Source organism: Marinovum sp. (genome assembly GCF_048263515.1).
Lineage (GTDB): Bacteria > Pseudomonadota > Alphaproteobacteria > Rhodobacterales > Rhodobacteraceae > Marinovum.
This window is the reverse complement of the sequence record NZ_JBLXEC010000020.1, coordinates 1-57,671: the sequence shown is the minus strand read 5'-3', so window position 1 is coordinate 57,671 and position 57,671 is coordinate 1. Positions and strand designations below refer to the sequence as shown.

The following is a 57,671-nucleotide window of genomic DNA, read 5'->3' as shown; positions in this document are numbered from 1 at the left end:
GGCGATGCGGGGAGGCGTGGCGGGCGCGAAGGGCAGATCGGCCAGCGCCGGGTCCACCCGGTTGGGCATCAGCAGGGCGCGCGCCGGCGGCAGGTCCAGCCAGCGCAGGACCGCCGGGGAATTGGCGACGAAGCGATCGGCCTGCGCCAGCAGTTCGGCGCGCAGCGCCTCGGGGGCCAGGCCCAGGTCGGCACAAAGCCGCAGGTCAGAGGCGGGCAATTCATGCACATGCACCACCGAGGGCACGCCGGCGGCGCGCGCGGCGCGCAACGGGGCGTCCAGCACCACGGTATTCTGATGCACCTCGACGGCGCCGCTGTCGCGGATCAGCCGGGTCAGCCGGGCCTGGCTGCGCGGATCGGGCGCCACCCCGCCGAAGCGCCAGCCATAGGGCCGCACATGGAGCCTGTGGCAGCGGGCAAGGAGCGCCTTGAGGTAGTCGTGGCTGAGCAGCCGGGGCAGCACCACCGAGGGCGTGATCCCGGCTTCGGCGGCGCGTTCGAGCGTGGTGACAAGACAGCGTTCGGCGCCGAAGATCTCGGCGCCGGCCTGGTGGCCGAAGACCAGCACATGGCGCCCGGGGGCGGGGGCGGGCAGGGCGCCCTGCCAGTCGGGCAGCGGGTCGGCGCCGGCGGCCCGGCCGTGGTCGAGGTAATGCGCCAGCGCCGTCTCCGGGGCGATCTCCTGGGCCAGCGCATAGCCCGAGGTGCTGAAATCCGGTCCCGGATCGCGGCCCTCGGCGGCGCCGGTCCGCAGGTAATGGGCCAGCCCGTCAGCCTCCTGCGCGCGCAGATCGGGATAGCTGCGCATATACCAGGCGTCGTCGTAGAGCCCGGCACGTTCGGCCGCGGGCACCGCCTCGGCGGCGGCAGGCGGATCGGGCGGGCGCAGCGCCAGCGCGGGCGGCAGGTCGAAGGGGCGGCGGGCGGGGTGCTGCGGCAGGGGCAGGTCCTCCTCCGCGCCTTCGTGCCAGCGGCGCGCGTTCAGCATGTAGCTGCGCCGCGCGCCGAAGACCTGGGTGTCGATGCGGGTTTCGGCCACCTGGGTCAGCGACCGGTCATGCAGCCGCCCGAAATTGAGCGGCAGGCCCGGCGCGGTGGGCACGATCGCCCGCGCGCCGCAGATCGCGAGAATGCGGTCGTGATATTCGCTGTCGGCGCCGGCGCGCGCGCGGTCCCAGTAGCCCAGCCGCGCGCGCAGCTCGGCGCGGATCATCAGCGAGGAGAGATCGGGATGGATATGGCCCCGGTCCTGCCACCAGCGGGTGAACCGCAGGTCTGGCGTGACCCGCACCCAGTCGGAGATCGTGGCGGCGGCGGCCGGGTTGCGGCGCAGGGTGCGGATCTGCCGGGCGATGCGCGCCGGATGGGCCCAGTCATCGGCATCAAGCACGGTGATGAAGGCGCCACGGGCGGCGGCCACGCCGATATTGCGCGCGGCATAGGCGCCGGGCGCGGCACTGCCGTCAAGCAGGCGGATGCGCGGGTCGGCCGCGGCATGGCGGCGCACCACGGCGGCGGTGGCATCGGTGGCGCCATTGTCGACCACGAGGATTTCCAGCGCCTGCCAGCTCTGCCCGCTCAGGCTGGCGAGCGCGGTGCCGATGGTGGCGGCGGCGTTGAAGGCGGGCATCACCACGCTGACCAGCGGACCGGCCAGCCCCGTGGGGCGGGGCGGTCGCGCCGGGATCAGCCGGTCGAAGGCGGGGGCCTCCCCCTCCGCCACCGCCACGCCGCGCAGCCAGGCGCGGGCATAGAGCCGCGCCATGGCACGTGCCCAGGGCGGGCCATGGCCCGCCTCGGCGGCGGCCAGGTTGGCGGCGGCCAGCATCAGGTCGGGCAGGCGGCCGAACGCCCGGCGCGCGGCGGCGAGCAGCCTCCGGGCCCGGGGCAGCTCGCCCGTCACCACCGCTGCTTCGAGCGCCAGCAGCACCGGGTCCGGGGTGCCGGTCAGCCCGATCAGGTCGCGCTGCACCTCAAGCGGGCGGAGCCAGTCCTGGGCGGCGCTCCAGTCACCGCGCCGGGCGGCCGCCCGGGCGCAGGCGATGGCGGCATAGGCGCGGTTGGGGCCGGGCGCGCCCCGGGCCATGGCAACCAGCGCCGCCTCACCCTCCTCGAGCATGTTCCAGCGCAGGTCGCGCTCGCGCCAGAGCGCCGGCAAGAAGACCGGCAGGCGGCCTTCGCGGCGCCCGTGACGGCAGTAATGGCGCCGCGGATCGCGCCCGGCGGCGGCGACATCGGGATAGGCCGCCAGATACCAGGCGGGATCGAAATGGCTGGGCGGCGGGGAGGCCATGACGCGAGCATCCTGATCCGGTTTCGTTGCGGGTCCGTCCCGGCCCGCGCACGGACCGGGGGCTGCCGGCGCCGGCAGCTTCCGCGTCCCGATACCGCGCGGGCGGCGGGATCACCACCGGCGAGGCGATGCGGCCGGGAGTTTCGCTTTACTTTCCATCCAATCAAGGCCATTTAGCACCAGCCTGAAAATCCGACCGGGGTCAGGCAGAGTTTATGGATATTTCGGCGCATTGAATGAAACCTTTTCCCGAGCCGCGCATGACAAGTTCGAATTTGCCGGCGGTGGTGGCCGACTTGCAGGCCAGGGTCGAGAGCCTCTATGCGCAGAAGGTCTCGTTGGAGCAGGAAGTCGCCGTTCTGCGCGCCATGCCGCCGGTCGTTTTGCAGCGTCCGCCGCGGCCTGGCCTCGTGATGCGGGGGCTCATGCGGCTCTGGCCGCGATTGCGCCGCCGCTTCCACCTGCGCGTGATCCGCGAGAGCGGTCTGTTCGATGCCCGGTGGTATCATGAGGCCTATCCTGATGTCGCCGCAGCAGGGGGCGATGCCGCCCTGCATTTCCTGACCCACGGCGGGCCGGACCGGCGCGATCCGGGGCCGCATTTCGATACCGGGCACTACCTGCGGCTCTATCCCGACATCGCGGCAATGGAGATCAACCCCCTGGTGCATTACGTCATGGCGGGGCGAAGCGAAGAGCGCTCGATCCGGCCGGGCATGCCGCACGGGGGCTGGTGAGACATGGTGCAAGACAGAGACCCGAAACACTGGTGCCTGCCGCGCCGCGTCGCCTATGTGGTCGATCACAGCTATCCCTATACCAGCGACGGCTATGCCGTGCGCACCCATGAGGTGGCCCGCACCCTGAAAGGGGCCGGCCATGACGTGATCGTCTTCAACCGCCCCGGACGTCCCTGGGACATCGAGGGGTTCGATGCCACCGCGCGGGTGGCCACCGAGCAGGTGGTCGACGGCGTGCGCTATGTCTTCCTGCCCAGCCGCGCCACGCCCGAGATGAACCGGCGCGCGCGCCTGCGCGAGGCCGAGAAGGTGCTGATGCAGGCCTTCGAGATCTATCGTCCGGGGGCGGTGCTGGCGGTCTCGAACTGGGAGAATGCCGAACCTGCGCAATATGCCGCGCGGCGCTGGAAGGTGCCGTTCTTCTACGAGCAGCGCGGCTTCTGGGAGATGTCGCGCGCCGCCACCGAACCGGGCTACGAGGCCTCGGCGGATTACGCGCAGAACCGCGACAACGAGGTGCGCATCGCCCGGGCGGCGCAGGCGGTGTTCACGCTGAACCGGGCCATGCGCGACGAGCTCGTGCGTCGCGGCGTGCCCGCCGACAAGATCCACCTGGTGCCCAACGGGGTTGCCACGCCGGGGCGTATCCCCAAGGGCATCACGCGCGACAGCCTTGCCATCTCGGCGCGTTACCTGCTGGGCTATGTCGGGTCGCTGAGCGATTACGAGGGCAGTTCCGACCTGATCCCGCTCATGGCGCGGTTGCGCGGCAAGGGGGTGGATGCCGATCTGGTGATCGTCGGCTCGAGCGTGCCCAAGGGGTTGATCGGGTCGGCCCATGCCGTGCCCACCGAGACGCGCCTGAAGGCCGAGGCCGAGGCGCAGGGGGTGGCGGCGCATGTGCATTTCGTGCCGCAGGTCGCGCCCGACAGGATCGGCGCCTATTACGCGATGCTCGACGCGGTGATCATCCCGCGCCGCCGGACCATCGTGACCGAACTGGTGGCGCCGCTGAAGCCCTATACGGCAGCAGCCTACGGCGTGCCGGTCTTCATGACCGACATTCCGCCGCTCGACGAGATCGCGCTGGATATCCATGCCAGCCTGTTTCCCGAAGGCGACATGGAAACCCTGGCCGGCATGGTGGCCGAGACCCTGACGAAGGGGGGGCATCCGGCCGTCATGAACCCGATCAAGCCTTCGATCTACTGGACCCGCCGGGTGGCGCCGATGTCGCGCGCCTTGACCGGGGCGGCGCAGACGCATCCGCCGATGTCGCGGATGCTGGGGCTGGGAGAGATCACGCAGGCGCAGGTGTCCGAGGCGGCGCCCGAGGAGGCCGCGGGGTTTGACACCCATGTCCTGCCGCGGGTGGCGCTGCGCACCGCCGCTCCCGACGAGCGGGTGGTGGCCATCGGGCCCTGTGCGCATCTGGCCGGCCGCGAGATCACCCGGGCCAGCCGGGTCAGCCTGCTGTCGGACCTGGCCACCGGCCAGCCCGGCCGTTTCGTCATCGACTGGCTGGGGCTCGAAGAGGCCCCCGGCGACTGGGCCGGCCTATGGTCGATCGACAACATGCGGCTGAACCGTCAGGTGATGGACGCCTGCCGCATCGCCCGCGAACGGGGCTGGCGGATCCAGGTCACCGGCCCGGTGGCCCGCTCGCAGGCGCCGCTCTTCCGCACGGTCAGCGGCCTGGTCGAAGAGGTGATCCCCGGGGCCGACGGATCCGGACAGCCGCAACTGGCAGGGGAGATGGCGCAATGAAGGTCGCGGTGCTGGCCGAACAGAATTTCAACCTGATCGACGGTTCGACGATCTGGCTCCTGAATGTCTGCAAGCTGCTGGCGCTGCAATCCGACCTCGAGACCGATCTGCTGCTGACCCACCGGATGGAAAACCCGGTGCTGGCGCGCGAACTGCCCGCCTCGATCCGCATGGTGGGCGCCGAGCAGGTGCTGGAGGTCGCCGGGCTGACCGACACGCAGTTGCGCCCCGACACGCTGATCGATGCGCTCTCGGCCTGGGAGGCGGCCGCGGGGTCTTACGACCGGATCTTCGTGCGCGGCACCGAGTATCTCACCCGGCTGCTGGCGGAGCCCGGGCTGCGCGACCGTGTCGTCGTCTATGCCCCCAGCGCGATCCCCGACCTGAGCGCGCCCGAGCCCGAATGGGTGCGCCTGGCACGCGGTGGCGGGGCCAATCCGGCCAATGCCATCGTGGTGCAGAGCGAGACCGCGCAGCGGGCGCTGGAATCGCTTTATGACTACCCGGCCAACCGGGTGCATGTGGTGCCGCCGATCGTGTTCCGCGGCCCGCCGGTGGCGCGGCCGGAGGAGGGTCCGACGGTGTTGTGCTACTCCGGCAAGGTCGATCTGCACTACGGTTTCGACTGGCTGCTCGACATCGCCACCGCGGTCTCCGACCATCCTGACCTGTCGGTCAGCCTGATCGCCGGCAAGGACACCTACCGTGCCCGCTATCGCGACTTCTTCAAGCGCATGGACGGGTTCCGGCGCAGCGTCGAGGCCGGCCTGCTGCGGGGCATCAACCTAGTGACCAACGTGCCCCATGCCGAGGCCAAGGCGCGGATGGGGGCGGCGCATTTCGCCTATTGCCTGCGCCATGACCGCTATGACGACGTGATCGAGATCTCGACCAAGATCGTCGAATTCTGCACCCTGGGCGTGCCGCCGATCCTGAATGACAATGCGCTCAACCGGTCGCTGTTCGGCGCGGATTACCCCTATTACATCGATATCGTGCACGATGACATCCCGGCCCGTGTCCTGGACTTCCTGCGCAGCCGCGGCGATGCGCGCTATCGCGCCGCGCGGGCGCGGATCGCCGAGATCTCGGAACGGTTCTCGGCCGAGGCCCTGTCGACCCGCCTGGGCCGGGCGATCCGCGGCTGGAGGACGGATGCCCCTGCGCTGACCGGATCCCGCCGTCGCATCCACATTCCGACCCATGAGCGCAAGTTCCTGCGCCAGTTCATCGATCTCACCCGCAGCGACAGCAAGATCGAGATCAGCTGGGAGCCCTGGCGCAGCACGGTCAAGCCCATGGGCCGCCCCGGCGTGCCCGGAGACGCCGATACGGTGTTCTGCGAATGGTGCTGCGAGAACGCGGTCTGGCACAGCAACAACAAGCGCCCGGGCACGAAGCTGATCGTGCGGCTGCACCGCTTCGAGGCCTTTCGCGATTTCCCGGTGCGGGTCAACTGGGCGAATGTCGATGCGCTGATCGTGGTGTCGGACTGGTTCCGCGACCGGATGATCGCGCGTCACGGCGTGGACCCGGAGCGCATTCATGTGATCCCGCAGTATATCGACTGGCAGAGCCTGCACCGCCCGAAGCTGCCCGAGGCGCGGTTCACGCTCGGGCTGGTCGGCATCAACCCCTTCGAGCACAAGCGGTTCGACCGGGCGGTGGAGTTTTTTGCCGCGCTCAGGGCCGAGGATCCGCGCTTCCGCCTGGCGGTGCGCAGCGCCATGCCGTGGGAAATCGAGTGGGTCTGGAACCGCGAGGACGAGACCCGCGCGCGGTTCGAGACCGTGTTCCGGCGGATCTTCGACGATCCCGACCTGGCGGCCTCGATCCGATTCGATCCGGCGGGTGGTGACATGGAGGAATGGTATCGCGGCGTCGGCACCATCCTGTCGAGTTCCGACAGCGAGGGCTGTCATACCTCGGTGCTGGAGGGCATGGCCTCGGGCGCGCTGCCGGTGGTGCACGACTGGCCGGGGGCCCGGTCGCTGTTTGCGCCGCATGTTCACGAGGATATGCGGGCCGCGATCCCCGCGGTGGTGGCCTTCGCCGAGGCGCCCGATCTGGCGGCCCGGCGCGAGGCGCTGTCGCGCCAGGTGCAGCGCCACGATGTCGAGAATTTTGCCCGAGACTTCATGAATTTGTAAGAGGAACCACATGGTCAAGCCCAAGATTACCTTCGAACAGGTCGAGCAGAAACGCCGCGCCTTTGCCCAGGCCCTGCGGGAGTTCAAGCAGGCCAAGGGACGTTATCACAACCCGGCTCCGGAACTGCCGGCGTCCAAGCTGGAGGGCTGCGAGGTCTTGGCCAACCGCTACGCGCTGCTCGACAAGGTGGCGCAGGGCGGCGTGATGGCGGAGATCGGCGTCGACCGGGGAGACTTCTCACTCGAGATTCTCACCCGCTGCAAGCCCGAGCGGCTGCACCTGTTCGACATCGACATCTCGCGGCTGGTCAACCCGAAGGTGCGGGCCGAGCTGGCGGCGGAAAACAGCCGCCTGAAGACCCATGTCGGCGACAGTTCGGCCAATATCTCGAAACTGCCGGACGGCTATTTCGACATGGTCTATGTCGATGGCGATCACGAGTATGAAGGCGTGCTGCGGGACATCGAGGCGGTCCTGCCGAAGATGAAGCCCGGCGGCGTGATCATCTTCAATGACTATACCGTCTGGTCGGCGAGCAGCATGTATCATTGCGGCGTGGCGCGGGCGGTCAACGAGTTCTGCCTCAAGCACCCGTGGAAGTTCCGCTATCTGGCGCTGCAGTCGATGATGTACAATGACGTGATGGTGGTTCCCGAATAGGGACGCCGGGCCGGGTCGCGCGCCAACAGGATGACACATAGGGACCGGGAGGCATCTGCTGCCCGGTCCGACAGAACGGGAACGGGTTATGACACGCAGGATTTTCGGCACTGACGGTGTGCGGGGGCGTGCCAATGTGGCGCCGCTGACGGCGGCCAACACGGTGCTGCTGGCGGCGGCGGTGGGGCGTTACTTCAACGTCGACCAGAAACGCCACCGGGTGGTGATTGGCAAGGATACGCGGCGTTCGTGCTACATGCTGGAAAACGCGCTGACCGCGGGCTTCACCGCCGCCGGCATGGATGTCTTCGCGCTTGGCCCGGTGCCGACCCCCGCGGTGGGGCGGTTGACCCATTCGATGCGCGCCGACATCGGCGTGATGATCTCGGCCAGCCACAATCCGCATCACGACAACGGCATCAAGTTCTTCGGGCCTGACGGCTACAAGCTGTCGGATGCCGCCGAGGCCGAGATCGAAGCCCTGATGGAGAGTGACTTGGAGCCGGTCGATGCCGATGACATGGGCCGGGTGACCCGGCTCAACGATGCGGCCGCACGCTACGTGGAATATGCCAAGACGACGGTGCCCAACCGGGTCCGGCTCGACGGGCTGAAGGTGGTGCTCGACTGCGCCAACGGCGCCGCCTACAAGGCCGCGCCCGATGTCCTGTGGGAACTGGGCGCCGAGGTCATCCCGATCGGTGTCGGGCCGAACGGCTACAACATCAACGCCGAATGCGGGTCGACCCATCCCGAAGCCGCGGCCCGGGCGGTGCGGGAACACAAGGCCGACGTCGCGCTGTGCCTGGACGGGGATGCCGACCGGATCGTCATCCTCGATGAAACCGGCGCGGTGGCTGACGGCGATCAGATCATGGGGCTGTTGGCCTCTGACTGGGCCGGGACCGGGCGGTTGGCGAAGAACGTGCTGGTGGCGACGGTGATGTCGAACCTCGGGCTGGAGCGCTTCCTGCAGGGCCAGGGGATCACGCTCAAACGCACCCCGGTGGGCGACAGATATGTCGTCGAGGCGATGCGCCAGGGCGGCTACAACCTGGGCGGCGAGCAATCGGGCCACATCGTGATGACCGATTATGCCACCACCGGTGACGGGCTGGTGGCCGGGCTGCAGTTCCTGTCGCGTCTCAAGCAGAGCGGCACCCCGGCCAGCGAGATGATCCGCTGCTTCGAGCCGGTGCCGCAGCTGCTCAAGAACGTGCGCTTCGAGGTCGGGGCCAATCCGTTGGGCATCCAGCGGGTGCAGGACGCAATCGCCGAGGGCGAGGCGCGGCTGGCGGACAGCGGCCGGCTGCTGATCCGCAAATCGGGCACCGAGCCGCTGATCCGGGTGATGGGCGAGAGCGAGGACGAGGGCCTGCTGACCCGCGTGGTGGACGATATCGCCGGGGTCATCGCCGAGGTCGGCGCCCCTGGCTGAGGCCGGCGGCTTTCAGAGCCGCCCCAGCAGGCAGGCGAGATAGAGCGCCGTGGACCCGATGCGGCTCTGGCGATAGACGCCAGAGGCCCGCAGGTGACGCAGCCGGTGCCAGACCCGCCCCTGCCGGGCGGCCCGGAAATGGGCAAGCGTGTGCCGCGCCTCCGGAGTGAAGTCCCTTTCAATCGGGGCAAGCGCGGCCAGGTTGATGTGATTCCAGCGGCGAAACCGTCCGCTCACCAGCGCCAGGATGCGGCTCAGGCGCGCGCGGCCGGTGATATTGGCGCCGATCAGATTGGCGCCGTGCTGGCGGTAATGCAGCACCGGGTCGGGATCCCGCAGGATGACACCGCCGCAGCCGGTGATCAGTTGATAGAGCCACCAGTCATGCACCACGGGATCGGGGGCGCGCCGTGCCGCCCCCGCGGCTAGCGCGATGGCGGCGCGGTTCAGCACCATGGTGTGGCCGCCGCCGATGGATTGCACGAGCGCATTGCGGAAATCGGGCGGGCGCGGAAGCCGCGAGGAGGGGCCGAGCGGGCGCAGGTCGGTCTGGCAGACGAAAGTGGCGGCGCAATAGACCGCCGGCCGGTCCGCCGGCACCGCTGAGAGGGCGGCTGTCGCCCGGGCCAGCTTGTCGGGGAACCAGACATCGTCCTGATCGGAAAAGGCGGCATAGGGCACCCCCTCGGGCACATCCTCCAGCAGGCTCAGGAAGTTGCGCACGAAGCCGCGCCGTGGCCCCGGCCGGCAGCGGATGCTGCGCCCCGGGTGACGGGCGGCGAACTCGGCGATCCGGGCCATGCTGTCATCGCGCGAGCCGTCGTCCGAGGCGATCAGGGACCAGGCCGGATGGCTCTGCGCTGCAAAGCTGTCGAGTTGTTCGTCGAGATGCGCAGCGCCGTTGTAGACCGCCATCAGGATGCAGACTTCTGGCGGTTCTTCCGGGGGAAGGGGGCTGGCCTGTGGCGCGGGTCGGATCATGGTGTGCAGTCCTCGTCGGGTGCGGCTGACATCGGCCAGCGGTCCGGGGGTGTCAAGCCGGCGGGCGGTCTCCCGGGGCGGGGAAGACAGGCGCGCCGGGGGGTGTTGCCTGACGGGCGCGGGGCCGTGCGGTCGATTTGGCGGTCTTAAACCCCGGGCGGCGATAAGGGGCGACCTACGAACAGCGCAGGATCTCCCCGATGCCCTCACCTCCCGATACCTCGCCCCGGCTGGCATTGCCCTATCTTCTGCCCTCGCAGGCCCAGAAGCATGTCACGCACAACTAGGCGCTGCAGCGGCTGGACACGCTGGTGCAGCTCAGCCTTCAGGCGGTGGCGGCGGAGACCCCGCCTGCCAGCCCTGTGGCGGGAGAGATCTATGCGCTCGGTCCGGCGCCGCAGGGCGCTTGGGCCGGTGAGGCCGGACGGCTGGCGGTGTTTGACGGCACCGCCTGGAGTTTCCTCGACCCGGAGGCGGGCTGGCGCGCCCATGACCTGGGCGCCGGGCGCGCCCTGCTGTTTGACGGCAGCGACTGGCAGCCCGAGCTGCCAGAGCTGAGCGATCTCGACGGCGTCGGGATCGGTGCCGGCTGGGACGGGATCAACCGGCTTTCGGTCGCGGCCCAGGCCAGCCTGTTCAGCCACGCCGGCAGCGGCGGCCACCAGATCAAGATCAACAAGGCCGCCGCGCCGGACACGGCGAGCCTGCTGTTCCAGTCGGGCTGGACCGGCCATGCCGAGATGGGGCTGGCGGGCGATACCGGCTTTTCGGTCAAGATCAGCGCCGATGGCAGCGCCTGGCACGACGCGCTCCGGATGGAACCGGCCACGGGCGAGACCACGCTGGCGCCTGACGGCACGGTGCGCGCCCGGTTGAGCGGGGCGCGCCTGGAACTTGATGTCCCGCTGGAGGGGACGGCCGTGCAGGCCAGTGCGACGGATGTCACGGCGGGTCGGGTGGCGCGGGCGGATTACGTCTATGGACCGGGCAATCTGCTCGGGACGGTCGCGCAGTCCGGCGGTGTGCCCACCGGCGCGGCGATCGAGCGCGGCAGCACTGCCGATGGCGCCTATGTGCGCTTTGCCGATGGCACGCAGATCTGCACCCACAGACAGCTCATCAACACGGCCATTGCGACCGCCAGCGGCGGGGTCTTTACCAACGGGGCAGATATCACCGTCACCTATGCGGCGGGGTTTGCGGCAGGCAGTCTTCCCGCAATTTCGCTTCAAGTGCTGCGGCCTGCTTCGACCGATCATGATCTCGGGGCGATCCTGGAGTCCTGCGGACCGACCTCCGCCACCTATCGGCTGACGCGCATCCAGTCGGATGCGGGGGCCCGGGACATCACCTGTCTCATCACCGTCACCGGCCGCTGGTTCTGACGCGGAGTGTACCGTCTATCCGAGCGTTTCTCCCGGGCGCCAGGACCGGGAGAGGATGCTGGAATGCGTTGCCGTCGGAGGAGGGCGATCCTGATTGAGCGGCACCTGCCCCCGCGGCCGGCTCAGAGGAAGAGATCGCCATCGGTTCGGTAAAGCGCAGCACCTCGATTTCGGTCAGCGTGTCGGTGCCATCGCCCGCGCCGGGGCCGGTATAGGCCACGGTGGTGGTGCTGCCGGCATCGGTGGTGATGTCATAGAGCGCCCGATCATAGGAAAACACCGCCACATCCTGCCTGCGGTCGCTGGCCGCGCCGCTGCCGGTCAGGATGTCGTCCGCGACCGAGCCGATCAGGCTCTCGATATCGATGAGCACGTCATCCGCCGCCTGACCGGTCCAGCCCCTGCCTGCGAAAAGCGAAACGTTGACCCCGCCCCTGTCGTGAACGTAGATCAGCTCGTCGGTGCCCGCACCGCCGTCATAGACATCGCGCCCGCCCCAGGAGCCGACGAAGACATCGCCGCCGCCGCGGCCCTCGAAGCGGTTGGCGGCGGCACTGCCGGTTAGCGGTCGTCCTGCGCAGACCCGATGGCGTTCTCAATCGAGATCAGGTTGGTGCGATAGCCCAAAAGCGCGTAGCCCCGTTCGAGATCGAAGACCACCGGATCGAGCCGGCCCGAGAAGTCCGCGGTGTCCGAACCGGCGCCGCCCTGGAAATGCATGTTGTGTGCGCCATCGTAGGCTGGGCTGCCGTCGGCGCCGCGGTTGGTGCGGGCAAAGAGGCCGTAGAATTCATCGCCGCCCGCCATGCCCTGCTGGACCTCCCGGATGTTCGGCCCGTCGCCGAGCCTCAGAACGGTGTGGCCCACGGGTGGGGTACGATCATGGTGTATGTCTCTGGCCTTCTGTTGGGTATGGGATACTTTAGGGCTACAGGGTCATGTCGCCATCGGCGAAGCGCAGCACCTCGGCGTGGCCGATCACGTCGAAGCCGTCGTAGCCGCCGTTGAGATGGGTCACCTCGGTGCGGATGCCGCTGTGCACCACATCGTAGTCGGCGCGGTTGCCGGAAAACACGATCACGTCGGTGCCCAGCCCCGCCGAGATGTAATCGTCGCCGCCGCCGCCCACGATGGTGTCGTCGCCATGCTGGCCTTCCAGCCGGTTGGCCAGCGCGTCGCCCCAGATCATGTCGTCATGGCGCGAGCCGATGATGTTCTCAACGTCGGTGATCCGGTCGCCATCGGCATCGCCCCCCCAGCCGCGCCCGCGCAGCAGCGAGACGGACACCCCCTCGGAGGAGTTGATATAGCTGATCGTGTCGGTGCTGCTGCCGCCGTCGATGGTGTCACGCTCGCCGTCGGAGCCGTGAAACAGGTCGCGCCCGCCCAGGCCGCGGACCTTCTCGGAACGGTCGGAGCCGTAGAAGACATCGTCATGGCTGGTGCCGGTGACATTCTCGATCGAGCTCATGACGATGGCAAAGGGGGCGCTGCCGCCGGCCTGCACCAGGTCGCTGTGCAGGTTGACCGTGACGCCGGTGTCGAGCCCCGAGAAGGAGACCATGTCGACCCCGGTGCCGCCGATGATCGCCGCCAGCCCCAGACCGCCGGTGGCGGGCAGGGTGATCCAGTCGGCCCCGTCGCCGCCCGTCATGGTGACGAGCTGGGTCAGGCTGAGGGTGTAATCGCCGGAATAGCTGAAACCCGAATAGGGCGATGCCGCCTCGATGAAATAGGTGCCTGCCTGCTGGGCGGTAAAGGTCACCTGGGCGGCGCCGCCGTAGGTTCCATGGCCCTGGACGCCTAGCGAGCTGCCGCTGTCGTCGAAGACCGAGATCGCCTCGTACCTCAAGGGCGAAGAGCCGCTGCCCTCGAGCCTGGCGCGATAGCTTTCCCCGGCCTCCAGCGTGACGGCGAACCAGTCGGTATCGTCGCCGGTCGACAGGTTGCCCGTGCTGGTGCCGCCTACCGCCAGGGTGCCGGTGGTGCTGGTGTCACCGGCGAAATCATCCGCCAGCGAGGTGACTTCGACCGTATAGCTGCCGAGGTTCGCGCCGCTGGGGCCCGAGCCATCGCTGAATATGCTGAGGTAATAGCGGTCGGTGGCCGGTGCGGTGAAGTAGCTCAGCACGTCGTAGACCGCCCCGCCGACATCACCGGCCGAGCCGGAAATGAAGGCGCCTGCGGAATCGTAGATACCGCCAGGGTCGGGATCATAGAGCGTGCCTTCGCCGGTGTTGAGGCCGCGGTACTCGATCCGGTAGGTTTCACCAGCGGTCAGATCGACGCCGATCCAGTCGTGATCGCCAGGGGCTTCCAGTTCACCGGTGGTGATGCCGTTCACGTCGACCCGGCCGGTGGTGGTGATGTCGGCGGTGTAATCGTCGACGGTCACCTTGATCTGGACATTGCCGGCCATGACGCCGTCTTCGGCCGCCATCGCCAGGAAATAGGTGCCGTCTGCCGTGGCGGAGAAGGAGATCGGTCCCGCGCTGGCTTCGGTGCCTGCAATCAATGCACCGGCAGGGTCGTGAAGCCCGGCGATCTTGGCATCGAAGCCGCCTTCACCGCGAAAGTCGAATTCATAGGTCTTGCCGGCCTGCAGTGTCACCGGCAGCCAGTCGGTATCGCCGGCATGCAGCCGCGTCCCGTTGGAATATGCGCCGGTGATGACCAGCGCGTCCGCAGTGGTGGTGATGTCCGCGCTGGCCTCGTCACGGTGCACGACCAGCCGGTAGCCGCCGCTGTCGGAGTCGGTCTCTCCGGTGATGGCGGCGAAATAGCTGCCGTCGGCGGTGGGCGTGTAGACCAGCGTGGCAGTGGGGCCGCTGCCGCTCGCGGTGGTGCCGGCGATCAGCGTGCCGGCCGGGTCATAGAGCCCGGCCAGCTTCGGATCGCCCAGCGGCAGGGTGCCGGAAACGCTGCGCCCGGTGACGGAGATCTCATAGGTCTCGCCGGCCTTGAGCGGGGTGACGATCCAGTCCTCGTCGCCGGCAAAGATCACGCCCGTGCGGCTGGCGTAATCATCGTCCCCGACCACGATGCCGGTAGTCTCGATGCCGCCCGCGAGATCGTCGCTGCGGGCCTCGATGGTATACCTGCCTTCGCTGGCGGTGCCCTCACCGGCGATTTCCACGTAATAGGTGCCGGCGGTGGGGGCGGTGAAGAAGAGCTGCTCCTGGGTGCGGCCCGGGTTGCTGACCATGGTGCCGGCGATGGCGGTGCCGCTGTCGTCATAGATGCCGCCGATCTGCACGTCGGTGTTGAAGGTGCCGCCGGCATAATAGGTGCTGGTGCCCCCGGTGGCGATGAAGCCCACCTGCTCGCCCGCGGCGAGGGTGATGGCGTACCAGTCGGTATCGATGCTCTCGTCGATGGTCGCGACAAGCGGTCCGCCGCCGGGGGTCAGGGTGAAGGGGGTCGAGATGTCCCCCGGACCGACATCCCAGTCGTCACGCACCCAGAGATTGTAGTGCTTGTTCGAAGTGGTGGTCTGCCCCGGGTTGCCCCCGGCCGAGATGAAGTATTCGCCGCTGGTGGGCGCCACGAACCAGACCCGCGCATCCTGCCCGATGCCGCCGTTGTAATTGGTGGTGCCCGAAATCAGCGTGCCGGCGGCATCATAGATGCCCGCGATATGGGTGTTGGCGCCCAGCGAGGCGCCCTCGGCGTCGATCCGGTATTTGGTGCCCGCGGTCAGCGTCACCCGGAACCAGTCCTGATCGCCGGTCACGCCGTTGTCGATGCGCGCCGACCGGGAGCCGTTGACCTGGACGGTGGCGGTGGTCGTGGAATTGGCAGGATAGTCATCGGCCATGGAAATACCTTTCCTGAAATAGGGGCTGAATCCTGAAATGGAGAACGAAAACGTCTCCGGCAGAAGACACTGCCGGTGGGGAGCGGTCAACAGGGACGGCCCTTCAACTCATCGGTTCGCGCCCCCTCCGGCGGCTGGCCGCCGTGCCGCAGGGTGGTGGCAGGCGGGGGGCTGTCAGAGAAACACCATCTCGTCGGCGAATTGCAGCGCTTCGATGTTGTTCAGTGTATCGGTGCCTTCGCCGCCGTAGCGCGCGCTGACGGTGGTGACCGCGCCCGCGGTGGTGATGTCGTAATCGCCGCGGCTGCGCTCGAAGACCGCCACGTCCCAGCCCGAGCCGCCGTCGAGCACGTCGTCGTTGCCGCCGCCGGTCAGGTAATCCACCCCGCCATTGCCGAGCAGCGTGTCCTCGCCGTAAAGCCCGCGCAGCACGTTGCGGCCGTTGTCGCCGGTCAGCGCATCGTCAAACGACGAGCCGGTGAGGTTTTCGATCGAGGTATAGAGATCGCGGGCCGCATCGCCGCCGATGCCGCGCCCGAGCAGCAGCGAGGCCTCCACCGCCGCGGAGGCGGCCGAGTAGGCCACCGTGTCCCTGCCCGAGCCGCCATCGTAGCGGTCCTTGCCGCCGGCGCTTCCGACGAACCAGTCATAGCCCCCGAGGCCGCGGAAATCCTCTTCGCCGGAGGCGCCGGAGAACAGGTCGTCGTAGATCGAGCCGGTCACCCGTTCGATGCTGACATAGCGGTCTCCCGCCGCCTGCCCGGCGGTGCCGCGGCCGGCGCCGAGATCGACCGTGACGCCGCTGCCGGCATAGACATAGGAGATCATGTCGCGCCCGGTGCCGCCGTCGAAGTAATCGGCCCCGCCGGAGCCCACCAGCCAGTCGTAATCTCCCAGGCCGCGGATGCGGTTGGCACCGTCGTCGCCGCGGATGAAGTCGCCGAAGATCGAGCCGGTGACATTCTCGATCGATCGCAGCGTATCGGTCTCGCCGGCCGAGACCGCGGTCCGCGCCAGCAGGTTGACCGTCACCCCCTGCGCCAGATCGACATAGGAGACCGCATCGATCCCGCCCTCGCCATCCACCACGTCGCTGCCCGCGCCGGGGGTGAAGAAATCATTGCCGCCGCTGCCGCGGATCATCTCGCCCGCCACCGTGCCGTCGGTGGTGAAGAGCCCCGGGGTATCGGTGATCTCCACCTGCCAGGTGACCGTCTGGCTGAGGCTGCTGCGGTCGAGGCGCACCCAGTCGGTGGTGTCAGAGATGATGGCGGTGACCGTGTAGCTGCCCGTGGCCAGCACCAGGCTGTCGAAATCCAGAATGGCCGAGGTCTCGCCCAGGGTGACGCCGGCCAGGCGCCATTCGACGCTGAAGAGCGCCGGGTCGACCGGCGCCAGCAGGAGCGCGCCGGGATCGGTGACCGAGAGGCTGCCGCCTGCGTGGCTGAAATCATCCAGCGGATCGACCAAGTCGTAGAATTTCAGCACGAAGGCCTCGCGCGCGATGGCGTCGAAGGGGCGGTTCAGGTCGCGCATCTTCGAGCTGTCGGTCGGGCGCCAGACGCCGGTATCGGTATAGAGACCGCCCTCGAAGGCCCCGATGGGCCCGAGGATGCCGTCGTCGTAGCCATGCCAGCGGGCCCATTTCGCGCCGGTTGAATCGAGCGTCACATTGGCCTCCGACGGCTCGCTGCCCGGGGCGGCGCCACTGCCGCCATATTCGTCGGCCAGGTCGACGAAGGAATGGCCCAGCTCGTGCACCGCCACTTCCATCGCATCGGAATTGCCCGCCGCAAAGGCGGCGTAATGGCCGCCGCCACCGCCGTATTTGTCGGAGTTGACCAGAACGAAGCGGATCTCGGGGTCGATCCCGGTGCCGGCCAGCCCCGCCGCCAGCGCCGCATCAGACAGGGCGTCATCGGGATAGAGCAGGCGCTCGGTGACGCCATCGAAGAAGTAGGAGGAATTCAGCGCGGTATCCACCATGGTCCCTGGCGGGATGTCGGCGCCGCTCTCGTTCGAGACTACCTCGACGGCATGGACATTGAAGAAGCTGGAATAGCGGTTGAACGGTTCGGTCAGGGGGTCGCCCGAGAACAGATAGGCCAGCAGGTCGTCGATATGGTCGTAATAGGTGCCGGGGATCTGGGCTTGGGTGTAGCCATCTCCCATCATGATGATGTCGACCCGGTTGTCGGAGGGGCCGGCGTTGGTGACGGTTGTGACGGGCATGGCGTTATCCTCTTGCGGGGAGCGGTGGGCCTATTGCGGATCCTCTGGCAGCGGGGTGGTGGTAGCGGCCGGGGCGATCCGCCCGGCAGGAACATGGCCGTGATACTGTCGCGTCCCGGCCTGGCCGCGGATCTCGCTCCAGCCGCCCGGTGCGCCGGGATGCAGCACCTCGATCACGGCGCCGGCCGGCAGGCGCAGCAGGACGGGCGCCCCGGCATGGGGGGCTGTCCGGACGGCGACCGGCCCGGTCACGCGCGCCATCGGCCGCTCCGGCAGGGGGCCTGAGACGGAATCGGGGCGGTCTGGCGGCGACGGGCTGGCCTGGGCCGTCCCGGCCGTCAGCCCTGCCCCCAGCAGGAGCGCCGGAAGGGCGCGCGCGAGACCCAGGACTCGCGGGGGAGGCGAGAGGACGGGGGGCCATGGCGCCGGCCGCAAGAGCGGCTCTGCAGTGCGCGCAGGGCTGCCGGGCTCACAGGACGACCATGACATCGGCAAACCTGAGCGCCTCGCTATTGGTCAGCAGGTCATAGCCCTCATGGCCGTCGCCGCTGGTTCCGCTGGGAGCGTCTTCCCGGGAAAGGAAATCGTCATCGGTCCCGCCGGCCCGGGAAACGGGGCCTGTCGTGGTCAGAAAAACTGCCATCGTAAAATCTCCGTTTGAAATCGAGGCGGGGGTCATGCGAATACGGTGTGCCAAAAAAAAACGGCTCCCCAAGGCTGAAGGCTTGCATGGACTTGGAATCGAGTCACGGGTTTTCTGGTAGTGCGGCAGGTGGAATTAATGCAGACGGCCGGGCGCGCGGCCCGGCCTTTTCAGCTGTATCGAAAGGCGTCCCGTCTCCGCCTCAGAGGCTCCAGATATCCACATCGCCGTCGTCGAAGCGGAAGTATTCCACGTCGATCAGCCGGTCGGTGCCATCGGTGCCCGTCACGGTCACCTCGTTGCCCGAGCGGGCCAGGGTGTAATCGCCTGCATTGCCGTCAAACAGCGCATAGTCCGAGCCGCCGCCGCCGTCGATCACGTCATTGCCGAGACCGCCCTTGAGGTAATCCACCCCGCCGTAGCCGAAGATGAAGTCGTCGCCCTCGAGCCCGTTGAGCTGGTTGCGCCCCGAGGAGCCGCGCAGCTCGTCGTCGAAACGCGAGCCCACCAGGTTCTCGATCTCGAAGTAGAGGTCGCGCGCCGCCACCCCGCCGGAACCGTAGCCGGTCTCCTGGCCGTTGACGCGGGCGCCGTTCGACAGGTTGGCAATGATCCCGGCGCTGGCGTTGTAATAGGTCACCGTGTCGATGCCGTCGCCGCCGAAATAGCGCTCGCGGCCGCCCTCGGAGGAGACGAACCAGTCGTAATCGCCCAGGCCGCGGAAATCGTTCTCGCCGGCATCGCCGTAGAACACGTCCTGCCGGCCGGAACCGGTGATCCGCTCGATCGAGGTCAGGGTCTGGCCCGCCGCCAGCCCGGTGTTGTTGCCCGGGTTGGCCAGGTCGACGACCAGCCCCGAGGCCTGCGCCCCGCTCGGAGGCAGCCCGTTCGACGAGAAGATATCGGCCACCACGTTCACCGCCGAGGACTGGTAGTCGAGAAAGGACAGCATGTCCTGACCGGTGCCACCGTCGATGGTGTCATTGCCTTCGGTGGCGATGAACCAGTCGTAATCGCCCAGGCCGCGCAGTTCGTTGTCGCCGGCGTCGCCCTTGATGCGGTCGGCATAGATCGTGCCGGTGATGCGTTCGACGTTGCTCAGCTGCAGCTGTTCCGAGCCATCGTGGTTGACCCCGGTGCCGGCACCCAGATCGATGTCGAGGCGATATTCGACATTGGTCCGCCCCGGCGTGTCGGCGAGGTCGAAGAAGCTGACCATGTCGTTGCCGGCGCCGCCGTCGATGGTGTCGGAACCACCGCCCGGCGTGATCCAGTTGTTGTTGGCGGTGCCGTTGATGATCTCGGTCGTGGCCGAGCCGTCTACATTGGTGCCGGTGCCATTGATCACCGGCGTCGCGGAGACCAAGGCCGCGGCCTCGGCAAAGGTCAGGATCTGATCGGCGAACATGAGGAATTCCACGTCCGGGTTGACCAGGTCGGCGCCGTCCGGCCCGTTGAGCGTGATCGCGCCCCCCGAGGCCGGGCTGGCGCCGTAGCTGCTGCTGTCGCCGGCGAAGATGGCGGTGTCGTTGCCGGCGCCGCCGCTCAGCGTGTCATTGCCGGCACCGCCACGCAGCGTGTCGTCGCCCGCCCCGGCATCGAGGCTGTCGTCGCCGCTGCTGCCGAAGAGACCGTCATTGCCGCCGAGACCGGTCAGGGTGTTGTTGCCGGCGTCGCCGATCAGCGCGTCGCGGCCGGCGGTGCCGGGGATCGCCGTGGCGCTGCCGGTGAAGGCCTGGCCGTTGAGTGCGCTCAACTCGGCAAAGGTCAGCGTGCGGTCGGTGAAGCGGAAGCTCTCCACATCGCTCGAGACCGATTGCGTGCCGGTGCCCAGGGTCAGCAGGGCCGAGCTCGCGCCGACGGCGATGCCCACCTGGGTGCTGGCGATGTTGAAAACCGCCGTGTCGCTGCCCGCGCCGCCGAGGATGGTATCGTTGCCCGCGCCGCCCAGTAGGGTGTCATCGCCGCCCTTGCCGTTGAGGAAGTTGTCGCCGGCATCGCCGATGAGGGTGTTGGAGATATCGTTGCCGACCAGCATCAGCCCGGTGGTCGCGCCGGCATCGAGGGCCATCACGGTTTCGATGTCCTGCACCGAGGAAAGCTGCAGGTCGACCACGGTCAGCACCGTGTCATCCCCGTTGCCGCTGCGTTCGTCGATGATGTCGCTGGCATCGCGCAGGATATAGATGTCATCCCCGCCGTAGCCGAACATCGTGTCGCTGCCGCCCTTGCCGTCGAGGATGTTGTCGCCGTCGTTGCCGCGCAGGATCTGGGCATCGTCCGAGCCGGTCAGGTCGAGATCGTTTATCGAAGAGAGGTTGTGGACGCGCAGCTCCTCGATCGCGTCATCGGCGTCGAGATGCACCGAAACGCTGGCCCGCACCGTGTCACTGCCCTGGCCCGCCGTCTCGATGATCTCGGTGTCGGCGGCATCGACGTAATAGACGTCGTTGCCGGTGCCGCCTTCGACCCGGCCGCCGTCGCCGGTGCCGGTGTAGAGCAGGTCGTTGCCATCACCGCCGACCAGGATATCGACCCCGGCGTCGCCGCGCAGCGTGTCGCTGCCGGTGCCGCCCAGCAGCGTGTCGTTGCCCTCGCCGCCATAGGCGATGTCGTTGCCGTCGCCGGCGTCGATGAAATCGGTCCCGGTGCCGCCGGAGAGGCTGTCGTTGTGGTCTCCGCCCGAGAGCGTGTCATTGCCGTCGCCACCGGTCAGCGTGTCGTTCTCGGTGCCGCCGGAGAGGCTGTCATCGCCGCTGTCGCCCTGCAGGCTGTCGGCGCCCGCCTCTCCCAGAAGCGTGTCATTGGCCGCCCCGCCATAGAGCATGTCGTTGCCAGTGCCGCCGCGGATCAGGTCGTCGTTGCTCTGGCCCTGCAGGCTGTCGTCGCCGGCGCCGCCCTCGAGCGTGTCATTGCCGGTGCCGCCGAACAGCGTGTCGTTGCCGGCCTCGCCCGACAGGCTGTCGTGGCCGCTTTCGCCCTGCAGGCTGTCCGCATCGGCGCCGCCCTCGAGCGTGTCGTTGCCGGCGCCGCCGAACAGCGTGTCATTGCCCAGGCCGCCCGCGACCAGATCGTTGCCGGCCTGGCCTTGAAGGCTGTCGGCCCCGTCCTCGCCATACAGGCTGTCGTTGCCGGCATCGCCGAACATTGTGTCATTGCCGGTGCCGCCCAGCATGTGATCTTCGCCGTCGCCGCCCTGCAAGGTGTCGGCGCCGTCCTCGCCCGCGAGCGTGTCGTTGCCGGCGCCGCCGAACAGAAGGTCGTTGCCGGTCCCGCCAAGCAGACTGTCGGAACCGTCTTCGCCTTCCATGCTGTCATTGCCGGCGCCGCCCTGCAGGGTGTCGGTGCCGGTGCCGCCGAACATGGTGTCATCGCCGCTGCCGCCCTCCAGACGGTCGTCGCCGGCTTCGCCCTGCATGCTGTCGTTGTCGCCGTAACCCTGCAGCGTGTCGTTGCCGTCGCCGCCGAACATGGTGTCATTGCCGCCGTCGCCGGACAGGACATCATTGCCGCCGAAGCCCTGCATGCTGTCGTTGCCGCCGCGCCCGACCAGCGTGTTGGCGCCGTCGTTGCCGCGGATTTCATTGTCGATGTCGGTGCCGAAGAGGTCGATCGCTGCGGTGCTGGCCTGATCGGTGGTGTTGAGCACCTCGATCTCGGCCGAGGCGCTGGCCTGGAAGCTGACCGAGGCGCGCACGGTATCGCGGCCCTCGCCCGCGGCCTCGATCACCACATCGCCGGTCTCGGTCACGACATAGCTGTCGTTGCCGTCGCCGCCGCGCATGGTGTCATTGCCCGCGCCGCCTTCGAGCGTGTCGTCGCCGCCCTCGCCCATCAGGCTGTCGTCGCCATCCTCGCCGTAAAGCTGGTTCTCGCCGTCGCCGCCGCGCAGGGTGTCGAGCCCGTCGCCGCCGAACAGCGTGTCGTCGCCGTCGCCGCCGTCGAGGCTGTCGTTGCCGGCCTCGCCTTGCATGCTGTCGGCCCCGGCTTCGCCGCGCAGGGTGTCGTTGCCCGCGCCACCGAACATCGTGTCGTCGCCGGTGCCGCCGGCCAGCGTGTCATTGCCGCCGAACCCCTGCATGAAATCATGGCCGCCGCGCCCGTAGAGCCCGTTGACCCCGTCATTGCCGCGCACCTCGTTGTCCATGTCAGAGGCATAGAGGTTGATCGCGGTGGCGGCGTTCTGATCGATGGTGTTGAGCACCTCGATGTGACCGCCCGCACCGATGTCGAAATTGAAGGCCACGCGGACCGTGTCGCGGCCCTCGTTCGCGTTCTCGATCACGACGTCGGTGAATTCGGTCACCACGTAGTCATCGTCGCCCTCGCCGCCACGCATGGTGTCCGATCCGGCGCCGCCCTCGAGCGTGTCGTTGCCGGCGCCGCCGGTCAGGCTGTCGTCGCCATCCTCGCCATAGACCTCGTCATTGCCGGCGTCGCCGTGCACGGTGTCATTGCCGCCGGAACCATAGACCTGGTCGTTGCCGGCGCCGCCGAAGACCTCGTCGTCGCCGAGGTCGCCCAGCACGCTGTCATCGCCGGCCAGCCCGTGCAGCACGTTGTTGCCGGTGTTGCCCTGGATGACGTTGTTCTTGGCATTGCCGGTGCCGTCGACATCGGCGCTGTCCCAGAGGATCAGGTTCTCGAGATCGTCGTTGAGCGTGTAGGTCACGTAGCTGCGCACTTGGTCGGTGCCGCCCTGGTCGACCCCGCCGGAGCGTTCGTTGACCACATCGCCGGCGTCGTTGACGACGTAGAAGTCGTTGCCCGCGCCACCGTTCATCGTGTCGGCGCCGAAACCGCCATCCAGCGTGTCGTCGCCGGCCAGACCGTTGAGCACCTCGTCTTCCCAGAAGCCGATCTTGTTGGCAACGATCTCGTCATCGCCGGCGGTGCCGTTCATCGCGGGCGGGGTGCCATCGGCGGTGACGGCGAGGTTGCGGAACTGCGCGGCGGCGGTCTCCGAGATCGGGCCGGTGGTGTCGCCCCGGTAGACCCCCATCTGCAGGTAAGGGCCGATCACGTCGTTATACCCCAGCGGGCCGCTGTAATCGACGATTAGCGCGCCGTCGCGATAGACTTTCAGCGCGCCGCCACCGGTGTGGTCGAAGACCACCTCGAAGCGGATGTTGATCCAGGTATCCCGGGGGATCGGATCGGTGTCGAGATACATGGTGTTGGTGGTGGGCGTGTCATAGCCGGGGGTGGTGATCTTGTCGGGGGTGCCGGTGGTCACCGCGTTGGGATCGGTGCGGCCGGCGATCTCGAGCCGGTCGCCGCGCAGTTGCAGCGCCAGCGGCGGGCTGGCGGCGGCATCGATCGTATTGCCGTCGGCGTCTTCATCCTCGGTCTGGTGGAACTGGGCCAGCAGCAGGAATTCCGCACTATTGGACGGGCCGGCCTCGAGCAGGAAATCGAAGTCGACGGTGAATTCCCGTCCGAACTGCATGTGCTTGAGCGAGCCCACCTCGGAGCGGTTCTTGCCCTGCGCCTGGTCATCCTGGGCGGCGGGCAGGGCGGGGTCGTCGTAGTAATCGTCCTGCCGCACTTCGAAACGCATCACGCCGGTCGAGGGTTCGGTATAGCTCCAGGCCTCGCCGGCATTTTTCTTGAAAGAGCTGTCCTGATCAAAAAAGGGCATATGTAGGGTCCTGTGGAATGGCGCGGAAAAAGCACAAACAAACTGCTCGATCGCGTGGCGCGTTGGCCGGTGGCGTTCCTGCCGCAGAATAGAGAACTCGGGTTGAGAAGGAAGTCACTAACCCTATGGAATCCGGCCAGCGTTGCCAAAAAAAACCAGTCGGATTCTACGGAGTTTCGCGGCACGGGGCGCGCGCCTTCACCGGCGCTCCTGGCACAACCCTGGCACGACGTCAAACCGGTGCAGCCCTGGGGGGCGGACGTCGCGACGGGGAGGGTCGGCAGCAGGCCGATTGCAACAGGCAGGCACCCTCGGACCGCGCGCGGCAGGCGAGAGTGTCAGCCTGCTGGTGCAGCCTCGCGCCGGAAAACCGGTTCCTTGGGCCTCAGAGACTCCAGATATCCACCGTCATGTCCTCGAAGCGGAAGTATTCCACGTCGATCAACCGGTCGATGCCGTCGGCGCCGGTGACGGTCACGTTGTCACCCGCGCGGGTCAGGGTGTAATCGCCCGAATTGCCGTTGAAGAGCGCATAGTCCGAGCCGCTGCCGCCGTCGATCACGTCGTCGCCGAGCCCGCCCTTGAGGTAGTCCACTCCGGCGTAGCCGAAGAGGAAGTCGTCGCCCTCGAGCCCGTTGAGCTGGTTGCGTCCCGAAGAGCCGCGCAGTTCGTCATCGAAACGCGAGCCCACGAGGTTCTCGATCTCGAAGTAGAGATCGCGTGCCGCCACGCCGCCCGAGCCGTAGCCGGTCTCCTGGCCGTTGACCCGGGCGCCGTTCGAGAGGTTCGCCACCACCCCGGCTGAGGCGTTGTAATAGGTCACTGTGTCCACGCCGTCGCCGCCGAAATAGCGCTCGCGGCCGCCCTCGGACGAGACGAACCAGTCGTAATCGCCGAGGCCGCGGAAGTCGTTCTGCCCGGCATCACCGAAGAACACGTCCTGCCGGCCCGAGCCGGTGATCCGCTCGATCGAGGTCAGGTCGAGCCCCGCCGCCAGACCAGTGTTGTTGGCGGGATTGGCGAGGTCGACGACCAGGCCGGAGGCCTGCGTGCCCGAGGGCGGCAAGCCGTTCGAGGAGAAGATGTCAGCGATCACGTTGCCGGCGGTCGAGGTGAATTCGACGAAAGACAGCATGTCCTGTCCCGTGCCACCATCGATGGTGTCACTGCCCGGGGTGGCGATGATCCAGTCGTAATCGCCCAGCCCGCGGATTTCGTCATTCCCGTCGGTGCCGCGAATGCGGTCGGCGAAGATCGTCGCCGTGAGCCGTTCGATCCCGGAGAAGGTCACCGTCTCGCTGCCGTCATGGTTGACCCCGGTGCCGGCCGCCATGTCGATGTCCATCCGGTAGTCGGTGTTGCTCCGGCCGGGGGTGTCCGGCAGGTTGTAGAGGCTCAGCATGTCGATGCCGCCCTCGCCGTTCACCGTGTCGTTGCCGCCGCCGGAGTTGATCCAGTCGTTGCCGCCACCGGCGTTGAAGAGCTCGGCCGCGGAGGTGCCGGTCAACAGGTTCGCGGTGTCGTCACCGGTAAAGGTGGGCGTCGCCATCGCCATGGCCTCGGCATAGGTCAGGGTCCGGTCGGTGAACTGCAGCCTCTCGATGTCGTCGCCGACGAAATCCTCCCCCTCGGCCGAGGTGAGTCTCAGGCCCTGGCTGGCGGATTGCACGGTGACCGTCGAGGAGGCCACTCCGAAGGCGGCGGTGTCCGTGCCATCGCCGCCTCGGAGACTGTCGTCGCCCAGGACCCCGGCGAGGGTGTCGTCGCCGCCCAGCCCCAGCAGGGTGTCATTGCCGGAGGTGCCGGTCACGCTGTTGGCGCTGACGTCGGCCGAGGACACGATCTGACCGCGGATCTCGCCGCCGCCGAAGCTGGTGGTGTGGAGGTTGAAATAGAGGTCGAGGTCGGTGCCCGGCGGGGTGGTGCCGAAGGCGGAGGCAAAGGGATCGATGCCTTCGCTGCTTTCCCAGACACCGCTCATCGTCCAGGACCCGTCGGCGTTCAGCGTCGCCGTCAGATCGTCATCGTTCAGGAAGCCGAAGGCGACGCCGCCATTGGCGCCGCGGGCGCCGGTGTGGATATGGGCCGCGGTCACGTCATCGCCGGTCGCTGCGGTGGCGCGGGTCGGGAAGCCGGGCAGCAGCGTGCCCAGGTCCAGCCCGTCGACGGTCAGGCTGTAGGTCAGCGCGCCGGTCGCGGGATCGAAGATCCCGTAGCCCGTGCCGGTGGCGGCGCTGCCGGTGCCTGCGCCGGCATTGGCCTGGGCGCCGTCAAGCGCGAACTGGTGGACCCGTGCCCCCGGGGTCATCGCCATGGCCTCGGCGTAGGTCAGGGTCCGGTCATCGAACTCGATCGATTCGACGTCATTCATGACCGTGATGGTCGCGCCGCCGGTGGTGAGGATCAGGCTGTTGGTGCCCGGCGCGAAGCTCGCGGCCGAGCTGTCGGTGCCGAGCACACGCAGCAGGTCGATGCCGTCGCCGCCCTCGACCGTCTTGGTCTCGCCTGCCACCGGGGTGACATTGAACCGGTCGTCGCCGCTTTCGCCATCCAGCGCGTCATTGCCGGTGCCGCCGTCGAGGGTGTCGTCCCCGCCGCCGCCGTAGAGCTCGTCATCCCCGCCGCGGCCCGACAACTGGTCATTGCCGCCGTTGCCAAGCAGCAGGTTGTCTTCGGCATTGCCCGAAAGGGTGTCGTCATAGGTGTTGCTGCCCCAGACATCCTCGATCGAGGTCAGCGTGTCATTGCCGTCTGCCCCCGAGGCACTGTTGGTCATCAGGTCAACCGATACGCCCCCGTTGGCGGCGACATAGCTGGCGATGTCCCGGCCGGTGCCGCCATCGATCGTGTCATCGCCCCGGTTGCCGCTCAGGTGGTCGTCGTGGGCGCCGCCGCTCAGGTTGTCACCGCCGGCGGAGCCGAACAGCAGGTCGTCGCCGTTGCCGCCGCCCATCGTGTCCGGCGCCGTGCTGTTGTTGCCGTTGGGATCGTCAGAGGCAAAGAGCACGTCGTTGCCATCCTGGCCGTACAGCTCGTTGCTTCCGGTGCTGCCGGTCAGCGTGTCGTTGTGATCACCGCCGTTGACGTTCTCGATGTCGCTCAGCGTATCGGCCCCGTCGGCCCCGCCGGCAAGACCCGTGGCCAGGTTCACCGTGACCCCGCCGGAGGCATATCTGTAGCTGGCGGTGTCGGAGCCCGCGCCACCGTCGATGACATCGTTGCCACGGTGGCCGCGGATGAAGTCATTGCCATCTTGGCCGCGCAGCGTGTCATTGCCGTTGGACCCGTAGATCGCGTCGGCGCCGCCGCCGGCTTCGATCGAATCCTGGTCGACGGTTCCGCTTGCGTCGGTGGAGGTGCTGCCGCGCAGGGTTTCGCTGTCGGCTCCGCCCTGGATCGAGTCGTTGCCGGCACCGCCGAAGACATCGTTAAAACCATTGCCGGCGTAGATCACGTCATTGCCGCCCCGCCCCTCGATCGTGTCATTGCCGTCCAGGCCAAAGAAGGAATCATCGCCCGTGCTGCCCGAGAGAATGTCGTCGAAATTCGTACCGACGGCCTGTTCGATGCTGATCAGGAGGTCGTTGCCGTCCCCGCCGGAGGCCGAGCCCGCATCAAGGTCCACCGTGACGGCCGCCGTGGCCTGCGAGTAATTGGCCAGGTCGTTGCCCGCACCGCCATCGAACGTGTCGTTCCCGCCCCTGCCGCGGAAGACATCGAACCCGCCGCCGCCCTCGAGGCGATTGGCATTCTCGTCGCCATACAGCATGTCGTCGAACGCCGACCCGATGATGCCTTCGATGTCGCTGCCCAGGTGGTCGCTGCCGGCGGCGCCGGAGGTGCTGCCCCCGCTGGTGATGGCGAGATCGACGACGACCGCGCCGGGAGCCGAGGCGTAGGAGGCCAAGTCGAAGCCGGCGCCGGCGAAAATGGTGTCGTCGCCGAGGCCCCCCTCGACGATGTCGTCGCCCTCGTCACCGAGCAGGATGTCGTCGCCGGCTTCGCCGTGCAGCCTGTCGTGACCGGGGCCGCCGAACAGGTAGTCCTGGCCGGGACCGCCGATGAGCGTATCGTTGCCGCCCTCGCCATAGATCCGGGCGCCCTCGCCGCCGGGGCCCCTGATCAGGTCATCCTGACTGCGGCCCTTGACCTGAAAGGAATTGTCTTCAAGACCGCGGAAATTGACGATTTCCACGCTGGACAGGTCGGTGGAGGCGGTTTCGACCTGGATCTGCACGGTGATGTTGTGATTCTGGGGCGCGTTATTGAAGCCGCCGCCATCCACGCGGGCAAAGTGGAAGTCCGACCGGTCTATCGAGATCAGGTTGGTGGCATTGCTCCCGCCGTTGAAGCCGACGCGAAGCTCTTCGACCGCGACGAACTGAACCCCCATTGCCGACCAGTCCCAGTATGCGGAGCCGGTGTAGTTGTCGACGTTGAAATGGAAAACGTCATGGCCGGCGCCGCCGTCATACAGCTCGCCGGTCAGGGTCAAATCCGAGACCCCGCCAGGACTGTCGCCGACATACAGCGTGTCATTGCCATCCCCGCCGAACAGGGAATCCGTTCCCCCGGGTCCCGAAACACTGTCCCAGCCGATGAGAAAATCGTCGCCCCCGAGACCGAAGACGCGATCATTCCCGGACCCGCCGCGCACGGTTTCACCGAGATTCGTGCCGAAATAGTCAGCCATCATGTTCCCCTGTTCGGAAATTGTCTTGTTTCAAGCAAATCGCGCGGCTGCCGCAGGCGACAGCCGTTTCGAAGAACAATGTGACTTTTTAATAACTTATTGAGTTTACACTATTTTTGGCAAAGGCGCAACGCAGGGAAGCGGGCGGCGCCGGGGCGCGCCGGCGCGGCGGTGTGGGTTCGTCCCGGTTTTCAGATCCTTAGGCAGGCGCTTGCGCGGCCGGGGCCGGTCACAGGCTCCAGATGTCCAGGGTCACGTCGTCGAAGCGGAAATACTCCACGTCGCGCAGCTGATCGGTGCCATCGCGGCCCGAGATCCGGACCGTATCGGTGCCGGTCCGGGTCACGCTGTATCCAGCGCGGTCGCCGTCGAACACCGCGTAATCCGAGCCCGACCCGCCGTCGATCATGTCATCGCCGCGGCCGCCGGTGATGTAGTCCACCCCGCCATTGCCGAAGACAAAATCGTCGCCCGCCAATCCGCGCAGCTGGTTGCGGCCGTGATCGCCGGTCAGGGTGTCGTCGAAGCCGGTGCCGCCGAGGTTCTCGATCGAGGTGTAGAGATCGCGCGCCGCATCGCCGGCCGAGCCGTAGCCACGCAGCAGCGAGGCCGAGACCGCGGCGTTCGAGAGGTAGTATGCCACTGTGTCCTGGCCGGCGCCCCCGTCATAGCGTTCGCGCCCGCCCGACGAGCCCACGAAGGTGTCGTAGCCGCCGAGGCCGCGAAAGTCGTTCTGGCCCGCGTCGCCGTAGAACAGGTCGGCATGGCCCGAGCCGGTGACCCGCTCGATGCCGACATAGCTGTCGCCATCGGCCAGCCCCCGGGTGCCGCGCCCGGCGCCGAGATCGACGGTGACGCCGCTGCCGGCCTCGACATAGGAGATCATGTCGCGCCCGGTGCCGCCGTCATAGGCATCCTGCCCCCAGGTGCCGACGAACCAGTCGTAATCGCCCAAGCCCCGCAGTTCGTTGCTCGCGCCATCGCCACTGATCCGGTCGGCATAGATCGTGCCGGTCACCCGCTCGATGTTGCTGAGCAGGGTGGTTTCGGCGCCGTCATGGCTCAGGGCGCGGCCGGTCGACAGGTTGATGTCGAGCCGGTAGTCCAGATTGCTCCGCCCCGGCGTGTCGGCGAGATCGACGAAGGAGACCATGTCGTTGCCGGCGCCGCCGTCGATGACGTTGCTGCCGCCGCCGGGGGTGATCCAGTCGGCGCCGGCGCCGGCGGTGATGGTGTCATGTCCGGCGCCGCCGGAGAGGTTGTTGGCGCCGCCGCTGCCGGTGAGCAGGTCGTTGAAGGCCGAGCCGATCAGCGCCTCGACATTGCTGAGCATGTCGCCCGTCGCGGCGCCGCCGTTGTTGGCATTGCGGCTCAGGTCCACCCGGACCGCGGCCGGTGCCGCCCGGTAGCTCAGGGTGTCGAAGCCCAGGCCCCCGTCGATGGTATCGGCATGCAGGCCGGCCTCGAAGAAATCATTGCCGGCGCCGCCGGTCTGCGGCAACGGCTGCGGGATCAGAACGTGATCGGCCGCCAGCGCCAGCGCATCGCGCAGCTGGTGATAGCGCAGCGGCGTGCCGTCATGGGTGAAAAGCGTCAGCTCCTCGCCCGCCACCGTCAGCACCGCCCCGCCAGAGGTCATCCGGTAGCCCAGCGCCGAGATGTCATGCACCATGTCGAAGGCGCCGAGGTCGAGCAGGTCCTCGCGGCGGTCGAAATCGCCGATCCGGTCGTCATCGCCATCCGGGGCGAAGACGAAGACATCCGCCCCGGCCCCGCCCCAGAGCGTGTCTTCGCCGGCCCCGTCAAGCAGCACGTCATTGCCGGCGTCGCCGCGCAACAGATCGCCGCCGCCCGCCGCGGTCAGCACGTCGTTGCCCGCGGTGCCGTTGCGGCCCGTCGCGGTCAGCCCCAGCGCGCTGCTGTCCAGCCGGAAGCGGCTCAGCCCGCCGTCGCCGCTGCTCAGCACGAAGAGGTCGACGGTGCCGTCGGCATGGGTGGCAAAGCGCATCCCGGTCACCCCGTCGAGCGCGGTGGCCGCCGTGTCGACAAGGGTTTCGCGGTGCAGCAGCCGGCCGCCGGGCAGCATCTGCATCAGGGTGATGCCGCCGTCGTTGCCGGCCACGGCCACCAGCGCCAGATCGCCCTGGACGTGGGTTTCGACCACCGCCGCCCCGGAAAAGCGGGTGTCGAGACTGTCGTTGACCTGGTCGCGGAACTCCAGCGTGCCGGCCGAGACCTCGAGCACGGTCAGGGACGAGGTGCCATGGGCGGTGACCAGGACATAGCTGCGGCCGTCCACCGCGACCGAGGTCATGGCGGTGGGGGTGGTGAGCGGCAACTGCTGGTCAAAGCCGAAGGAGGTGCCGTGGCTCAGCCGCCCGTCCGAGCCGATGGTGTAGAGGCTGACGCCGTTCTCCTGCGCCGAGGCAGTGATCAGCCATTCCTGCCGGCCATGGTCCACCGCCGTCATCGCCGTGACATTGCGCAGGTGGCTGCTGACGGTATCGCCGAGGATCTGCCGCGGGGTCAGGGTGCCGTCGTCCGACAGCGCATAGACCTCCAACCCGTAGCCGGATTTGCGCGCCAGGTAGAGATAGCACTGACCGGCCACCATGGCCGAGGCCAGGGTGGTGCAGTTGCCGTAGAAGCTGCTGCCGTCGAGATAGCCGGTGCCTTCATCGGGCTGGTCGGCCAGCCGCTGCAGCGTGGCCCGGTCCAGGGTCCGGGTGGAGCCCTTGAAATCGAAGCTCACCTTGTCGGGGCCGCCCGAGCGGGTGTCGAGGCTGAAATCCCCGGCCCGCAGCGTGCCGGCGTCCAGCGCGGCGCGGGCCAGCGTCTCGCTCACCGGGTCGTGGATCAGAAGGGCGCCATTCGCCGGATCGATCTCCAGCCGGGCCAGCGCGCTCAGGTTCGGCAGCGCCGCCGAGAACAGGGTTTGGGAATGGGTCAGATAGGGCACGGCCACCTCCGGCTCGCAGGTTGTTTCGCGAGCAGAAGATGCGGGCCGAAAGGGGGGTCAGCCGGAGCGGAATAGGGGCGAGGTTGCGACCTTTCGGACGGCTTTTAGATGTATTCTATGTGCTGGTCTGTCCTGTGCCGGGCGTGGCCCGACCGCCGTCAGGGTAGTATCCGGCGCAGCCCGGACTTCTCCTGGCGGGGCATGTGATAGACCGCTTGGGCGATCTCCATCCAGGCCCTGTCGTCCAGGTTGTCGCGAAAGACCAGCTCCTCGGGCTCGCTACCTTCGTCGAAGGTGAAGCCCGGCTGAACCGGCTGGACTTGGGCGGCGAGCGTCTGATTGCCGTGGCGAAAGCGTTCGCGCAACTTGCGGTATTCGTGCCGCGCCAGCACGGTGCGCGGCCGGCCGCAGATCCGGTCGAGGGCTTCGGACAGGTAGCCGACCAGCTCGGCCGGGGGCGGGCGGGTGGCGTCGCCGGTCACCCCACCGGCCACGAAGAGCGCCAGCGGATCGGGCGAGATATTGGCCTCTTTGCGGCTGGGCGGAACCAGCGTCGCGGCGGCGACATCCACCTCTAGAAGGTCGAGGAACATGCCGACGACGCCGTCCGGGTGGCGCGCGAAACTGGCGTAATCCATCAGGTGGATCTGCTCGGGAGCGAAGCCGGTGAGCAGGTCCTGGTAGACCATGCCGTGATCGATCGGCACGCCCTTGGCGCGGCGCTCGTCGAAGACGATGCGCATGAAGGCCCAGATGCTGGGCATGTGGTTCATCTTCGAGATCTGCGCCCAGACCGAGGGCACCAGGTCGACCTGGCGCCGCATGGTGTAGACGATCTGCACCTCCTTGAAGACGCTCAGGCGTTCCGCCAGTTCGCCCATGTCGACCTTCGCCGGAAAGCAGCGGGTGAAGTTCTCGGCCGTGAGGAAGAGCGTCCCGGGGCGGGCGGCATAGGTGACGACCAAATCCTGCCACAGGCCTTCAGGACCGCGGGCGCCATAAAAGCTGTCGGGGATGTCGCGGATGTCCAGCCAGGGAGCGGCCAGGGCGTGATGCGCGTTGTTCGGGCCGATATGGGGATAGTAGAGGCCCGCCCGCTCCAGCATGTCCCGGTTTCGGTGAAAGGCCCCCTGGAGGTAGCTGGTTGCCGTCTTATGGGCGCCGATATGAAGCACAACTTTCGCCATGGGGCGCTAGTGTCCAATTTTGCCTGCGGTGTCCAGCCCCGGCGGCAGCGCCCCGGGCCGGTCCAGCGTGCGTGACGTGCAGGGCACGCGCCCCGCCGCGATCGTCAGCGCTCCCATCAACCGCTCCACCGCATGGGCCGTGGTGCCCTCGACCAGCGCCTGCTCGGGCTCGAAATCCTCCGGGGTGAGGCGCAGGCGCGCCAGCTTTGCTAGGACGGCGGCCCGCGCCCAGTAGATCGAGCCGGCGGGAAAGCACAGGGGGCCGGGCGGCAGGGCCGCGCCGCTGCGGGCCAGAAGTGCCTCGGCCCGGGGCCGGTTGCCCCCCCACCAGCTGTCGCCCTCGTGCAGATGCCCGTCGGCGACCCAGATGCCGGCCCGGGGGTGGGCGAGAAACCGCTCGAGGCGCGCCGCGGTCTCTGCCGGATCGCCCAGCACCCCGGCCACCAGCGCCCGCCGCCAGGCATCGCCGTCGGCGCGGTGCGGCGATTTCTTGCTGTGCAGCTTTAGCACCGCCCGGTAGGGCGCCAGCCCCCCGGCATTGACCAGATGTGCGAAGGGCAGGATATCGCGCCCGTGATTGGGCATCTGCCAGATCCGCGCAGCGGGAAAGGCCGCGCGGATACGGGTCTCCAGCGCCGCGCCCGCGCCGGGGGGCAGGTCGCCGCGGCGGGTGATGGTGACGTGAAGGTCGAAGGCGAACTGCTGGGCCTCGAGCGCCGGTGCGATCTCCTCCCAGAACTCGGGGTAATAGAGATGCAGCGCCACCGCCACCGGGGCGGTCCCGGCCGCGGGGTCGGGCGGGGCGATGTCGGGAAAGACCGGCACCCCCTCGGAGGAGGGCGCCGCCAGCACCATGCGACGCTCGGCGCGGCCGGTCTCGATGTAGTGTAGGAAGGGGCGGGTTTCGCCCGCCAGATCGGGATTGTGGAACAGATAGGCGCGCGGCGAGAAGCCGGGATTGGGGCAGGTGCCGTTGCGCTCTCCCAGCTGCACGTAGTGGCGTTCGGGCCAGATCCGGAACAGCCACTTCAGCCGCGCATTGCTGCGCAGGTAGAAGTCGCGGTCGAACAGTCCGCTGGACTGGATCCGGGCCAGGTAGTGGCGGTCAGCGGCGGTCGGGAAAAGATAACGCAGGACCGTCGATGCCTTGCGCCGGAAGATCTGCAGCATTCTGATCGCATCCGTTTTGGACCTCGTACCAGAGCCGGCGGGGCGCGACAATCCGGGCCGGGCCTGTCACCGTTGCCCCGTCACCCGCCGCCGCGGGCCGCCACCGCCGAGACCGCGGCGCTCCGGGCCGCCTGCACGCCCTGCCGGGCGCTGTCGGCCAGCCGGTGGGCGAAATCCTCGGCAAACAGGTCCCCCTGCTGCAGGAACGCCGGGGCCGCCGTCAGCTCATGGAGCTGATAGAGCTGCCGCATCGCTCGGTTGGGCAGGTAGTCCCCCTTGCGCCAGAGGTCGAGCGCATAGAGGCTGCGCAGCCCGGGGCGCCGGAAACAGGCGGCATAGGCCTCCATCGTGGTGGCGCCGGCCTGCACGAGGGGCAGGAAGGCCGGGTCCTCCAGCCCCAGCTCATGCAGCGCCAGCACGGCAAAGACATGCCCGTTCTTGACCCGCGTGGAGCCTCCGGCGGGCCGGGGGTATTCGTCGAACCACAGGTATCCGTGGCGGTCGCGCAGGGTGATCCAGCGGTCGGGCGGCACCGTTCCCGCGGCATGGATGCGGCGGAAGGCCCGGCCATAGGCCGCCCGGTCGCCTGCAGTTCCGGCAAGCGGTGCTAGCTGCCCGCAGGCCAGGATGGCAAAGGCATTGGCAATCGCGCTCACCCAGGGCGCCGGCGGGATCACCGGATCGACGGGGTCGTCGAAGCGGTTCTCGATAAAGGCCGCATCGCCGTCATGGACGGTGAAGTCGCGCATGCGCCCGGCCAGCTGCCGGGCGATCCTCTCGATGCCATCCTGCCGGGCCAGGTCGGCTCTGGCTTCGCTGACGCGGCGCAGGGCGATGGCATTGCGCCACAGCCGCACCGGCTGAAACGGCTGTCGGGTGGCATAGGCCTCCTCCCAAGGGAAGGGCAGGGCCTGTTCCAGCGGCAGGGTCGGATCTGGGGTCCAGCCTGCGGGGACATCCACGGCAGGATGCTGGCTCGACACCACCTTCGCGGCGAGGGGGTAGCGGCGAATCAGCACCGGCGCTGACAGGCCGGCAAGCTGCGCCGGCCCGGCCCCCTCTGGCCGCGAGGGCCGCCGGTTGCCGAGGCTCCGGACAATGCGCCACTCGCGCCCGACCAAGAACCCGGCACGGGCCAGGCCTTGGTGCAGCCGGGCGAGCAGGCGCTTGGCGCCCTGTGCCCGGCCGCGGTGCCATCGCGCGAGGGCGCGCCTAGAGGCTCCAGATATCCACATCGCCGTCGTCGAAGCGGAAGTATTCCACGTCGATCAGCCGGTCGGTGCCATCGGTGCCCGTCACGGTCACCTCGTTGCCCGAGCGGGCCAGGGTGTAATCGCCTGCATTGCCGTCAAACAGCGCATAGTCCGAGCCGCCGCCGCCGTCGATCACGTCATTGCCGAGACCGCCCTTGAGGTAATCCACCCCGCCGTAGCCGAAGATGAAGTCGTCGCCCTCGAGCCCGTTGAGCTGGTTGCGCCCCGAGGAGCCGCGCAGCTCGTCGTCGAAACGCGAGCCCACCAGGTTCTCGATCTCGAAGTAGAGGTCGCGCGCCGCCACCCCGCCGGAACCGTAGCCGGTCTCCTGGCCGTTGACGCGGGCGCCGTTCGACAGGTTGGCAATGATCCCGGCGCTGGCGTTGTAATAGGTCACCGTGTCGATGCCGTCGCCGCCGAAATAGCGCTCGCGGCCGCCCTCGGAGGAGACGAACCAGTCGTAATCGCCCAGGCCGCGGAAATCGTTCTCGCCGGCATCGCCGTAGAACACGTCCTGCCGGCCGGAACCGGTGATCCGCTCGATCGAGGTCAGGGTCTTGCCGTAGGACAGGTTCGCCACGTTGTTGGAATTGGTGAAATCCACCACCACGCCGGTCGCGTCGAAGGCACTTGGCGGCGCTCCGTTCGAGGAGAAGATATCGGCGACGACATTCGCCTGGCTGCTGTCCCATTCGATGAAGCTGACCATGTCCTGGCCGGAGCCGCCGTCATAGGTGTCAAAGCCGGTCGTTGCGACGATCCAGTCATAGTCCCCCAGACCGCGGATTTCATCATTTCCGTCGGTGCCCCGGATCCGGTCGGCGAAGATCGTCCCGGTGACGCGTTCGATATTCGAGAGGTCGATGGCCTCGGCGCCATCATGGCTGACCGCCGTGCCCGCCGCCATGTCGATGTCGAGCCGGTAGTCGGTATTCGTGCGCCCCGCCGTGTCGGGCAGGTCGAAGAAGGACAGCATGTCGCGGCCGGCGCCGCCATCCACGGTGTCGGAGCCGCCGCCGGGGGTGATCCAGTCGTCTCCGCCAAGTGCGTTGATCACCTCGGCCCCCGTCGTGCCGGCAAGCTGATCGGCCCCTTCGGTCGGGAGAGAACGCGCATCGGCGGCGAAACCGTCGCGCTTGAGGTTCTCCGTTCCCATGGTGATCTGCTGTTCGATCACCCCGGTCAGCGCTCCGCCGGAGAACCGCAAGGTATAATCGCCCGGGCCCAGCGCCAACTGGTAGCCGCCGGCGTCCCAGGTGGTGGTGCTGGCGACGGTCGCGCCGCCCTGCAGCAGGGTGACCGAGATCCCCCCCAGCCCCTCGCCGGCGTCATAGAACCGGTCGCCGTCGGCATCCTGCAGGACCACGCCCAGAAGCTGCGGCTCATAGTTCCAGCGATTGCCGAAATTCTGTGTCACCACGTAGGGGCCGACGCTGGTGGCGGGGTCGCTCTCGGCCAGGACGCCGATGCCGACCTCGGTGTAGGAGGCAGAGAGGATCGTGTCGCGGTGACCGGCCGGGTCCTGCATGCCGTCGCCGCGCGCCTGCCAGTCGGCAAGGAGCTGGGTGCCGTTGAAATCCTCGGCGTCGTAGCCCCAGTCGATCACGAAGCCGGCGTGGGCATCGCTCGCCCCGGGGGCATAGGCATAGACATTCTCGGCCCAGGCGCGGGCGTTGGCATAGCCCGCATCGGCGATCCGCCGGCCCAGCGGCGCCTCGCCGCTGACCTGGTGGGATTGCTCGTCGGCGGCAATCAGCGCGGCGCTGTGCCCCTCGGCGGCGCTGGCCAGAGCGTCGTTCCAGGCCAGGGGCGCCACCGCGGAAAAGGCCGCGAGCTGGTCGTGAAAGGCCTGGGCATCGACGTTGAAGTAGCGCAGGGCGCTGGTGAGCGCGGCGCTGGTGCCGGTCTGGCTCGCGATGTCGGCGATCCACTGGGCAGGCTCACCTGCGGGATCGGCCCGGGCCCGGTTGAGCAGTTCCAGCAGTTCCTGTTCGAAGGCAGTGGGTTGGGGCATCGGGCGCCTGTCTTGGTTGTACGTCGGTTCCCCTTGGTATCGCAGGAAAGCGGCAACGAGAAGTTACGGGCGTCCGATTTTTTTTGATCGTGACGAGACGGGCTCGCGGGGGGCACGCGGTTTCCCGCCCGCGCCTCAGAGCATGAAATAGCCGTCAGAGAAGATCGCCACCTCGACATCGGTCAGCCTGTCGGTGCCGTCGGCGCCGCCGCCGTTGTGGCGGATCGTGGTGGTGGGCCCCGAGGTGCTGATGCTGTAATCGGCCCGCGCGCCTTCGTAGACCGCATAGTCCCAGCCCGCTCCGCCGTCGATCATGTCGTCGCCGCGCCCGCCGGTGATGTAGTCCACCCCGCCGTTGCCGAAGATGAAATCGTCGCCCGCCAGTCCGCGCAGCTGGTTGCGGCCGTGATCGCCGGTCAGGGTATCGCCGAGGCTGGTGCCGCCGAGGTTCTCGATCGAGGTGTAGAGATCGCGCGCCGCATCGCCCGCCGAGCCGTAGCCGCGCAGCAGCGAGGCCACCACTCCGGCGCCGGAGAGGTAATATGCAACCGTGTCCTGGCCCGATCCGCCGTCATAGCGCTCGCGCCCGCCGGATGAGCCCACGAAGGTGTCATAGCCGCCGAGCCCGCGAAAGTCGTTCTGCCCTGCGTCGCCGAAGAACAGGTCGGCATGGCTCGAGCCGGTGACCCGCTCGACAGCGACGTACCGGTCGCCATTGGCCTGTCCGCGCGTGCCCTGCCCTGCCCCGAGGTCGACCGTCACCGCGCCCGGCGCCGAGACATAGGAGATCATGTCACGCCCGTTGCCGCCGTCGATGACGTCATTCCCCCAGGAGCCGACGATCCAGTCGTAATCGCCGAGCGCGCGGATTCGATTGCTGTTGCCGTCGCCTTCGATCAGGTCGCCGAAGATCGAGCCGGTGACATTCTCGATGCCGTCGAGCATGTAGCTGTCCCCGCCGGAGCTGGCCGAGAGTGTGCGCAGGCTGGCATTCACCGCCTGGGCCAGGTCGACGAAGCTCACCATGTCGCTCCCAGACCCGCCGAGCACGGTGTCGTTGCCGGCCCCGGGCGTGATCCAGTCGTCGCCGATCTCGCCCGAGAGGCGGTCGTCGCCGGCGCCGCCAGAGAGGGTGTCGTTGCCGCTGCCGGTGCGGATCACATTGGCCACCTGGTTGCCGGTCACGACGTCGTTGCCGGTGCCGGTCAGCACGTTCTCGATCAGCGAGCGCAGGTCACCCTGGTAGAGATAGGGGTTGGCTACATTGCCGCGGGCAAACTCCGCGGGACCGGAATGGCCGAGGTTGAGCTGCGACAGCTGGGCGGTGGAGAAGGCACTGAACTGGCCGGGGCGCAGGTCGACGGACTGGTCGTTGGCATAGTTGGAGAGATTGAACGTGTCGGTGCCGCCGCCATCCCAGATGGTGATCAGGATTTTGGCGTTGTAGGAGGCGCCGAAGCTGAAGCCGTCCACCGACATCGCCCCGGTGGCGGGATCGAAGGTATAGGTGTTGTCGCCCATGTTCGAGCCGGGGCCGAAATTTGCGCCGTAGAGATGTTGCAGGGCGGCCACGTCGTTCATCATGTAGGTCCAGGGATATTCCTCTTGGCCCGAGGCTCCCGAAGCCAGCGAGCTGCCGATATGGCTGCTGTAGGTCATGACCGAGAATTCCTGCGAATTCTGGTCGGCCGGCAGGGCCGGCATGGTGACCGACTGGTCCTGCGACCAGGGCTGGGTGGCATGGCCGTGCTTGAGCCCGAGCGAATGGCCGACCTCGTGCAGGAGCCCGGCGGCATACTGGAACGACCCCAGCACCGGGTTGGAATACTGCCCCAGGGTGAACCAGTTGTCGCCCTGGGCATGGGCGGGCACGAGATGCGGATCGGGCGGGTTGGCCTCGGCCGAGCCGCGACCGCCGGGGATGTGCAGGCCGGGGGTGAAATGGCCCTGGCCATAGTCGATCCGCGTGGCCTGGGCAAAGCGCAGGTTGCCGGTGCCGTTGGGATCGCCCGAGAAGGACAGGTCGGTGAAGACGCCCAAGTTGTTGAGGCCGAAATTGACGATCTGATTGGCCTGGAACTGCGTGAAGGCGGTGTAATTCTCTGCCGCGACATAGCCTTGGTAGGCGGCGGCCGCCTGTTGCTGGCTGGGGAAGCTGACGGTCAGATGGGTGGAATCCCATTTCCACCCCCAGAGAATGCCGTCGATGCTGGGGTTTCCGGTCAGGGGGACAGCCGTGGGCATGGGGGCCTCTTGTGCGATGAAATAGGGTTGTTTCAAATGAAACATGCAGGCGCGGGCACCGGCGTAATTGCGCGATGCATTCCTCGAGACTACCACAAAAGCGGCGTTTGGGGCAGGCTGGAATCCCGGCCCCTGCCGGCCACGGGCCAGATGCGGGTCAGATGCGGGCCCGCCGTGGGCCAGATGCATGCCAGGTGAGGGCCGGGTGCAGGGCGGCGCGGGCCGTCAGGCGGTTCCCCTCAGAAGGTCTGGTCGTAATCGCCCACGCCGGGCTCTTCGCGGATCACCGCGTCCAGCGCGGCAAAGATCGCGCGCAGTTCCGCCTCGCTTTCGGCGCTCTCGCAGACCACCACCAGGTTGGGCGTGTTCGAGCTTGCCCGCACCAGCCCCCAGGAGCCATTGTCGAGGATCACCCGCGCGCCGTTGACCGTCACCACCTGCGCCACCCGGCGTTCGGCCAGCGTGTCCAGCCCCTCGAGCCGGGTCACGATCCGGGCGAGGATGTCGTATTTCTCGGTATCGCCGGCATGGGGCGACATGGTCGGCGTGGACCAGGTGCGCGGCAGGGCGCGGCGCAGGTCGGACATGGACTGCCCGGGGTGTCGGTCGAGCAGCCTGCAGAGTTCCACCGCCACCCGCATGCCGCAGTCATAGCCGCGCCCCACCGGCTCGGCGAGGAAGTAGTGGCCGGATTTCTCGAACCCGGCGAGCGCGCCGAGCGCCTTCACCCGGCGCTTCATGTGGCTGTGGCCGGTCTTCCAGTAATCGGTCCGGGCGCCGTTGCCGGCCAGCACCGGGTCTGAGGCGAAGAGCCCGGTGGATTTCACGTCCGCCACGAAGGTGGCGCCGGGATGGCGCGCGCTGAGGTCACGCGCCAGGATCACCCCGACCTTGTCGGCGAAGATCTCGCAGCCCTCGTCGTCGACCACGCCGCAGCGGTCGCCGTCGCCATCGAACCCCAGCGCCAGATCCGCCCCGGTCTCGCGCACCGCGGCGGCCATGTCGTACAGCATCTCCATCGCCTCGGGGTTGGGGTTGTAGCGCGGGAAGGTGTAGTCGAGCGTGCAGTGGCGCTCGATCACTTCGACACCGATCCGGCGCAGCAGCTCCGGCGCGAAGGCCCCCGCGGTGCCGTTGCCGCAGGCCACCACCACCCTGAGCGGGCGCGTCAGGCGAAAATCGCCGGCCAGGTCGTCGAGATAGGCCTCGCGCACCCCCTCCTCGAAGACATAGGCGCCGCCCGGGCGATCCTCGCCGCGGCCCTGCAGCACGATGTCGCGCAGTTCGGCCATCTCCTCGGGGCCATGGGTCAGCGGTCGCTCGAAGCCCATCTTCACCCCGGTCCAGCCGTTGGGATTGTGGCTCGCGGTGACCATGGCCACCGCCGGGCAATCGAGGTGGAACTGGCTGAAATAGGCCATCGGGCTGAGCGCCGGGCCGATGTCGCGCACCCGGATGCCGGCGCGCATCAGCCCGAGGATCAGCGCCTGCTTGATGGCCAGCGAATAGTCGCGGTAATCGTTGCCCACGGCGATCTCTGGCCGCAGCCCGCGGGCCTGAATCTGGGTGCCCAGCCCGAGCCCTAGCGCCGTCATGCCGAGCAGGTTGATCTCTTCGGGATACTGCCAGCGCGCGTCATATTCGCGGAACCCCGTGGGGGCGATCATCGCATCGCGCAGGAAGGCCCAAGTGTTGGGGGTGACATCGGAAAGCGGTGCGGACATGGCAGGCCTCGAGCGATCGGGTTTTCAGGCAGAGTGTTAGGGCGGTTCCGGGCCGGGCACAACTGGCCAGCCCTGCCGTGACTTCGCCCCAGCCACTTGCTATGCAACGCAAAACACGCCGCCCAGGAACCAGCAGGGAGCCATCGCATCGTGCAGATAGAGGAAACCGCCCTCGAGGGGGTCATGCTGATCACGCCGCCGCGGTTCGGCGATCATCGCGGCTTCTTTTCCGAAAGCTACAACCGGGCGGCACTGGTCCGGCACGGCATCACGCCGGACTTCGTGCAGGACAACCATTCCTTCTCCACCGAGACGGGCACGGTGCGTGGGCTGCATTTCCAGGCCCCGCCGCGGGCTCAGGACAAGCTGGTGCGCTGCGCGCGGGGGCGGCTGTTCGATGTCGCGGTCGACATCCGCCGCGGCAGCCCGACCTATGGGCGCTGGGTGGGCTATGAGCTGAGCTTCGAGAACGGCCGCCAGCTGCTGGTGCCGGCGGGCTTTGCGCATGGCTTCATGACACTCGAGGCCGAGACCGAAATCGCCTACAAGTGCTCCGACGGCTATGCGCCGGACACCGAGGGCGCGCTGTTGTGGTCGGACCCCGCGATCGGGATCGACTGGCCGCTCGAGATCTGCGCGCCGGTGCTTTCGGACAAGGACGCGGCGGCGCCGGGGCTGGCGGGGTTCGAGAGCCCTTTCACATACGGGGAGTGACGCGATGAGACTGCTTGTCACCGGCGGCGCCGGCTTCATCGGCTCCGCCGTGGTGCGCCGCGCCATTGCCCGGGGCCACGAGGTGATCAACCTCGATGCGCTCACCTATGCCGCCTGCCTGGAGAACGTCGCCAGCGTGGCGGCGGATCCGAACTACACCTTCGTTAAGGCCGACATCCGCGACCGCGCAGCACTGGACGCGGTCTTTGCCGACCATGCTCCCGAGGCGGTGATGCACCTGGCGGCGGAATCCCACGTCGACCGCTCGATCGACGCGCCGGGCACCTTCATCGAGACCAACATCCTGGGCACCTTCCACCTCCTGGAAGCGGCCCGCGCCCAGTGGCAGCGCCGCGGCCGGCCTGAGGCCTTCCGCTTTCACCATATCTCCACGGACGAGGTCTTCGGCTCGCTGCCCCCCGACCCGGAGGTGAAGTTCACCGAAGAGACCCCCTATGACCCGCGCTCGCCCTACTCGGCTTCCAAGGCCGGCTCGGATCACCTGGTGCGGGCCTGGGCGGCGACCTACGGTCTGCCGGTGGTGCTCTCCAACTGCTCGAACAACTACGGCCCCTACCATTTTCCGGAAAAGCTGATCCCGGTGGTGATCCTCAATGCGCTGGCCGGGCGCGCGATCCCGGTCTACGGCGACGGGTCGAACGTGCGCGACTGGCTCTATGTCGAGGATCACGCCGAGGCGCTGCTGCTGGTGCTGCAGAAGGGCGTGCCGGGGCGCAGCTACAACATCGGCGGCGAGAACGAGCGCAGCAACCTCGAGCTGGTGCGGATGATCTGCGCCATCCTCGACGAGAAGGCGCCGCGCGCGACCGGCAGCTATTCCGATCTGATCACCTTTGTCGCCGACCGGCCGGGACATGACGCGCGCTATGCCATCGCGCCGGGGCGGATCCGCGACGAGCTGGGCTGGCGGCCCTCGGTGACGGTGGAAGAAGGGCTTGACTGCACCGTGCAATGGTATCTCGACAACCGCGACTGGTGGCAGGCGCTGCAGGCGCGCGACGGCGTCGGGCAGCGGCTCGGTCGGGGTGAGGGCGGATGAGCGGGACGATCCTGGTCTTCGGACGCAGCGGACAAGTGGCGCAGGAACTGCTGGCGTGCCCGCCGGAGGGGCGGCAGGTGGTGGCGCTGGGGCGCGATGCGCTCGACTTGGCCGATCCGGGCTGTGACGCGGCGATCGCGGCGGCGGTCGAGGCCCATGCCCCCGTTGCGGTGATCAATGCCGCCGCCTATACCGCCGTCGACCGGGCCGAGGCGGAGGAGGCGCAGGCGCAGCAGATCAATGCCACGGCCTCCGGCGCCATGGCGCGGACCTGCGCGGCGCGCGGCATCCCCCTGGTGCAGCTGTCCACCGATTACGTCTTTGACGGCGCCGGAGAGACGGCTTTCGCGCCGGACCATCCCGCCGCGCCGCTGGGCACTTATGGCCGCAGCAAGCTGGCCGGCGAGACGGCGGTGCGGGCGGCGGACGGGGTGCATGCCATCCTGCGCACCTCTTGGGTGTTCTCCGCCCATGGGCAGAACTTCCTGAAGACCATGCTCCGCCTGTCGGAAAGCCGCAGCCAGCTTGATGTCGTCGCCGATCAGATCGGCGGGCCGACCCCGGCGCGCGACATCGCCGCGGCCTGCCTCACGGTGGCGGGGAAGCTTGCGGAGGATGGCGGCAAGACCGGCACCTATCACTTCGCCGGCGCCCCGGAGACCAGCTGGAAGGATTTCGCGGAGGCGATTTTTGCCGCCGCCGGGCGTGCGGTGGCGGTGCGCGGCATCGCCACCGCGGACTATCCCACCGCGGCGGTGCGGCCGCTGAATTCCCGGCTCGATTGCGCCACCCTGACGGCACAATTCGGTATTACCCGTCCCGACTGGCGGGCCGCGGTCCGCGACATCGTGAAGGAGCTGACATGAGCACCCGCAAGGGCATCATCCTCGCCGGCGGATCGGGCACCAGACTCTATCCGATTACCATGGGCGTCAGCAAGCAGCTGTTGCCGGTCTATGACAAGCCGATGATCTACTACCCGCTGACGGCGCTGATGCTGGCTGGCATCCGCGAGATCGCCGTGATCACCACGCCGCAGGACCAGGACCAGTTCCGCCGCACCCTTGGCGACGGCAGCCAGTGGGGGCTCACGCTCAGTTACGTGGTGCAGCCCTCGCCTGACGGGCTGGCCCAGGCCTATCTGCTGTGCGAGGAATTCCTGGCTGGCGCGCCCTCGGCCATGGTGCTGGGCGACAACATCTTCTTCGGCCACGGGCTGCCGCAGATGCTGGGGGCGGCCGATGCCAAGGAGGCCGGCGGCACGGTCTTCGGCTATCACGTCGCCGATCCCGGGCGCTACGGCGTGGTAGCCTTCGACGGCGCCGGGCAGGTGACGCAGATCATCGAGAAACCCGCGGTGCCGCCATCGAACTACGCGGTGACCGGGCTCTACTTCCTCGACGGCACCGCCCCCGAGCGGGCCCGCGCGATCCGCCCCTCGGCGCGCGGCGAGCTCGAGATCACCACGCTGCTGGAAAGCTACCTGGCCGACGGGGCGCTGACGGTCGAGCGCATGGGGCGCGGCTTTGCTTGGCTGGACACCGGCACCCATGGCTCGCTGCTCGATGCCGGCAACTTCGTGCGCACCCTCCAGGACCGCCAAGGACTGCAGACCGGCAGCCCCGACGAGGTGGCCTTTCAGATGGGCTGGATCGATGCCGCCGCGCTCAAGGCTCGGGCGGCGCTTTACGACAAAAACCGCTACGGCGCCAGCCTGCGCAGCCTTGCCGACGAAACCTGAGACCGGGTTTCGGCCGCGGACCATCGGCAGGCCGCGGGGCTTATGCCGGGATGCCCAGCCCTGGCCGGTTTCCCGATGCATCGGTCACGCCCGGCGTGTATTTCCGAACGAGGCCCGGCGATTGGCTCACGGTTAAAACGCACAACCTGTCGGGATTTTTCCCGATTTCGCAGAAGGGCCCTCAAACATAACGCCAATATATGTTCGGGGTCCTATGTGCGGCTGTCGGAGGATTGCCGGGCTGTCGGGATTTTGCACATGGCCGTGTGCGCATTTGGCCATCAGGCGGCGTCTCCGGCGACACCGAAGGTCCGGGCCATCCATTTCTCGGCATCTGTCGGCGCAATTCTGACGCTGCCGAAGACATTGCGCGTCGGCAGGCCATCGGCAATCCAGCGTTCCACGGTGCGTTCGCTGACACCCCACTTTGCAGCCAGGGTCTTTTTCCGCATCAGGGGAGCCTTGTACGTCTCCGCCCGCGTTCCTCGCGGCGCCGGGCCCTTTTCGGCCGCCCAGACATCCGCCCAGCGACAGCGCCAGCCGCCGTTGATCCGGACACCCGACAGATGACCCTGCTTGAGGGCGTTCCTGACCGTGCGAGCGGACAGATCGTAGTGTTTGGCGACTTCCGAGACCGGGAGGTTGTATTCGTGAGACTGAGGCATACCGTGGAGATTGGTCCGCGGTATGCACAACCCAAAAAATGGGTTTGAAGTCTCGTCCAAAAACCATGGCCCGCGCCGGGGGGCGCCAGGCGCGGGCGAACACTCAGCTGCGCAGTTGCGCCAGGGCGCGCTCGGTCTCTCGCGCGGTCTGGACGTCCTGCCATGCGGCTTGCAGCTGTTGCAGCGGCAAAACCGCGGTGCTGAACTGCTCCGCATCTCGAGAGAGGTGCGTGATGTATCCCCCGCCGGACACGCAGTGCTCGTCTGAGACAAAGTGCTGCTGTGTGCCGGCGGCAATTCGCGCCTCCACCGTCTCCAGCACCAGCGTGAGCTCTACCTCGGCCGCGGCATCGAGCATGCCCCCGGCTTGCAGAGCGCTCCGGAGCCGCAAGACGCGGCGACCGAGAGCATCGCTGTCGCCTGCCAGTTTGGAGAGCGCCGCCAGAGCGGCAGTTGCCGCATTGCGCAGGTCGAAAAAGCGCAGGAGCGCGGTTTCGAGGGGGTCGCAGTAAGTGCTGGTCATCCGCAACACTCCTCATCGAAGTTGAATCTGGCTGCGTGTCGGGCCTCGGCCTGTCCGAGAACTTCGGCGAGAGCGTCGGACAGGCGGCAAATCTCGACGACATGCGCTCCTGCCGGGTCGAGGTCCGCGAAGTAGCCCGCCTCCGGACGCTCAAACTCGTGCACATGCTCGAGATGCAGCAGATCGCAGAGATGGTGCAGTTCCTTCTCCATACGATCAGTCAGCCGGGGCTGGGTGTCGACATGATCGAGAAGCCCTTGGACCCTGCGGAGCCAGGGCCGGCCGCCGAGCAGCAGAGCCGCGTTCTGCAGTGCCTCTGATTCATTGGCAAGGAAGTGGTGAAGCGGTGTGGTTTGTAGTCCTGGACAATCAAACATGTGTTGACCTCCGGTTATTTGCTCGCGGCGGGATTGCCGGAGCGACAAGAGCGCGCAAACCTCCTTTCCGCGCGCATTGAGGTTTGGCTTCGGACAGGCCGTCGTCCTCACCCTTGGGCTTTCTTTCTGTCTGTTGTCTGGGGTCAGCTCCTTTCAGTCTCTGCGTCGTCTCGCAAAGAGGGCGGCGCAAAGACTGCAAGGGGCTGATGTCCAATCGGGTTTTCCGGGGCGATGAAGGCCGGGCCTCAGCCGGCCTTCACCTTCCGGCATGAACGGCCCGCAGGGCCTGCCAATCCCGCTGGGCTGCGGTCTCGGCACAGAGCGCGCTGTATGCGCCACCGGCCTCCTGACTGCGGTGCCCGAGCAGAACAGCCACGATCCGGGGCGCCGCGACCGGGTCGTGATACCGCAGATAATCGGCGGCGAGCGTGCGCAGGTCGTGCAGCGGCACGCCGAGGGCCAGCTTCACCATTTCGCTCGGCCAGCGGCCGGCGTAGGGCTCGGGCGCGAGAGAGAGCCAGTTGTTGCCCTTGAGAGCCTCGTAGCGCTGCTGCACATGGCGCCTCGGCCGACCGCCGAGGATATGCTCATCCACAACGGCCCCCATCTCCGGCCAGAGCGTGCCCGCCTCCTTCCAGTGGCCGGTCTTGCCCTGCCGCCAGCGCAGCTGCCACTGGCCTGTCGGGCGCCGCACGAGGGGGCCTCCCAGCGTCCACATTGCGACATCGCCGGTGCGCGCAGGATCGTTGGTGCAGACCGCGAGGATCGCCGCCGTGGCCCGCGCCTTCGCAGCCTCGGCGCTCCAGTCCGGCAGCTTGTCGGCGGCTTCGAGCGTGCTCACCACAACCCGCATGACCTTGGCATAGCCCCCAGCCTCGTAGAGCGCCTCGATGCGGGTCTGCTTCCGCTTCGGAAGCCGGCGACCCTGGCGTTGCAGATGGCTCCGAACCGAGCGCAGGCCGTCCAGTCTGTCGGCATCAAGGCCCCCGTGCAGGCCCAGGCTCAGCAGCGCGCCGATGTAAGACGCTGCGGTGCGGGCGCCCACGCCCGGCCGATCTTCGCTGTCATCCGGCTCCTGCAGCGTCGCGGCCAGTTCCCAGGCGAAGAGCCAGCCCAGCCGCGGCGGACATGTGAGACGCGGCGCAAGAGCCGCGCAGCGGTTGATCGAGGCGACATGCCGGTTGATCGAACTGTCCTTGATCGGGGCAGCCCGCAGGCCCGGCAACAGAGCCTGCCAGTCCTCAGGCCAGTGTCGCGCCTCCGTCGGGGTCACGCCCAGCCCTGCCCTGCGTTTCTCCGGCTTTGCCGGACCGGCAGGACGTTTGGAATAATAGTCGCGGCGCAGCTCCCTGCCCTCTGCCAGGCAGACCAAAGGCGCGTATTTGCCCAGCATCCTGAGCAAGAGCGCCAGCGTCGACTCGCTGCCGCAGGTGGCGGCGAAGGTTTCGCGGGACGGCGCTGAGACGTGCTCACCCCGCCGCTCCAGTTCCTCGAAGAACCGCGCCACCACCGCGATGGCCCCGGGCGGCAGATCGGCGCGTTGCCGCAGCATCTCGTCGCGGACGTCTTTCGGGACCCCGGCCAGCCGGGCGCGGGCAATCTCAGCGTTCATTGGCATGTCTCCGCTTGAGTTTCGTGAACAGGTCAGGGTGTTGCGCGAGCAGGGCTGCGCGCGTCTCGCGGGCCGCCGCCTCACCGTCGTCGCGGCCGTAATGCCTGCGCGCGGTGTCTTCGGTATTGCCGAGAACGGTTGACACGAAGGCGTAGTCGCCGGGCCGCAGCGCGAGGATCAGCAAGGCCACAACATGCCGCATGCGGTGCGGGGTTTCCTGGACGCCGAGGATCGCCGAGGCATCCCGCCAGAGTTCGAGGAAAGCGCTCACGGAATAACACCCTCTCGGCAGCGCCACCGGGTCGCCTTCATCGCGTTTCGGCACTGCCGTTCCGGGAAACAGATAGACGTTCTTGGGGTCGAGCCGCTGCAGCTCGATCATGCGAGGGCGCCAGTCATCGATCCATTCGCGCAGGATCGTCGCGTCGTCCTCGACGACCTCCACCGTGACCCAATTCCCGTTCTTGATCTCCCACGGCGCAAAGCGAAACGTGAACCGCGCCGTCCCGGGCGCGCTGCGCAGGAGATTGGCACGGGCCTCGCCCCGCGAGGCGAGGCGCACCTCGCGCAGGCACCGGGTCCGCATCGGTCGCGACATCTGCAGCGCATAGGCCGCCGCCCCGGCAAAGAGCCGCAGCGCGCTCACTTCACGTTCGCGGTTCTTCTCAGCCTGGGCGGCCAGAATCCGCGTCCGCGCGGCCTCGGCGATGCGCCGCGGCGCGTTCGACCAGAGGCTCGCCAGCATCGGCTTCTGTCGCAACATTGCGAAGATCCGGTCCACCTCCATCTGCACGCCCTCGCCCTCTCCGGCGCACTGCAGCTTCTTGCGCGGCACGTCGAAATGCTGCGTCCGCAACAGCTTGAGGATCGCCACAGCCCTGGCATCCTCGATCCCCCGTTTCGCGAGGGTGGTGAGCGCGGTGAGCCGCGTCTTGAGCGTGGTCGAGGCCAGCGGGTCGCGCAGGTCCGGGGCAGCGCTGGATCGCGCGATCTGATCCTTGATGGCCGCCTCCAGCGTGGGCCGGTCGAACAGCGCGCGCAGATCGGTCAGACCATCCGCGTCGCCGCCGCTGTCCTCCCAGGCCCGGACCAGCCAGGCAACGGCAAGCCGGTATTGCTCCCGTGCCGCCGTTGGCTTGCCGACACCAGACAGGCTCCCGGCGCCAAGGGCATCGGCCTCGGCCATGACGGCCTCGGGGTCTTCGCCAGCCTCGATCCGCGCCAGCAATGTCTCGGCAAGGTCGTCACCGCCAGCGAGGCAGGCATCTGCTGCCGCCTCGAAGGAGGCCCGGAACGCCGCCGGCAGCGCGTCCCACTCCAGCCGCCGGGCTCGCGAGGATCCTGCAGGCGGGGCAAGCGGCGCCACCGGCAGAAACTCGCGAAGCTCGGGAAGTGCCTCGGTCAGATGCCTGAGGTCGTTGAGAAACCGGACCGTCTTGCGCAGTCCCTTGCGCTTTTCCGCCGTCATCTCGCGCCCGATGCGGTCGATCTCGTCCTGGGTGAGGGCTTCCGGGGCCACACGGGCCCGGGCGCGCAGGCTGCACAGGCTGCGGTGCCGCCCGATGTTCCAGCGCTTGCCGCTGCCGGGCTTGCCTTCCTGCGCCGCGATCAGCTGCATCAGCGCGTCATACCGCGCCCGCACGGCCTCATCGCGCGACGGGGCCGCGCCCTGTGCTGCGTGAAACCGCTTGAGCAGCGCTCGGAGGCGGGAATCTTCGCGCCGACCGGCCGCCTCCACATCCTTCGCGCGGCTGACCAGAGCATAGCCCCGGCCCGCGATCTCGTGTTCGAACCAGACCGGGTCTGCCGAGAGCGTCGCCAGGTCGGCATCAATCAGGCCCAATCGGGCCGGCACCCGCCGCAAGCTGCGCAGGGCATCCTTCGGTTCTCCGTTCCGGACCGCCCATATTTCGACGTCCTTGAGGTTATGGTTCATTTTCAACTCCTTCTTGACGACCGATCACCGGCCCCTCGTCAGGAGGGGGCCGGTGCGGTCATCAGGAAGGGTGGGATCGTCACGCGGGGCGCGGAAACGTCCGGCCCGAAATGCTGGCCGGGCCGACCGTCTCGCCGGCGCTCATCCCCAGACAAAGGCCATCTCGACGATCACCCGCCTGCCTGCCCCCCAGTCACGCTCCCGCAGATCATAGGCATCATCATCGCCGCCAGCGGTCAGATACTGCGCATTGCGAAAGCACGGCAGACCGGCCTCTTTGAGATTTTCCAAGGCGGTCATCATGTCCCGCACCCGGGAAAAGCGTTCCTCGGCGATGAGCACCGTGGCTTGCTGCGACACGGTGGCAATCAGGTCCTGCGGCTCGCCGGTGCGGAAGAAGACCTCGCTCACCTCTGGGTCCAGGTCACCGAGATCCTGCATGATCCGGCCGAGGCTTCGGGTCCAGACCTGCCCGTCTTCAAGCCAGCTGCTGTGCTGATCATAACAGCGCAGCTCGGTGGCGTCGAAGCGCTCGGAACTGCAGCCGAGGTAGCTGGCAAACGGGTGCTCGTCGGCGCCGACCCGGGTCTCGGCAAACTCTGTCGCCGCGTCATACAGATCGTCGAAGCTCTCGGGCGCGTAGCCGTATGCCGCCTCGATCTCGCGCTCGTCCAGAAGCAAGGCCTTGTTGGTGTAAACTCCGCCCATGGCGTGTCCTTTCATGGATTGGGTTGGCGTGGTCACCGCGCAGAAGAGGTGGGTTCACTGTCGTAGTTTCGGAAAAACAAAACGGCCTGAGATCGCGCGTTCTCTTAACACCGCTGAGATCGGCGACCGGCCAGCCTCACCAGGCAGGGGTCCCGATTTATGATGCCGCGGCGCTTCACGCCGCGGCAGGCAAGCGCTCAACCAGCCACGCGATGGATCAGGTTCAAAGCCTGTTCGACTTCCTTGCTGAAAATCACCCCGCGCTCTGTCGCAGCCCAAGGATGCATCGCGAGCTTCAGACCTTGTGTATTGCAGCCGAATTCCAGCTCTTCGAGCAACTCTTCAAAACTGTCTTCGCCGCAACTTGCCGGGTCGCCGCGGAGCAGGGTGAAATTCCTGAAATGCACCGCATCAAGCGCTTTAAAGATGCTGAACCCGGCCCGATAATAGAGGCCCTCGCAAAGGTCCTCGGTCAGGAAGAAGGTGGCGAGGATCTCCAGGGTGCCGGCGCGCACTGCCGCAGGCAGGTCCCCCAAAGGACGTGCCACCAATTCGCCGCCCTCCAGAAACAAGATCGCATGGAGCCGGGAGGTGGAATTGCGAGGCGCATCACCGCGCTCCAGGTGCTTGAACCAGAGGGCTACGGGTGCCGCCGGTGCCTCCTGGCCGTCAAGATCGGCCAGGTGATTGTGCAATAGCTGCAGAACGGCGTCGGACAGCAACGCACTTGCCCTGCAGGTTAACTGAGTGAGCAGCGTTTTTTCATCGGGGGTAAAGAAATCGAAGGTTTCCTGCTGCGCGGCAGCTTTCGTGAAGTCTATAGTCTGTATCATTTTTTGAACCTTTGCGTGTTGTCTTGCGTGACGATCTTTGGGCGGGGGACCCGCAAGCGTGATCGGCATGAGGCCGAAACACCCCTCGGTGCCCGCCCATGCAAAACGGAGGTTGGTCTGTTTCCGAGTTCGGAAAAATTTTCTGGAATGATTTTTGAAGATGACATTGCAGCGATGCTCACGCCGGGCCGCTCCGGTAACCGCCGCATGCCGCAGGGCCGGCTCCTCGACCTTTCCTTGTGATCCGCATCTCCCCGCGAATGCCGCCGTGGTCAGGCGGGCGACACGAGTTCGATTCAAACCGCGGTTCTGAAATTTTACTTCGGACCCACTTCCTCGTGACAACAATGAGGACCACCACTTATGACGAACAAGATCACCGACACTTCCGCCGCCGCACCACGCCTGAGCCAGTATCAGATCGATCCCAAGGTCGCCGCCGCCTGCGTCGCCAAGGTGCGCGCGCTTTATGCCGACCTCAACTTCGAGACCAACATCGATCCCTCGGCCGGCCAGGGTGCCTTCTCGGGGCAGCTCCGCAGTGATTGCATTGCGCTTGATCTCGCTCCGACGCATCCGGGCATTGAAACCGCCGATTATCTGGATTGGAAGCCTGCCGCCCCCACCGGGCGCTGCCTGGTAATCGGCACCCCGCCCTTCGCCAAGGGCGCGGCGCTGGCGTATCTCAACCACGCGGCGGAATTTGCCGACGTGGTGGCCTTCGTCTTGCCGACGACCTTTCGCAAAACATCGTATCAGAACCGCGTCGACCCGAACATGCATCTGGTGCACGAGGAGGAGATCCCGTCGCGGGCGTTCACCAAAAGCGGAACAGGGATCGACGTGCCTTGCGTCTTCCAGATCTGGGAGCGCCAGGCAGAGCCGCGTGCCGCGCACGTGCTCAAACGCAGCCACCCCCACTTCGAGCGCTGCACCCAGGCCGAGGCCGACCTGGTGATCCGCCGCGTCGGCGCCTGTGCCGGCGCGCTCAAGCCCCTCGACACGCCCTGGAGTGCAGAGTCCAACATCTTCCTGCGTGCCGTCGGCTGCAGCCGAGAGGATCTCAGGACCCGGTTCGAAACGCTTAAGATGGCCAGCGCGGCTGCCAGCGGCGCCGGCGGGGACTCGATCAACATGGCCGAGATCGTCGAGCTCTACGAGACCGCGATCGTCGCAGAGACCGCCGCCGCATGCGCCGAAGCTGACGCACCTGGCGAGGTTCCGGCACGCCAAGGCCTTGACGCAACCGCACGCGTGATCCCATTCCCCGGGCACTCTCGCCGGCCCGAGCGAGAGCAGGGTAATGACACCGGAACCTTCCGAGGTGCCACGGTCCTCGGGATCGACGCCGGTCTGACCTCTGGCCCGGGCTCCATCGAGACCGCCTCCCCTTCACTGACACAAGAGAAAGAAAACCAAATCAACGCCTATGACGAATTCCTCGAAGATTTTGGCTTTGACGTGGAGCAACTGGAAGAGCTGGTCCGTTACGATCCGATCTGGCAGGTCTGGGAGCAGTTCGGCAGCTATCAGGACATCGGGGCCTCCGCACGCCCCGGTGAGCATGGCGTCTTCGAGATCAGTCATGGAGATGAACACTACGCGATTTCCTTCCTGCTGCCGTTCGATGAGCGGGGCGCACTTTCCGGTCCCGGGCGCATCGCGCTGGAAAACCGACACAGTGTGATCGACTCCCGGGAGCTGGACATGGATGTGAGCTGGGAAATCTGGGCCGAGGTCGCCGGCGATATCCAGGATGCCCTGCCAAACCTGACGGGCAAGACAGATATCAGCGACGATGAATGCCTGTCCGACCACAGGTTCTGGGTGGCAAAACAGGCGGAGGGCCCTGCGCCCGAAGCCTGAGCGCCTCAGCCGGTTCACGCCGGCGGCAGCGGTCGCTCCGAGGTCATGGCGACCGGGAGCGGCCCAGGAAAGCCCCGGGCTCAGCCCCGCGTCAGACCGAGGCCGTCGAAGTCCTCCACCCGTCCCGGGTTTGCTTCAGGCGCGTCAAGTAGTGCCGCACGGCTCTCGCACCGGCCGGCGTGGCAACAAGATCGATCGGCCGGTGGCCGTCGAGATGCGGCGCCGGTCTGACCATCCATGCCTGCGCCGCCTCCTTCGACCCCAGAACCGCTGTCGCGAATACCCGCAGATCATCTTCGTAGGGTGCGGTCTCGATGAAGCGACGAAGGCGCTCCGGGTCGTGCGGCCGGTCGCGGCCCGCGTGCCGGGCGATGTGGCGCATGTAAAGGATCGCCAACACACTGGCGATGACCGATGTAATCGACACGATGGTCTCGACGAGTGTCATTTGCCCGCCCCTGTTCTGCCCGGAACGACAGGGGGTGGAAGGTTTCTGATGATCATCACCATGCGCGAGGCCTCATCTACACTGCATCCAGCATACTTTGAAACAGGAAGCGCTGAAAAACCCGGCACGCGAGGTCTGCCATTTCGCCCCCAAGGTATATCCTTTCATGCAAGACGAGCCACCGCCCAGTGCGGGAGCTGGCCCAGATCCCGGGCGCCGAGACCAACAAATGGCAGAACCTGCAGGCGACAAGGTCCCGGGCGCCGGTCGGGCGCCCGGGGTGCCATCAGCCTTGGGGACAGCGCTCTGTCGAGTTCCCCCCTCGGTCGAGAGCCTCCTGGCGACGCTCGATGAAGGCCAGAAAGGACAGCATCAGAACCTCGATGAGGCACTTCTTGCTCTTGAGGCTCCCCTCTCCGTGCGCCGCATTCTCCAGCTGCGCCGCCAGCCGGTCGTGCGTGTCGATGATGATGTGGCCGATGAGGCGCAGCCCCTCGGCATCCTCCGCCCGCAGGCAGTCCCCCTCCCGCAGGCGGGCAAGGGCAGCCCGTCCCTGCAGCGTCAGCGCCCCGGTGAGGTCAGGGCCAGCCTGTTCCCAGACGCGGGCAAAACGCCGCCCCTGGGTCTGGGTGTTGCAGAGCAGGTCGTTGTTCGAGATCGGAGTGGGCATGTTCAATTCCTGTCTGTAACCGCGCAGACTGCGCCGGTTTTCTGGTGGTTCGCCCCGGCCTTCACAGGCCTGGACAAGAGAATATCTGGCCAAGGGCCATGGAGAACGGGGCGGCAGGCAGAGCCTGAGCCTGCAGATCAGGCCTCAGAGGGCCGATGCGGAGGAGCCGATGCGAGGGCCCGCACCACGACACGAGGCCGGCCGAAAAATCCGGGACGGCGCCGCGGCACCGGGCCGGTGGGATGGATCCCCTGCCGTTCTTTCGCGGCGCAGACGGGCGGCATCCGGCGATAGATCTCCCTCAGCCGAGCTGTCATTGCAGGGTTCAGCTGACCGACCTTGGCCGTGCCCTTGGTGCGGTGCACGCGAAAGCGGGGGTCGTTTCCGGACAGGCGGATGCGGCGATCCACCTGGAACCGGGTCGGCTTGTGCAGACCGGCGGCCTGACAATCGGCCTCCCGAAACACCGTCAGGGCATGGGTCACATCTGCCTTGAACCGCAGATTGCCGGTGCCATAGGCCAGCACGACCTCGTCGGTTTCAGGGCAAACCGCGACAACCGCGCAGATCCGCGTCTTGTGCGCGCCTTCGGCAAACGGAAACTTGCACGCGACTAGGTCGCCGACGGTGGATGTGTTGGAATTGACAGATTTGGGCATGGTGGCCTCCTTCTTGAGATTGAAACTCACCCTTGTGTGACAGCTCCCTCTCGAGCCTTTTTCGTCCGGGTGCCGCCAAAGACACCCGGACGAAAAAGGTCCGAGGAAGGGACGAAACCTGCCTGCGCCGGAGCCGGACGTCCTCGGCGACGCCAGCTGAACGCCCGGTCTGAAAGCCCGTTCTGAAATCCCATGGGCTGCGCCGCCCGATATCGCGCGTCGAGGGAGAGCAGCCGGTATCGGGCGCAACGCGCCTTCATCTTGGCGGCCAATGCCGGTGCCACGGTGATCCTCACCGAACACCTCCTGCTCGGTCTGCGCCGCGCTGAGCACCCCGACGACGGCAGCACTTCCCGAAAGTTCCAAGAACGAAGAAGAGCCCCGGTCTCAAAAAAATTTCTCGCGCGCACCCACCATAAATACCGATGTATATCAGCGCCTTAGATTGCCCTCACGGGCAATCGATGGCGCTTTGGAGCGGGGGTTTTAAACCGCAATTTTTCTGAAATTTCGCGTCGACAACACTTCCTCGCCACAAGCAACGAGGACCACGCCCCATGACGACCAAGACCCCAACCGCCGCCGCCACCGCAAAAACCCTGGCTCAGTACTACACCGACCCCGGCGTCGCGCGGGAGTGCATCGATCTGGTGAGAGCGCTCTATGCCGGGCAGCCCTTTGACACCATCATCGAACCTTCCGCCGGCACGGGCGCGTTTTCCAATCAACTCGGCAACGCTTGCATCGCCCTCGATCTCGATCCCAAGGCGCCGGGGATCCGGACCGGCGATTTCCTGGCCTGGGCGCCCGAAGCCCCCATCGGCCGCTGCCTGGTCATCGGCAACCCGCCTTTCTCCAAGAGCGCGGCCCTGAAATTCCTCAACCACGCCGCAGGCTTCGTCGAGGTGGTGGCCTTCATCCTGCCGGCGTCCTTCAAGAAGAAGAGCCATCAGAACCGCGTCGCCCGGAATCTGCACCTGGTGCACCAGCAGGATATTCCGCCGCGGGCGTTCAATCATGTCGGCAAGACGGTGGACGTGCCCTGCGTGCTGCAGGTCTGGGAGCGCGGCACCCCCACCCGCCCGCTGCACAAGCTCCGCACCTGTCACCCGCATTTCCAGCGCTGCACCCAGGCCGAGGCTGACCTGGTGATCCGCCGGATCGGTGCCCACGCCGGTCAGCTCAAGCCTCTCGGCACCCCTTGGAGTGCCCAGTCCAACATCTTCCTGCGGGCGGTGGGCTGCGACCGCGAAGACCTCCTGCGCCGGTTCGAGACCCTCGATCTGCCGGGCGCCGCCGCCAATGGCGTGGGCGGTGGCTCGATCAACATGGCCGAGATCGTCGAGCTCTACGAGGCCGCCCTCGCCGCCCAAACGGAGGTCCTTGCGAGCGCCGCGGATGCCGAGACGCCGGGGGTCGACGGCACCACGCCCCGCGAGGCCCCTGCACCTGCAAACCCCCCTTCGGACCCTGCTACGTCGGCAGCAACTCGGGCGCCGGCGGAGTTGCCGCGCACCGGCGCAGACCTGTCGCAGCCCGACGCCGTCTCTCGACAGTCCTCCGGGATTGCCGAACGGTTTGTCTGGGGCATTGATCCCGCCGGCCTTGAAACCGCCGGCCCGCTCGAGGCATTCGCCTATGATGTCGAAGGCTTCGAGGACCTTCTGTGCAACCAGCCGGTCCGGGATATCTGGCAGGTGGTCGGCACCCGCCGGGAGATCACGCGCTCTGCCCGCCGCGGCGAATTCGGCGTCTTCGAGCTCGGCCATGGGGATGACACTCATGCGATCTCGTTTCTGCTCCCGTTCAATCAGATCGGGGCACTGTCGAGGCCGGGGCGCATTGTCTCCGAGACCCGGCACAGCGTGATCGATTCCAGAGAGATCGACATGGAGGCGAGCCGCTGGATCTGGACCGAGGTCGCGGAAGACATCCGAAGGACCCTGCCGATCCTGCGTTGTGCGGGCCAGATCAGCGACGAAGAAAACCTGCCCGCTAGATGGTTTCAGGAAACGAAACCGATCAGCGAAGTCATGGCAGGAGTCTGAATTGAGCAGGCCTTTGGTTTCCTCAACCAAGTGTATGCCGTAGCTCACGGCGGCACACATGACGCTCTGCATAGATCGAGCGCGCCCGCGCCCGGAGGTCGAGACCGACCGGTCCGAAAGCAGGGCGCTTCTACCTGGCCGAGAGCGGGCTCGAAGAGGCAACGATCGTGATCTCTATCTAATGACCTGATCGCCTTGCGGCGGGCCTACCTCTATCAAACAATCGCCAGCTTGCCCGAGACGTGGATGTCGTCTTGTGTGGTCCGAGACCCGGTTATGGCCACCCGCTGCGCGATAGGAGGGCTCCGCGCGTGGCTATAACCTCTCCGCGCGTGGCTATAACCTCTCGGCAGCGCTGCTTCCCGTCGTGCTACGGGACAGAGTTCACCAGCCGGGCTGTCCTGAAATGGGCCGATGAGAACGAGGTGTCCTGGCACTACATCGATCCCGGCAAGCCCCAGCAGAACGCCTTCATCGAGAGCTTCAACGGGAGCCTGCGCGACGAGCTCTTGCGGTCTTAGGTAGCAAATGCACCAAGAGGTTGACGAAGCGCGCATATGAGAACATAGTGTGAACATTCTTTTCTCCGGAGGCTCGGATGGCTCAGCACTTTCTGCTTTCAGCGGCGGCGCGGACCTTGTCTCTCAAAACTATCTTCACCGAGGGCGAAGAGGCGGCCTACCGTAGGTTCTGCCGGCTGCGTTGGCCTGAGACGGGTGGCGAACCGATCTGTCCGATCTGTGGCTGCGTCGATGTTTACGATCTGACGACCAGGCGGCGTTTCAAATGCGCCGCTTGCCACCGGCAGTTCAGCGTG

At 67.3% G+C, this 57,671-nt stretch carries 40 protein-coding genes and 1 pseudogene (1 of these 41 running past the window's edge); 15 read left to right on the top strand and 26 right to left on the bottom strand.

Annotation, left to right across the window (positions count from 1 at the left end; translation table 11 throughout):
* Positions 1 to 2,295 carry the 5' portion of a glycosyltransferase gene (locus ACN0SE_RS16390; protein ID WP_417525613.1) on the bottom strand. 528 nt of this gene lie to the left of the window's left edge, so only the first 2,295 of its 2,823 coding nucleotides appear in the window; the start codon lies at positions 2,293 to 2,295; the stop codon falls past the left edge of the window.
* Positions 2,296 to 2,555: 260 nt separating this feature from the next.
* Here ACN0SE_RS16390 and ACN0SE_RS16385 point away from each other — a divergent pair, with 260 nt between their 5' ends.
* The 5 genes from ACN0SE_RS16385 (at position 2,556) to glmM (ending at position 9,051) form a co-directional block, all read left to right on the top strand.
* The gene (locus ACN0SE_RS16385; protein WP_417525612.1) at positions 2,556 to 3,032 is read left to right on the top strand and encodes a hypothetical protein; all 477 of its coding nucleotides are present in this window, start codon (positions 2,556 to 2,558) and stop codon (positions 3,030 to 3,032) included.
* 3 nt (positions 3,033 to 3,035) lie between these two features.
* A complete protein-coding gene (locus ACN0SE_RS16380) occupies positions 3,036 to 4,802 on the top strand; it encodes a glycosyltransferase (RefSeq protein WP_417525611.1) in 1,767 nt (588 codons plus the stop codon).
* On the top strand, positions 4,799 to 6,952 hold the full coding sequence (locus tag ACN0SE_RS16375; protein WP_417525610.1) for a glycosyltransferase: 2,154 nt from the start codon (positions 4,799 to 4,801) through the stop codon (positions 6,950 to 6,952). The genes ACN0SE_RS16380 and ACN0SE_RS16375 overlap by 4 nt, the downstream gene beginning before the upstream one ends.
* Positions 6,953 to 6,962: 10 nt before the next feature.
* Entirely contained in the window at positions 6,963 to 7,613 is a 651-nt protein-coding gene (locus tag ACN0SE_RS16370; RefSeq protein WP_417525609.1) for a class I SAM-dependent methyltransferase, read from the top strand.
* Positions 7,614 to 7,701: 88 nt separating this feature from the next.
* Positions 7,702 to 9,051 carry a phosphoglucosamine mutase gene (glmM, locus tag ACN0SE_RS16365; protein ID WP_417525608.1) on the top strand — a complete coding sequence of 450 codons (1,350 nt, stop codon included), beginning with the start codon at positions 7,702 to 7,704 and terminating at the stop codon, positions 9,049 to 9,051.
* A 12-nt stretch (positions 9,052 to 9,063) separates the two neighbouring features.
* On the opposite strand, the gene ACN0SE_RS16360 is transcribed toward glmM, so the two are convergent.
* Positions 9,064 to 10,032 carry a glycosyltransferase gene (locus ACN0SE_RS16360; RefSeq protein WP_417525607.1) on the bottom strand — a complete coding sequence of 323 codons (969 nt, stop codon included), beginning with the start codon at positions 10,030 to 10,032 and terminating at the stop codon, positions 9,064 to 9,066.
* A gap of 290 nt (positions 10,033 to 10,322) precedes the next feature.
* On the opposite strand from ACN0SE_RS16360, the gene ACN0SE_RS16355 reads away from it, so the two are divergent.
* Positions 10,323 to 11,417, top strand: coding sequence for a DUF2793 domain-containing protein (locus ACN0SE_RS16355; RefSeq protein WP_417525633.1), 1,095 nt, complete (start codon positions 10,323 to 10,325; stop codon positions 11,415 to 11,417).
* Here ACN0SE_RS16355 and ACN0SE_RS16350 read toward each other — a convergent pair.
* The 15 genes from ACN0SE_RS16350 to ACN0SE_RS16280 all read right to left on the bottom strand — a co-directional run bounded on the left by ACN0SE_RS16350 (position 11,398) and on the right by ACN0SE_RS16280 (position 40,994).
* The gene (locus ACN0SE_RS16350) at positions 11,398 to 11,790 is read right to left on the bottom strand and encodes a hypothetical protein (protein ID WP_417525606.1); all 393 of its coding nucleotides are present in this window, start codon (positions 11,788 to 11,790) and stop codon (positions 11,398 to 11,400) included. The two genes, ACN0SE_RS16355 and ACN0SE_RS16350, sit on opposite strands and share 20 nt — an antisense overlap.
* A 188-nt stretch (positions 11,791 to 11,978) precedes the next feature.
* Positions 11,979 to 12,284 carry a hypothetical protein gene (locus ACN0SE_RS16345; RefSeq protein ID WP_417525605.1) on the bottom strand — a complete coding sequence of 102 codons (306 nt, stop codon included), beginning with the start codon at positions 12,282 to 12,284 and terminating at the stop codon, positions 11,979 to 11,981.
* A gap of 61 nt (positions 12,285 to 12,345) precedes the next feature.
* Positions 12,346 to 15,234, bottom strand: a complete 2,889-nt coding sequence (locus ACN0SE_RS16340; protein ID WP_417525604.1) for a pre-peptidase C-terminal domain-containing protein — start codon at positions 15,232 to 15,234, stop codon at positions 12,346 to 12,348.
* 174 nt (positions 15,235 to 15,408) lie between these two features.
* Entirely contained in the window at positions 15,409 to 17,466 is a 2,058-nt protein-coding gene (locus ACN0SE_RS16335; protein WP_417525603.1) for a M64 family metallopeptidase, read from the bottom strand.
* Between the two features lie 30 nt (positions 17,467 to 17,496).
* Positions 17,497 to 17,718, bottom strand: coding sequence for a hypothetical protein (locus tag ACN0SE_RS16330; protein ID WP_417525602.1), 222 nt, complete (start codon positions 17,716 to 17,718; stop codon positions 17,497 to 17,499).
* Positions 17,719 to 17,935: 217 nt separating this feature from the next.
* Positions 17,936 to 18,109, bottom strand: coding sequence for a hypothetical protein (locus tag ACN0SE_RS16325; protein ID WP_417525601.1), 174 nt, complete (start codon positions 18,107 to 18,109; stop codon positions 17,936 to 17,938).
* Positions 18,110 to 18,311: 202 nt separating this feature from the next.
* Positions 18,312 to 23,750, bottom strand: coding sequence for a heparin lyase I family protein (locus tag ACN0SE_RS16320; RefSeq protein WP_417525600.1), 5,439 nt, complete (start codon positions 23,748 to 23,750; stop codon positions 18,312 to 18,314).
* Between the two features lie 385 nt (positions 23,751 to 24,135).
* Positions 24,136 to 28,443 (bottom strand): CHRD domain-containing protein, encoded by a 4,308-nt coding sequence (locus ACN0SE_RS16315; protein ID WP_417525599.1) that lies wholly within the window; start codon positions 28,441 to 28,443, stop codon positions 24,136 to 24,138.
* Between the two features lie 229 nt (positions 28,444 to 28,672).
* On the bottom strand, positions 28,673 to 31,402 hold the full coding sequence (locus ACN0SE_RS16310) for a calcium-binding protein (protein ID WP_417525598.1): 2,730 nt from the start codon (positions 31,400 to 31,402) through the stop codon (positions 28,673 to 28,675).
* 158 nt (positions 31,403 to 31,560) lie between these two features.
* On the bottom strand, positions 31,561 to 32,589 hold the full coding sequence (locus ACN0SE_RS16305; protein ID WP_417525597.1) for a hypothetical protein: 1,029 nt from the start codon (positions 32,587 to 32,589) through the stop codon (positions 31,561 to 31,563).
* 6 nt (positions 32,590 to 32,595) lie between these two features.
* Positions 32,596 to 33,759 carry a rhamnan synthesis F family protein gene (locus ACN0SE_RS16300; protein WP_417525596.1) on the bottom strand — a complete coding sequence of 388 codons (1,164 nt, stop codon included), beginning with the start codon at positions 33,757 to 33,759 and terminating at the stop codon, positions 32,596 to 32,598.
* An 80-nt stretch (positions 33,760 to 33,839) separates the two neighbouring features.
* Positions 33,840 to 34,880: a hypothetical protein gene (locus ACN0SE_RS16295; RefSeq protein WP_417525595.1), complete on the bottom strand. Its 1,041-nt coding sequence runs from the start codon at positions 34,878 to 34,880 to the stop codon at positions 33,840 to 33,842.
* 91 nt (positions 34,881 to 34,971) lie between these two features.
* Positions 34,972 to 37,026, bottom strand: coding sequence for a CAP domain-containing protein (locus tag ACN0SE_RS16290; RefSeq protein ID WP_417525594.1), 2,055 nt, complete (start codon positions 37,024 to 37,026; stop codon positions 34,972 to 34,974).
* A gap of 135 nt (positions 37,027 to 37,161) precedes the next feature.
* A complete protein-coding gene (locus ACN0SE_RS16285) occupies positions 37,162 to 39,270 on the bottom strand; it encodes a M10 family metallopeptidase C-terminal domain-containing protein (RefSeq protein ID WP_417525593.1) in 2,109 nt (702 codons plus the stop codon).
* A 239-nt stretch (positions 39,271 to 39,509) separates the two neighbouring features.
* On the bottom strand, positions 39,510 to 40,994 hold the full coding sequence (locus ACN0SE_RS16280; protein ID WP_417525592.1) for a phosphomannomutase/phosphoglucomutase: 1,485 nt from the start codon (positions 40,992 to 40,994) through the stop codon (positions 39,510 to 39,512).
* Positions 40,995 to 41,144: 150 nt separating this feature from the next.
* Here ACN0SE_RS16280 and rfbC point away from each other — a divergent pair, with 150 nt between their 5' ends.
* Genes rfbC through rfbA form a run of 4 tightly spaced genes read left to right on the top strand, consistent with a single transcriptional unit; the run spans position 41,145 to position 44,509 of the window.
* Positions 41,145 to 41,708, top strand: coding sequence for a dTDP-4-dehydrorhamnose 3,5-epimerase (gene rfbC / locus ACN0SE_RS16275; protein WP_417525591.1), 564 nt, complete (start codon positions 41,145 to 41,147; stop codon positions 41,706 to 41,708).
* Between the two features lie 4 nt (positions 41,709 to 41,712).
* On the top strand, positions 41,713 to 42,768 hold the full coding sequence (rfbB, locus tag ACN0SE_RS16270) for a dTDP-glucose 4,6-dehydratase (protein WP_417525590.1): 1,056 nt from the start codon (positions 41,713 to 41,715) through the stop codon (positions 42,766 to 42,768).
* Complete coding sequence (rfbD, locus tag ACN0SE_RS16265; RefSeq protein WP_417525589.1) at positions 42,765 to 43,634, top strand: dTDP-4-dehydrorhamnose reductase; 870 nt, start codon at positions 42,765 to 42,767, stop codon at positions 43,632 to 43,634. Before rfbB ends, rfbD begins: the two co-directional genes overlap by 4 nt.
* A complete protein-coding gene (rfbA, locus tag ACN0SE_RS16260) occupies positions 43,631 to 44,509 on the top strand; it encodes a glucose-1-phosphate thymidylyltransferase RfbA (protein ID WP_417525588.1) in 879 nt (292 codons plus the stop codon). The genes rfbD and rfbA overlap by 4 nt, the downstream gene beginning before the upstream one ends.
* Positions 44,510 to 44,790: 281 nt before the next feature.
* Here the strand turns inward: rfbA and ACN0SE_RS16255 are convergent, their stop codons facing one another.
* Entirely contained in the window at positions 44,791 to 44,961 is a 171-nt protein-coding gene (locus tag ACN0SE_RS16255) for a hypothetical protein (protein ID WP_417525587.1), read from the bottom strand.
* 316 nt (positions 44,962 to 45,277) lie between these two features.
* A complete protein-coding gene (locus tag ACN0SE_RS16250) occupies positions 45,278 to 45,697 on the bottom strand; it encodes a hypothetical protein (protein WP_417525586.1) in 420 nt (139 codons plus the stop codon).
* A gap of 35 nt (positions 45,698 to 45,732) precedes the next feature.
* Here ACN0SE_RS16250 and ACN0SE_RS16245 point away from each other — a divergent pair, with 35 nt between their 5' ends.
* Positions 45,733 to 46,017 carry a hypothetical protein gene (locus ACN0SE_RS16245; RefSeq protein WP_417525585.1) on the top strand — a complete coding sequence of 95 codons (285 nt, stop codon included), beginning with the start codon at positions 45,733 to 45,735 and terminating at the stop codon, positions 46,015 to 46,017.
* A gap of 313 nt (positions 46,018 to 46,330) precedes the next feature.
* On the opposite strand, the gene ACN0SE_RS16240 is transcribed toward ACN0SE_RS16245, so the two are convergent.
* From ACN0SE_RS16240 to ACN0SE_RS16225, 4 genes are all read right to left on the bottom strand, one after another.
* Complete coding sequence (locus ACN0SE_RS16240) at positions 46,331 to 47,686, bottom strand: hypothetical protein (protein ID WP_417525584.1); 1,356 nt, start codon at positions 47,684 to 47,686, stop codon at positions 46,331 to 46,333.
* Complete coding sequence (locus ACN0SE_RS16235) at positions 47,676 to 49,622, bottom strand: hypothetical protein (RefSeq protein ID WP_417525583.1); 1,947 nt, start codon at positions 49,620 to 49,622, stop codon at positions 47,676 to 47,678. The genes ACN0SE_RS16240 and ACN0SE_RS16235 overlap by 11 nt, the downstream gene beginning before the upstream one ends.
* Before the next feature lie 141 nt (positions 49,623 to 49,763).
* Positions 49,764 to 50,330, bottom strand: coding sequence for a hypothetical protein (locus ACN0SE_RS16230; RefSeq protein ID WP_417525582.1), 567 nt, complete (start codon positions 50,328 to 50,330; stop codon positions 49,764 to 49,766).
* A 197-nt stretch (positions 50,331 to 50,527) separates the two neighbouring features.
* Entirely contained in the window at positions 50,528 to 51,232 is a 705-nt protein-coding gene (locus ACN0SE_RS16225; protein ID WP_417525581.1) for a hypothetical protein, read from the bottom strand.
* A gap of 294 nt (positions 51,233 to 51,526) precedes the next feature.
* Here ACN0SE_RS16225 and ACN0SE_RS16220 point away from each other — a divergent pair, with 294 nt between their 5' ends.
* Positions 51,527 to 53,029, top strand: coding sequence for a hypothetical protein (locus ACN0SE_RS16220; RefSeq protein WP_417525580.1), 1,503 nt, complete (start codon positions 51,527 to 51,529; stop codon positions 53,027 to 53,029).
* A gap of 91 nt (positions 53,030 to 53,120) precedes the next feature.
* Here ACN0SE_RS16220 and ACN0SE_RS16215 read toward each other — a convergent pair whose 3' ends face one another.
* From ACN0SE_RS16215 to ACN0SE_RS16205, 3 genes are all read right to left on the bottom strand, one after another.
* Entirely contained in the window at positions 53,121 to 53,477 is a 357-nt protein-coding gene (locus ACN0SE_RS16215) for an antitoxin Xre/MbcA/ParS toxin-binding domain-containing protein (protein WP_417525579.1), read from the bottom strand.
* Positions 53,478 to 53,763: 286 nt separating this feature from the next.
* Positions 53,764 to 54,147, bottom strand: coding sequence for a hypothetical protein (locus ACN0SE_RS16210; RefSeq protein ID WP_417525578.1), 384 nt, complete (start codon positions 54,145 to 54,147; stop codon positions 53,764 to 53,766).
* Between the two features lie 137 nt (positions 54,148 to 54,284).
* On the bottom strand, positions 54,285 to 54,836 hold the full coding sequence (locus ACN0SE_RS16205) for a hypothetical protein (RefSeq protein ID WP_417525577.1): 552 nt from the start codon (positions 54,834 to 54,836) through the stop codon (positions 54,285 to 54,287).
* A 527-nt stretch (positions 54,837 to 55,363) separates the two neighbouring features.
* Between ACN0SE_RS16205 and ACN0SE_RS16200 the strand changes: the two genes are divergently transcribed.
* From ACN0SE_RS16200 to ACN0SE_RS16190, 3 genes and pseudogenes are all read left to right on the top strand, one after another.
* Positions 55,364 to 56,854 carry a hypothetical protein gene (locus tag ACN0SE_RS16200; protein ID WP_417525576.1) on the top strand — a complete coding sequence of 497 codons (1,491 nt, stop codon included), beginning with the start codon at positions 55,364 to 55,366 and terminating at the stop codon, positions 56,852 to 56,854.
* Positions 56,855 to 57,219: 365 nt separating this feature from the next.
* Positions 57,220 to 57,366, top strand: a pseudogene (locus tag ACN0SE_RS16195) (integrase core domain-containing protein); the annotation flags it as partial.
* Positions 57,367 to 57,452: 86 nt separating this feature from the next.
* The coding region (locus tag ACN0SE_RS16190) for a transposase (RefSeq protein WP_417525575.1) at positions 57,453 to 57,671 on the top strand (219 nt) is incomplete at its 3' end.

What these genes read in the sequence shown, in the direction of transcription:
- ACN0SE_RS16385 (WP_417525612.1), top strand. Translation starts at nt 2,556, where the DNA reads ATGACAAGTTCGAATTTGCCGGCGGTGGTGGCCGACTTGCAGGCCAGG.
- ACN0SE_RS16380 (WP_417525611.1), top strand. Translation starts at nt 3,036, where the DNA reads ATGGTGCAAGACAGAGACCCGAAACACTGGTGCCTGCCGCGCCGCGTC.
- ACN0SE_RS16375 (WP_417525610.1), top strand. Translation starts at nt 4,799, where the DNA reads ATGAAGGTCGCGGTGCTGGCCGAACAGAATTTCAACCTGATCGACGGT.
- ACN0SE_RS16370 (WP_417525609.1), top strand. Translation starts at nt 6,963, where the DNA reads ATGGTCAAGCCCAAGATTACCTTCGAACAGGTCGAGCAGAAACGCCGC.
- glmM (WP_417525608.1), top strand. Translation starts at nt 7,702, where the DNA reads ATGACACGCAGGATTTTCGGCACTGACGGTGTGCGGGGGCGTGCCAAT.
- ACN0SE_RS16360 (WP_417525607.1), bottom strand. Translation starts at nt 10,032, where the DNA reads ATGATCCGACCCGCGCCACAGGCCAGCCCCCTTCCCCCGGAAGAACCG.
- ACN0SE_RS16340 (WP_417525604.1), bottom strand. Translation starts at nt 15,234, where the DNA reads ATGGCCGATGACTATCCTGCCAATTCCACGACCACCGCCACCGTCCAG.
- ACN0SE_RS16335 (WP_417525603.1), bottom strand. Translation starts at nt 17,466, where the DNA reads ATGCCCGTCACAACCGTCACCAACGCCGGCCCCTCCGACAACCGGGTC.
- ACN0SE_RS16325 (WP_417525601.1), bottom strand. Translation starts at nt 18,109, where the DNA reads ATGGCAGTTTTTCTGACCACGACAGGCCCCGTTTCCCGGGCCGGCGGG.
- ACN0SE_RS16320 (WP_417525600.1), bottom strand. Translation starts at nt 23,750, where the DNA reads ATGCCCTTTTTTGATCAGGACAGCTCTTTCAAGAAAAATGCCGGCGAG.
- ACN0SE_RS16315 (WP_417525599.1), bottom strand. Translation starts at nt 28,443, where the DNA reads ATGGCTGACTATTTCGGCACGAATCTCGGTGAAACCGTGCGCGGCGGG.
- ACN0SE_RS16305 (WP_417525597.1), bottom strand. Translation starts at nt 32,589, where the DNA reads ATGGCGAAAGTTGTGCTTCATATCGGCGCCCATAAGACGGCAACCAGC.
- ACN0SE_RS16300 (WP_417525596.1), bottom strand. Translation starts at nt 33,759, where the DNA reads ATGCTGCAGATCTTCCGGCGCAAGGCATCGACGGTCCTGCGTTATCTT.
- ACN0SE_RS16290 (WP_417525594.1), bottom strand. Translation starts at nt 37,026, where the DNA reads ATGCCCCAACCCACTGCCTTCGAACAGGAACTGCTGGAACTGCTCAAC.
- ACN0SE_RS16285 (WP_417525593.1), bottom strand. Translation starts at nt 39,270, where the DNA reads ATGCCCACGGCTGTCCCCCTGACCGGAAACCCCAGCATCGACGGCATT.
- ACN0SE_RS16280 (WP_417525592.1), bottom strand. Translation starts at nt 40,994, where the DNA reads ATGTCCGCACCGCTTTCCGATGTCACCCCCAACACTTGGGCCTTCCTG.
- rfbB (WP_417525590.1), top strand. Translation starts at nt 41,713, where the DNA reads ATGAGACTGCTTGTCACCGGCGGCGCCGGCTTCATCGGCTCCGCCGTG.
- rfbD (WP_417525589.1), top strand. Translation starts at nt 42,765, where the DNA reads ATGAGCGGGACGATCCTGGTCTTCGGACGCAGCGGACAAGTGGCGCAG.
- rfbA (WP_417525588.1), top strand. Translation starts at nt 43,631, where the DNA reads ATGAGCACCCGCAAGGGCATCATCCTCGCCGGCGGATCGGGCACCAGA.
- ACN0SE_RS16255 (WP_417525587.1), bottom strand. Translation starts at nt 44,961, where the DNA reads ATGCGGAAAAAGACCCTGGCTGCAAAGTGGGGTGTCAGCGAACGCACC.
- ACN0SE_RS16250 (WP_417525586.1), bottom strand. Translation starts at nt 45,697, where the DNA reads ATGACCAGCACTTACTGCGACCCCCTCGAAACCGCGCTCCTGCGCTTT.
- ACN0SE_RS16240 (WP_417525584.1), bottom strand. Translation starts at nt 47,686, where the DNA reads ATGAACGCTGAGATTGCCCGCGCCCGGCTGGCCGGGGTCCCGAAAGAC.
- ACN0SE_RS16235 (WP_417525583.1), bottom strand. Translation starts at nt 49,622, where the DNA reads ATGAACCATAACCTCAAGGACGTCGAAATATGGGCGGTCCGGAACGGA.
- ACN0SE_RS16230 (WP_417525582.1), bottom strand. Translation starts at nt 50,330, where the DNA reads ATGGGCGGAGTTTACACCAACAAGGCCTTGCTTCTGGACGAGCGCGAG.
- ACN0SE_RS16225 (WP_417525581.1), bottom strand. Translation starts at nt 51,232, where the DNA reads ATGCCGATCACGCTTGCGGGTCCCCCGCCCAAAGATCGTCACGCAAGA.
- ACN0SE_RS16220 (WP_417525580.1), top strand. Translation starts at nt 51,527, where the DNA reads ATGACGAACAAGATCACCGACACTTCCGCCGCCGCACCACGCCTGAGC.
- ACN0SE_RS16215 (WP_417525579.1), bottom strand. Translation starts at nt 53,477, where the DNA reads ATGACACTCGTCGAGACCATCGTGTCGATTACATCGGTCATCGCCAGT.
- ACN0SE_RS16210 (WP_417525578.1), bottom strand. Translation starts at nt 54,147, where the DNA reads ATGCCCACTCCGATCTCGAACAACGACCTGCTCTGCAACACCCAGACC.
- ACN0SE_RS16200 (WP_417525576.1), top strand. Translation starts at nt 55,364, where the DNA reads ATGACGACCAAGACCCCAACCGCCGCCGCCACCGCAAAAACCCTGGCT.